At 70.6% G+C, this 55,924-nt stretch carries 56 protein-coding genes (2 of these 56 only partly in view); 16 read left to right on the top strand and 40 right to left on the bottom strand.

The window, feature by feature from the left end; genetic code table 11:
* The 3 genes in view from treZ to glgX are tightly spaced (at most 16 nt apart) and all read right to left on the bottom strand, a layout consistent with a single transcriptional unit that may run on beyond the window.
* Positions 1-1,379, bottom strand: partial view of a malto-oligosyltrehalose trehalohydrolase gene (gene treZ / locus ACIGCK_RS12725; RefSeq protein ID WP_396666536.1) — the 5' portion only. Its footprint begins 352 nt before the window's first position; 1,379 of the gene's 1,731 nt are visible here — the first part of the coding sequence; the start codon lies at positions 1,377-1,379; its stop codon lies off the left edge, out of view.
* Positions 1,376-3,778, bottom strand: coding sequence for a malto-oligosyltrehalose synthase (gene treY, locus ACIGCK_RS12730; RefSeq protein ID WP_396666537.1), 2,403 nt, complete (start codon positions 3,776-3,778; stop codon positions 1,376-1,378). Before treY ends, treZ begins: the two co-directional genes overlap by 4 nt.
* A 16-nt stretch (positions 3,779-3,794) precedes the next feature.
* Positions 3,795-6,008: a glycogen debranching protein GlgX gene (gene glgX / locus ACIGCK_RS12735; protein ID WP_396666538.1), complete on the bottom strand. Its 2,214-nt coding sequence runs from the start codon at positions 6,006-6,008 to the stop codon at positions 3,795-3,797.
* A gap of 139 nt (positions 6,009-6,147) precedes the next feature.
* On the opposite strand from glgX, the gene ACIGCK_RS12740 reads away from it, so the two are divergent.
* Positions 6,148-6,501 (top strand): hypothetical protein, encoded by a 354-nt coding sequence (locus ACIGCK_RS12740; protein WP_396666539.1) that lies wholly within the window; start codon positions 6,148-6,150, stop codon positions 6,499-6,501.
* Between the two features lie 9 nt (positions 6,502-6,510).
* Here the strand turns inward: ACIGCK_RS12740 and ACIGCK_RS12745 are convergent, their stop codons facing one another.
* The 11 genes from ACIGCK_RS12745 to ACIGCK_RS12795 all read right to left on the bottom strand — a co-directional run bounded on the left by ACIGCK_RS12745 (position 6,511) and on the right by ACIGCK_RS12795 (position 15,134).
* The gene (locus tag ACIGCK_RS12745; protein WP_396666540.1) at positions 6,511-6,840 is read right to left on the bottom strand and encodes an ATP-dependent DNA ligase; all 330 of its coding nucleotides are present in this window, start codon (positions 6,838-6,840) and stop codon (positions 6,511-6,513) included.
* A 21-nt stretch (positions 6,841-6,861) separates the two neighbouring features.
* Positions 6,862-7,347 (bottom strand): glutaminase, encoded by a 486-nt coding sequence (locus tag ACIGCK_RS12750; protein WP_396666541.1) that lies wholly within the window; start codon positions 7,345-7,347, stop codon positions 6,862-6,864.
* 10 nt (positions 7,348-7,357) lie between these two features.
* Positions 7,358-8,251, bottom strand: coding sequence for a TerC family protein (locus ACIGCK_RS12755; protein WP_396666542.1), 894 nt, complete (start codon positions 8,249-8,251; stop codon positions 7,358-7,360).
* A 33-nt stretch (positions 8,252-8,284) separates the two neighbouring features.
* Positions 8,285-9,490, bottom strand: coding sequence for a cation:proton antiporter (locus ACIGCK_RS12760; protein ID WP_396666543.1), 1,206 nt, complete (start codon positions 9,488-9,490; stop codon positions 8,285-8,287).
* Between the two features lie 25 nt (positions 9,491-9,515).
* A complete protein-coding gene (locus ACIGCK_RS12765; RefSeq protein WP_396666544.1) occupies positions 9,516-10,631 on the bottom strand; it encodes a 5-methyltetrahydropteroyltriglutamate--homocysteine S-methyltransferase in 1,116 nt (371 codons plus the stop codon).
* 72 nt (positions 10,632-10,703) lie between these two features.
* Positions 10,704-11,057: a DUF6804 family protein gene (locus tag ACIGCK_RS12770; protein ID WP_396666545.1), complete on the bottom strand. Its 354-nt coding sequence runs from the start codon at positions 11,055-11,057 to the stop codon at positions 10,704-10,706.
* A gap of 100 nt (positions 11,058-11,157) precedes the next feature.
* A complete protein-coding gene (locus tag ACIGCK_RS12775; protein ID WP_396666546.1) occupies positions 11,158-11,856 on the bottom strand; it encodes a GTP pyrophosphokinase family protein in 699 nt (232 codons plus the stop codon).
* 31 nt (positions 11,857-11,887) lie between these two features.
* Positions 11,888-12,751, bottom strand: a complete 864-nt coding sequence (locus tag ACIGCK_RS12780; protein WP_396666547.1) for a transposase — start codon at positions 12,749-12,751, stop codon at positions 11,888-11,890.
* A gap of 42 nt (positions 12,752-12,793) precedes the next feature.
* Positions 12,794-13,756, bottom strand: a complete 963-nt coding sequence (locus ACIGCK_RS12785) for a cation diffusion facilitator family transporter (RefSeq protein ID WP_396666549.1) — start codon at positions 13,754-13,756, stop codon at positions 12,794-12,796.
* A 5-nt stretch (positions 13,757-13,761) separates the two neighbouring features.
* Positions 13,762-14,202: a hypothetical protein gene (locus tag ACIGCK_RS12790; RefSeq protein WP_396666551.1), complete on the bottom strand. Its 441-nt coding sequence runs from the start codon at positions 14,200-14,202 to the stop codon at positions 13,762-13,764.
* A 47-nt stretch (positions 14,203-14,249) separates the two neighbouring features.
* A complete protein-coding gene (locus tag ACIGCK_RS12795; RefSeq protein WP_396666553.1) occupies positions 14,250-15,134 on the bottom strand; it encodes an SDR family oxidoreductase in 885 nt (294 codons plus the stop codon).
* Positions 15,135-15,344: 210 nt separating this feature from the next.
* Between ACIGCK_RS12795 and ACIGCK_RS12800 the strand changes: the two genes are divergently transcribed.
* The 4 genes from ACIGCK_RS12800 to ACIGCK_RS12815 are packed head-to-tail and all read left to right on the top strand — an operon-like array spanning position 15,345 to position 19,172.
* Positions 15,345-15,905: a Dps family protein gene (locus tag ACIGCK_RS12800; protein ID WP_396666555.1), complete on the top strand. Its 561-nt coding sequence runs from the start codon at positions 15,345-15,347 to the stop codon at positions 15,903-15,905.
* Between the two features lie 38 nt (positions 15,906-15,943).
* Entirely contained in the window at positions 15,944-17,011 is a 1,068-nt protein-coding gene (locus tag ACIGCK_RS12805) for an acyl-CoA dehydrogenase (protein WP_396666557.1), read from the top strand.
* Entirely contained in the window at positions 17,008-18,396 is a 1,389-nt protein-coding gene (locus tag ACIGCK_RS12810) for a PIG-L family deacetylase (protein ID WP_396666559.1), read from the top strand. The genes ACIGCK_RS12805 and ACIGCK_RS12810 overlap by 4 nt, the downstream gene beginning before the upstream one ends.
* Positions 18,393-19,172 carry a glycosyltransferase gene (locus tag ACIGCK_RS12815; protein ID WP_396666561.1) on the top strand — a complete coding sequence of 260 codons (780 nt, stop codon included), beginning with the start codon at positions 18,393-18,395 and terminating at the stop codon, positions 19,170-19,172. The genes ACIGCK_RS12810 and ACIGCK_RS12815 overlap by 4 nt, the downstream gene beginning before the upstream one ends.
* Positions 19,173-19,219: 47 nt before the next feature.
* On the opposite strand, the gene ACIGCK_RS12820 is transcribed toward ACIGCK_RS12815, so the two are convergent.
* From ACIGCK_RS12820 to ACIGCK_RS12835, 4 genes are all read right to left on the bottom strand, one after another.
* Positions 19,220-20,020 carry an SDR family NAD(P)-dependent oxidoreductase gene (locus ACIGCK_RS12820; protein WP_396666562.1) on the bottom strand — a complete coding sequence of 267 codons (801 nt, stop codon included), beginning with the start codon at positions 20,018-20,020 and terminating at the stop codon, positions 19,220-19,222.
* 25 nt (positions 20,021-20,045) lie between these two features.
* Complete coding sequence (locus tag ACIGCK_RS12825) at positions 20,046-20,924, bottom strand: SMP-30/gluconolactonase/LRE family protein (RefSeq protein WP_396666564.1); 879 nt, start codon at positions 20,922-20,924, stop codon at positions 20,046-20,048.
* The gene (locus tag ACIGCK_RS12830; protein WP_396666566.1) at positions 20,914-22,722 is read right to left on the bottom strand and encodes a glycoside hydrolase family 15 protein; all 1,809 of its coding nucleotides are present in this window, start codon (positions 22,720-22,722) and stop codon (positions 20,914-20,916) included. The genes ACIGCK_RS12825 and ACIGCK_RS12830 overlap by 11 nt, the downstream gene beginning before the upstream one ends.
* Positions 22,723-22,799: 77 nt before the next feature.
* Positions 22,800-23,462, bottom strand: coding sequence for a DUF1345 domain-containing protein (locus ACIGCK_RS12835; protein WP_396666568.1), 663 nt, complete (start codon positions 23,460-23,462; stop codon positions 22,800-22,802).
* Between the two features lie 79 nt (positions 23,463-23,541).
* Between ACIGCK_RS12835 and ACIGCK_RS12840 the strand changes: the two genes are divergently transcribed.
* The 3 genes from ACIGCK_RS12840 (at position 23,542) to ACIGCK_RS12850 (ending at position 26,862) form a co-directional block, all read left to right on the top strand.
* Positions 23,542-24,798: a D-arabinono-1,4-lactone oxidase gene (locus tag ACIGCK_RS12840; RefSeq protein ID WP_396666569.1), complete on the top strand. Its 1,257-nt coding sequence runs from the start codon at positions 23,542-23,544 to the stop codon at positions 24,796-24,798.
* 88 nt (positions 24,799-24,886) lie between these two features.
* Entirely contained in the window at positions 24,887-25,402 is a 516-nt protein-coding gene (locus tag ACIGCK_RS12845) for an SRPBCC family protein (protein WP_396666571.1), read from the top strand.
* The gene (locus ACIGCK_RS12850; RefSeq protein ID WP_396666573.1) at positions 25,399-26,862 is read left to right on the top strand and encodes a phytoene desaturase family protein; all 1,464 of its coding nucleotides are present in this window, start codon (positions 25,399-25,401) and stop codon (positions 26,860-26,862) included. Before ACIGCK_RS12845 ends, ACIGCK_RS12850 begins: the two co-directional genes overlap by 4 nt.
* 27 nt (positions 26,863-26,889) lie before the next feature.
* On the opposite strand, the gene ACIGCK_RS12855 is transcribed toward ACIGCK_RS12850, so the two are convergent.
* The 6 genes from ACIGCK_RS12855 to ACIGCK_RS12880 all read right to left on the bottom strand — a co-directional run bounded on the left by ACIGCK_RS12855 (position 26,890) and on the right by ACIGCK_RS12880 (position 30,199).
* Positions 26,890-27,423, bottom strand: a complete 534-nt coding sequence (locus ACIGCK_RS12855) for a flavin reductase family protein (RefSeq protein WP_396666575.1) — start codon at positions 27,421-27,423, stop codon at positions 26,890-26,892.
* Positions 27,420-27,956 carry an NADPH-dependent FMN reductase gene (locus tag ACIGCK_RS12860; RefSeq protein ID WP_396666577.1) on the bottom strand — a complete coding sequence of 179 codons (537 nt, stop codon included), beginning with the start codon at positions 27,954-27,956 and terminating at the stop codon, positions 27,420-27,422. The genes ACIGCK_RS12855 and ACIGCK_RS12860 overlap by 4 nt, the downstream gene beginning before the upstream one ends.
* A 231-nt stretch (positions 27,957-28,187) precedes the next feature.
* Positions 28,188-28,334 (bottom strand): hypothetical protein, encoded by a 147-nt coding sequence (locus ACIGCK_RS12865; RefSeq protein ID WP_396666579.1) that lies wholly within the window; start codon positions 28,332-28,334, stop codon positions 28,188-28,190.
* Positions 28,331-28,534 (bottom strand): multidrug transporter, encoded by a 204-nt coding sequence (locus tag ACIGCK_RS12870; protein ID WP_396666580.1) that lies wholly within the window; start codon positions 28,532-28,534, stop codon positions 28,331-28,333. The genes ACIGCK_RS12865 and ACIGCK_RS12870 overlap by 4 nt, the downstream gene beginning before the upstream one ends.
* A 62-nt stretch (positions 28,535-28,596) precedes the next feature.
* Positions 28,597-28,905 (bottom strand): hypothetical protein, encoded by a 309-nt coding sequence (locus tag ACIGCK_RS12875; protein WP_330170506.1) that lies wholly within the window; start codon positions 28,903-28,905, stop codon positions 28,597-28,599.
* Between the two features lie 100 nt (positions 28,906-29,005).
* On the bottom strand, positions 29,006-30,199 hold the full coding sequence (locus ACIGCK_RS12880; protein WP_396666582.1) for a zinc-dependent alcohol dehydrogenase: 1,194 nt from the start codon (positions 30,197-30,199) through the stop codon (positions 29,006-29,008).
* A gap of 240 nt (positions 30,200-30,439) precedes the next feature.
* Here ACIGCK_RS12880 and ACIGCK_RS12885 point away from each other — a divergent pair, with 240 nt between their 5' ends.
* Positions 30,440-31,405 carry an LLM class F420-dependent oxidoreductase gene (locus ACIGCK_RS12885; RefSeq protein WP_396666584.1) on the top strand — a complete coding sequence of 322 codons (966 nt, stop codon included), beginning with the start codon at positions 30,440-30,442 and terminating at the stop codon, positions 31,403-31,405.
* Here the strand turns inward: ACIGCK_RS12885 and ACIGCK_RS12890 are convergent, their stop codons facing one another.
* Positions 31,406-32,008, bottom strand: coding sequence for a flavodoxin family protein (locus ACIGCK_RS12890; RefSeq protein WP_396666586.1), 603 nt, complete (start codon positions 32,006-32,008; stop codon positions 31,406-31,408). It lies immediately after the preceding gene.
* 179 nt (positions 32,009-32,187) lie between these two features.
* Between ACIGCK_RS12890 and ACIGCK_RS12895 the strand changes: the two genes are divergently transcribed.
* Complete coding sequence (locus ACIGCK_RS12895; protein ID WP_396666587.1) at positions 32,188-33,888, top strand: long-chain-fatty-acid--CoA ligase; 1,701 nt, start codon at positions 32,188-32,190, stop codon at positions 33,886-33,888.
* A 132-nt stretch (positions 33,889-34,020) separates the two neighbouring features.
* On the opposite strand, the gene ACIGCK_RS12900 is transcribed toward ACIGCK_RS12895, so the two are convergent.
* Entirely contained in the window at positions 34,021-34,515 is a 495-nt protein-coding gene (locus ACIGCK_RS12900) for a metallophosphoesterase family protein (protein ID WP_396666589.1), read from the bottom strand.
* A complete protein-coding gene (locus ACIGCK_RS12905) occupies positions 34,512-35,054 on the bottom strand; it encodes a YaeQ family protein (RefSeq protein WP_396666591.1) in 543 nt (180 codons plus the stop codon). Before ACIGCK_RS12905 ends, ACIGCK_RS12900 begins: the two co-directional genes overlap by 4 nt.
* Before the next feature lie 129 nt (positions 35,055-35,183).
* On the opposite strand from ACIGCK_RS12905, the gene ACIGCK_RS12910 reads away from it, so the two are divergent.
* On the top strand, positions 35,184-36,344 hold the full coding sequence (locus tag ACIGCK_RS12910) for a zinc-binding dehydrogenase (protein WP_396666593.1): 1,161 nt from the start codon (positions 35,184-35,186) through the stop codon (positions 36,342-36,344).
* A complete protein-coding gene (locus tag ACIGCK_RS12915) occupies positions 36,341-37,834 on the top strand; it encodes a CoA-acylating methylmalonate-semialdehyde dehydrogenase (protein WP_396666595.1) in 1,494 nt (497 codons plus the stop codon). The genes ACIGCK_RS12910 and ACIGCK_RS12915 overlap by 4 nt, the downstream gene beginning before the upstream one ends.
* Positions 37,835-37,847: 13 nt before the next feature.
* On the opposite strand, the gene ACIGCK_RS12920 is transcribed toward ACIGCK_RS12915, so the two are convergent.
* Entirely contained in the window at positions 37,848-39,275 is a 1,428-nt protein-coding gene (locus ACIGCK_RS12920; RefSeq protein WP_396666597.1) for an MFS transporter, read from the bottom strand.
* A gap of 145 nt (positions 39,276-39,420) precedes the next feature.
* Here ACIGCK_RS12920 and ACIGCK_RS12925 point away from each other — a divergent pair, with 145 nt between their 5' ends.
* The 3 genes from ACIGCK_RS12925 to arfB are packed head-to-tail and all read left to right on the top strand — an operon-like array spanning position 39,421 to position 41,745.
* Positions 39,421-40,398, top strand: a complete 978-nt coding sequence (locus ACIGCK_RS12925; RefSeq protein WP_330170514.1) for an ATP-binding cassette domain-containing protein — start codon at positions 39,421-39,423, stop codon at positions 40,396-40,398.
* Positions 40,395-41,261, top strand: a complete 867-nt coding sequence (locus ACIGCK_RS12930) for an ABC transporter permease (protein WP_330170515.1) — start codon at positions 40,395-40,397, stop codon at positions 41,259-41,261. The genes ACIGCK_RS12925 and ACIGCK_RS12930 overlap by 4 nt, the downstream gene beginning before the upstream one ends.
* 46 nt (positions 41,262-41,307) lie before the next feature.
* Complete coding sequence (gene arfB / locus ACIGCK_RS12935; protein WP_330170516.1) at positions 41,308-41,745, top strand: alternative ribosome rescue aminoacyl-tRNA hydrolase ArfB; 438 nt, start codon at positions 41,308-41,310, stop codon at positions 41,743-41,745.
* Positions 41,746-41,818: 73 nt separating this feature from the next.
* On the opposite strand, the gene ACIGCK_RS12940 is transcribed toward arfB, so the two are convergent.
* From ACIGCK_RS12940 to ACIGCK_RS12980, 9 genes are all read right to left on the bottom strand, one after another.
* Positions 41,819-42,211, bottom strand: coding sequence for an ester cyclase (locus tag ACIGCK_RS12940; RefSeq protein ID WP_396666599.1), 393 nt, complete (start codon positions 42,209-42,211; stop codon positions 41,819-41,821).
* A gap of 47 nt (positions 42,212-42,258) precedes the next feature.
* Positions 42,259-42,933 (bottom strand): GntR family transcriptional regulator, encoded by a 675-nt coding sequence (locus ACIGCK_RS12945; protein WP_396666601.1) that lies wholly within the window; start codon positions 42,931-42,933, stop codon positions 42,259-42,261.
* Positions 42,934-43,071: 138 nt separating this feature from the next.
* Positions 43,072-44,085: a sugar phosphate isomerase/epimerase family protein gene (locus ACIGCK_RS12950; RefSeq protein ID WP_396666602.1), complete on the bottom strand. Its 1,014-nt coding sequence runs from the start codon at positions 44,083-44,085 to the stop codon at positions 43,072-43,074.
* Positions 44,082-45,194: a Gfo/Idh/MocA family protein gene (locus ACIGCK_RS12955; RefSeq protein ID WP_396666603.1), complete on the bottom strand. Its 1,113-nt coding sequence runs from the start codon at positions 45,192-45,194 to the stop codon at positions 44,082-44,084. The genes ACIGCK_RS12950 and ACIGCK_RS12955 overlap by 4 nt, the downstream gene beginning before the upstream one ends.
* Positions 45,194-46,165, bottom strand: coding sequence for an ABC transporter permease (locus ACIGCK_RS12960; protein ID WP_396666605.1), 972 nt, complete (start codon positions 46,163-46,165; stop codon positions 45,194-45,196). The genes ACIGCK_RS12955 and ACIGCK_RS12960 overlap by 1 nt, the downstream gene beginning before the upstream one ends.
* Positions 46,162-47,682, bottom strand: a complete 1,521-nt coding sequence (locus tag ACIGCK_RS12965) for a sugar ABC transporter ATP-binding protein (RefSeq protein ID WP_396666607.1) — start codon at positions 47,680-47,682, stop codon at positions 46,162-46,164. Before ACIGCK_RS12965 ends, ACIGCK_RS12960 begins: the two co-directional genes overlap by 4 nt.
* Positions 47,675-48,865: a Gfo/Idh/MocA family protein gene (locus ACIGCK_RS12970; protein WP_396666609.1), complete on the bottom strand. Its 1,191-nt coding sequence runs from the start codon at positions 48,863-48,865 to the stop codon at positions 47,675-47,677. The genes ACIGCK_RS12965 and ACIGCK_RS12970 overlap by 8 nt, the downstream gene beginning before the upstream one ends.
* 89 nt (positions 48,866-48,954) lie before the next feature.
* The gene (locus tag ACIGCK_RS12975) at positions 48,955-50,115 is read right to left on the bottom strand and encodes a substrate-binding domain-containing protein (RefSeq protein ID WP_396666610.1); all 1,161 of its coding nucleotides are present in this window, start codon (positions 50,113-50,115) and stop codon (positions 48,955-48,957) included.
* 67 nt (positions 50,116-50,182) lie between these two features.
* On the bottom strand, positions 50,183-51,004 hold the full coding sequence (locus tag ACIGCK_RS12980; protein WP_396666612.1) for a sugar phosphate isomerase/epimerase family protein: 822 nt from the start codon (positions 51,002-51,004) through the stop codon (positions 50,183-50,185).
* A 150-nt stretch (positions 51,005-51,154) separates the two neighbouring features.
* Between ACIGCK_RS12980 and ACIGCK_RS12985 the strand changes: the two genes are divergently transcribed.
* Positions 51,155-52,291, top strand: coding sequence for an ROK family protein (locus ACIGCK_RS12985; protein WP_330170526.1), 1,137 nt, complete (start codon positions 51,155-51,157; stop codon positions 52,289-52,291).
* Between the two features lie 51 nt (positions 52,292-52,342).
* Here the strand turns inward: ACIGCK_RS12985 and ACIGCK_RS12990 are convergent, their stop codons facing one another.
* From ACIGCK_RS12990 to ACIGCK_RS13000, 3 genes are all read right to left on the bottom strand, one after another.
* Positions 52,343-53,377, bottom strand: coding sequence for a LacI family DNA-binding transcriptional regulator (locus ACIGCK_RS12990; RefSeq protein ID WP_396666614.1), 1,035 nt, complete (start codon positions 53,375-53,377; stop codon positions 52,343-52,345).
* 21 nt (positions 53,378-53,398) lie between these two features.
* Positions 53,399-55,687, bottom strand: a complete 2,289-nt coding sequence (locus tag ACIGCK_RS12995) for a hypothetical protein (protein ID WP_396666615.1) — start codon at positions 55,685-55,687, stop codon at positions 53,399-53,401.
* Positions 55,688-55,754: 67 nt separating this feature from the next.
* Positions 55,755-55,924: the final stretch of a carbohydrate ABC transporter permease gene (locus ACIGCK_RS13000; protein WP_396666616.1), read on the bottom strand. It continues 727 nt past the right edge of the window; the window shows 170 of its 897 coding nt (coding positions 728-897); the start codon falls outside the window, past its right edge; its stop codon occupies positions 55,755-55,757.

The following is a 55,924-nucleotide window of genomic DNA, read 5'->3' on the forward strand; positions in this document are numbered from 1 at the left end:
TCCTGCGGGTCGGGCACGGCCGATTCGTCCCAGCCCATCTTGGCGAACTCGGCGATGCGCCCCTTCGCGGTCGCCTCGCCGAGCTCGGGCTCGGGGTGCGAGGTGAAGAACTGCCACGGCGTGCCGGCCCCCCACTCCTCCCCCATGAACAGCATGGGCGTGAAGGGGGAGAAGAGGTTCAGCACGGCTGCGCAGGCGAGCCGCCCGTAGGACAGGGTCTGCGACAGACGGTCGCCCGCCGCACGGTTGCCGATCTGGTCGTGGTCCTGCGCGAAGGTCACGAGGCGCCAGGTGGGCACGTCGGCGGGGATGGGATGTCCGTGGTCGCGCTCCCGGAAGGAGGAGTAGGTGCCGTCGTGGAAGAAGCCCCGGGTCGACGTCTTGACCAGCGCCTCCGGCGTGGCGAAGTCCTCGTAGTACCCCGCCTTCTCCCCCGACACGGCGACATGCACCGAGTGGTGATAGTCGTCGCTCCACTGCGCGGTCAGGCCGTACCCTCCGGCCTCCCGGGGGAGGATCAGGGTCGGGTCGTTCATGTCCGACTCGGCGATGAGCGTCAGGGGTCGGCCGAGGTGCGCCGACAGGGCGTCGGTGGCCTCGGCCAGCTCCTTCAGGATGTGGCGGTCGCCGTCGTCGAGGAGGGCGTGCACGGCATCCAGGCGCAGGCCGTCGACGTGGTAGTCGCGCATCCACATGAGGGCGTTCTCGACGATGAACGCGCGCACCGCGGGCTCATCGAGGTTGACCGAGTCGCCCCACGTGTTGCGGCTCCCCTCGCGGAGGTACGGGCCGAACTCGGGCAGGTAGTTGCCGCTCGGCCCGAGGTGGTTGTACACGACGTCCTGGATGACGGCGAGGCCCGCCTGGTGGGCCGCGTCCACGAAGCGCTGGTAGGCGGCCGGCCCGCCGTACTCCTCCTGCACGGCGTACCAGAGGACGCCGTCGTACCCCCAGTTGTGCACGCCGTTGAAGCCGTTCACGGGGAGCAGCTCGATGTGGGTCACGCCGATCTCGAGGAGATGGTCGAACCGGTCGATCGCGGCGTCGAGCGTCCCCTCCGGGGTGAAGGTGCCCACGTGCAGCTCGTAGATGAGGCCGCCCGCCAGCTGCCGTCCGGTCCAGGAGTGATCGAGCCACGTGTGGGCGGCGGGATCGAAGAACGCCGACGCGGCGTGCACGCCCGACGGCTGGCGGCGGGATCGCGGGTCGGGCCGCAGATCGTCGCCGTCGTCGAGGACGAACCCGTACTCCTCGGCGTCCCCGAGAGCCAGCTCGGCGCTCCACCAGCCGTCGGCGCGCGCGGTCATCTCCGTGTCGCCCGCCCCGGGTCGGCGCAGCCGCACTCGGGACGCCTTGGGCGCCCATACGTCCACCGTCATGTCGTCTCCTCGTGTCGCTGGTCGCCCGTCGGCACGAGAACCGCCACGGGGTAGACCGCCAACAGGTCGCCGAGCGCCACCGCACCGCCGTCGACGCGGCGGCCCGTGAGTGCATCCGTCCACGATCCGACGGGGCACAGCACGGCCGTCTCGCCCCACCCGCCGCGCGCCGCGAGTCCCACCGGCAGCCGCGTCGCGACGGTGATCGCGCCGCCCCGGTCGAACGCGATCGCGTGCGCCGCGGCATCCCCGACCACCGTCATGGGCGTATATCGCGTGAACAGCTCGGGGCGATCGCGCCGCAGCCGCAGGGCCCGCGAGGTCACGCGCAGCTTGGCGCGGGCGCTGTCGTCGATCGGCGGGTGCTCTCCGCGGTCGAACGCCTCGTCCACCTCGCTCAGGAGGCGGGCGCGTTCGCCGAAGTCCACCGCGCGCCGGTTGTCGGGATCGACCAGGCTGTCCTCCCACAGCTCGGAGCCCTGGTAGACGTCCGGCACCCCGGGCCCGGTCAGCTGCAGAACCTTCGCCGAGAGGGAGTTCACCCAGCCCGGGGCCGCGATCTCGTCCACGAACGACGACAGCGCGGCCGCCGCCCGCTCGTCGTCGAAGGCCGCATCGACGACGGCGTGCATCCGGTCCTCGAAGTCCGCGTCCGGATCCCACCACGAGGTCATCTCCCCCGCCTCGCGAGCCGCCTTCTCCGCGTAGGCGTGGAGACGCTCGCGCGATGCGGGCCAGGCCCCGACGATCGCCTGCCACAGCAGGCTGTCGAACGGGCCGTGGCCGCTGGATGCCGCAGACCGAAGATCCTCGAGCACTTCCGCCCACCGCTCGGGCATCTCGGCCAGCACCGCGAGGCGAGCGCGTACATCCTCGCCGCGCTTGGTGTCGTGCGTGGAGCGCGCCGTCATCGCCTGCGGCCAGGACGCCTGCCTGGCAGCCTGCGCGGCGTGGAAGCCGGCGGCATCCAGCGAGAACACCGACGGGTCTCCGCCGACCTCGGTGAGCGGGCCCAGCCGGGTGGCACGGTAGAAGGCGGTGTCCTCGACCCCCTTCGCCATGACGGGGCCCGTGGTCTGCTCGAACCGGCGGGAGACCTCCCTCTCCGGGTCGGCGAGCTGCGGCCCGATGACATCGATCGCACCGGCGAGATCGGGTCGGCGGCGCAGCGCCTCCGCGATCGCGGCGTCGAGGTGCTCCCGGCCGGCGGGGAGGTACGACCGGTACACGGCGAAGCACGCGAGCAGTTCGGCGAGCGCGTCGGCGGCCCCCGTCACGGGCTCGTCGAGCAGGCGCACGAGCCGGGCGACCTCGGCCGCCTGGATCGTCTCGGCGATGGTGCGCTTGGTGTCGTGGATCAGGTCGTGCCACGACGTGCCGGCGGGAAGGCCGGTTTCCGTGCGCAGCGCGGCGTCGAGGGCGTCCAGCCGCGACTCGCCGGCGGGATCGATCAGCACCCGATCGATCTCGGCCATCGCGTCGTACCCCGTCGTGCCGGCGCTCTTCCACCACGCGGGCAGTGCCTCGCCGTGCTCGAGGATCTTCTCGACGAGCACGTAGACGCCGCCCGTCGCCTCCGCGAGCCGGTCGAGGTACCCGCCCGGGTCGGCGAGGCCGTCGGGGTGGTCGATGCGCAGGCCGTCGACCAGCCCCTCGCGCACCCATCGCAGGATCTCCGCGTGGGACTCGTCGAACACCCAGGGCACCTCGACCCGCACGCCCGCGAGCGTCGTCACGGCGAAGAACCGCCGGTAGTTCAGCTCGGCGGCCTCGCGTCGCCAGAACATCAGCTCGTAGTGCTGACGGTCGTGCACGGCGCGCACGATCTCCGGCATCCCGAGCCGGTCGCGCTCATCGTCGGCGATCGAGCCCTCCGCGAGCGGGTAGGCGTTGTCGTAGTAGCGGAGCAGGCCGTCGGGTGCGTCGTCGGCGGGCTCCGGATCCACGACGACCTCGCCGTTCGCGATCGCCTCCTCGAGCTCCGCACCGAGGATCGGCACGCGCACCCTGGGGCCGCCGAACTCCCCGTCGATGTCGAACGCCTCGGCGTAGCGCGAAGAGCGTCCCTGCCGCAGCAGGTCCCACCACCACGGGTTCGCCCTCGGCTGCGACACGCCCATGTGGTTGGGGACGGTGTCCACGAGGATGCCGAGGCCCACCTCGCGCGCGGCGGCCGCGAACCGATCGAGCCCCTCCTCCCCGCCCCGCGCGGGGTCGACCCGCGTCGGGTCGACGACGTCGTAGCCGTGGTCCGACCCCGGCGTCGCCATCAGCAGCGGCGAGAGGTAGGCCCACGAGACGCCGAGGTCACGGAGGTAGGCGGTGACGGATGCCGCGGCATCCAGATCGAACGTCTCCCGGATCTGCAGTCGGTACGTGGAGGACGGGTGGCGTTTCATGAGGGCTCCCGCGGACTCAGCGGTGGACTTCGGACGAGGGCGCCTGCGACGGGGTCTCCTCGCCCTGGCTGCTCGCCAGCGCCGCGAGCGACGCCGCCACGGAGTGGTCCACCTCCGGCTCGGGCACCGAGTGCTCACGCAGCACGATGAGGGATCTCTTCTGCAGATCGACGTGCTCACCCGGCAGGATGGGGCGCGTGTCGGCCAGTTCTCCCGCGGTGTCGATGATCACGTCCCACTTCGGAGAGAAGTCCAGATCGGGCAGATGGAACTCGATCGTCTCGTCGCTCGCGTTGAAGAGGATGACGAAGTGCTTGTCGACGATCGGCTCGCCGCGGCGATCGCGCTCGCGGATCCCGTTGCCGTTGAGGAACACCCCCACCGCGCGCCCGAAGCCGGAATCCCAGTCCTCGGGCTGCATCTCGGTGCCGTCGGGCCGCAGCCACACGATGTCGGGGAGGCCCTGCCCCTTCTCGCGCCGCACGGGACGGCCGTCGAAGAACCGCCGACGGCGGAAGGTCGGGTGCTCCTTGCGCAGCCGCGCCACGGCGGCGGTGAACTCCACGAGCGGGTGGTCGGCCTCGTCCCAGTGCATCCAGGTCAGCTCGTTGTCCTGGGCGTAGCCGTTGTTGTTGCCCTGCTGGGTGCGGCCGAGCTCGTCGCCGTGCAGCAGCATGGGGACGCCCTGCGAGAGCAGCAGAGTCGCGATGAAGTTGCGCTGCTGACGGGCGCGCAGGGTGAGCACCTCGGGGTCATCCGTCGGCCCCTCCACCCCGAAGTTGGACGAGCGGTTGTGCGATTCGCCGTCGTTGTTGTCTTCGCCGTTGGCCTCGTTGTGCTTCTCGTTGTAGCTCACGAGATCGCGAAGGGTGAACCCGTCGTGCGCCGTGACGAAGTTGATGGAGGCCACGGGGCGGCGCCCGGAGTGCTCGTACAGGTCGGCCGACCCGGTCAGTCGCGAAGCGAACTCGCCGAGGGCCTGCGGCTCGCCGCGCCAGAAGTCGCGCACGGTGTCGCGGTACTTGCCGTTCCACTCCGTCCACTGCGGGGGGAAGTTGCCCACCTGGTAGCCCCCGGGCCCGATGTCCCACGGCTCGGCGATGAGCTTGACCTGCGAGACCACCGGATCCTGCTGGACGAGCTCGAAGAAGGTCGCGAGACGGTCGACGTCGTAGAACTCGCGCGCGAGCGTCGCCGCGAGGTCGAAGCGGAAACCGTCGACGTGCATCTCGAGCACCCAGTAGCGCAGCGAGTCCATGATGAGCTGCAGCGTGTGGGGGTGACCCACGTTGAGGCTGTTCCCCGTGCCCGTGTAGTCGGTGTAGTACCGCTTGTCGTCGTCCTCGAGCCGGTAGTACGCCGCGTTGTCGATGCCCCGCATCGACAACGTCGGGCCCATGTGGTTGCCCTCCGCGGTGTGGTTGTACACGACGTCGAGGATGACTTCGATGCCCGCCGCGTGGAGCGACTTGACCATCGCCTTGAACTCCTGCACCTGGTTGCCGAGGTCATCCGTCGACGCGTAGGTGTTCTGCGGAGCGAAGAAGGCGATCGTGTTGTAGCCCCAGTAGTTCGACAGGCCCTTCTCCTGAAGGGTGCTGTCGTTGACGAACTGGTGCACCGGCATGAGCTCGATCGCCGTGACACCGAGGCGTTGGAGGTGGTCGATCATCGCCGGGTGGCCGATGCCGCTGTAGGTGCCGCGGATCTCCTCGGGGATGTCGGGGTGCAGCTGCGTGAGCCCCTTGACGTGCCCCTCGTAGATGAACGACGACGCGTACGGGGTCTTCGGCTGCCGGTCGCCCGCCCAGTCGAAGAACGGGTTCACGACGACCCCCATCATCTGGTGGGGGGCGGAGTCCTCGTCGTTGCGCGTGTCGGGGTCGCCGAACTCGTAGCCGAAGACGGGCTGGCCCCACTCGACCTCCCCCGAGACCGCCTTCGCGTAGGGGTCGAGGAGCAGCTTGTTGGGGTTGAAGCGCAGCCCGTTGGCCGGGTCGTGCGGGCCGTGCACGCGATAGCCGTACCGCTGGCCGGGACCGATCTGCGGCAGGTACGCGTGCCACACGAAGGCGTCGACCTCCATGATCTCGACGCGGGTCTCCTCACCGTCCTCGCTGAACAGGCACAGCTCGACGCGTTCGGCGCCTTCGCTGAAAAGGGCGAAGTTCGTTCCGTTTCCATCGAACGTCGCACCGAGCGGATAGGTGGATCCAGGCCAGGTCTGCACGGGGCTCCTCGGGTAGGGGGTACTCACCATATCCAAGCGGTGCGGGCGACCCGGTGTCATGGCATTCTCTTTGGACAGTCGCTGTGCTATGACCGGAGCGGCCTCGGCACATACCCCCCTCGGGCATTAGGCTGGCGGCGTGGGCACGATCTATTACGGGGGCGGAGCCACCCCCATCGATATCGAGGACCGCGCCCTTGCGCACCTCAAGGTGGTCATCGCGACCAAGCTTCGCCGAGGGGAGAGCTTCACCGTCTCCTGGCGGCACCCCGATGACCAGCCGCGCGGGCGCAGCACGATCTGGCTGCACCCCTCCATCCCCCTGCGTTTCGTCTTCGACGACCCCGAACCCGCGGAACTCAGCCGCGAGTGGATGGAAGAGCTGGCGCAGTCGGCGAACTCCTCGGGCGGGATCATGCTCATCGCCGAGCATTTCGCCGGCGAGGAGTCGGCGGACGGAGAACGCGCAGACGCCACGGCGCACGCCAACTAGAGGGTCCGGCTATCCGGACTGCTCCGCGTCGGCTGCCGACATCTCCTGGGGCTCCGGCACGACGAACAATCCGTTGGGGCTCGACGCCGACGTCATGAGCTCCTCCACCCATGCCCGGTTCAGGCGCGGCTCGCGGCTGCCGTGGAACGCGAACTGCATGGGCACGGAGGGGTGCATCCAGAAGCTGCGGCGACTGATGCCCTCGCTGTCGAGATCGACGGTGAACATGAACGACTCGCTGCGGCGGAGCTTGTTCATGATGACCACCCGGAGATGGGCCAGGGTGCGGTCCTCGATGTCGACGGAGGTGTTTATCGTGTCGTAGATGAATCGACCCATGGCCCGAGCATAGCCCCGCGCTCACGCGCCCTGCGGCGGACGCAGCAGCAGGGCGATGCGCTCGTCGAGGTACTCCGCCAGCGGCATCCGTCCCGCCCCTCGGCTCCATCGCACGGAGGGCACTGCGCCGACCAGCGTCACCGGGCCGGATGCCTCCCCGCGCGCGACCGCGTCGAGGTCGACGACATGCCAGCCCACGTGCACGGTCTCGCCCTCCGCGAATCCGCCGCGCAGCGCCGCGAGGGCCAGTTCGGCGCGCTCCCGGGATGCCTGTGCGGTGAATCCGCGCCGCCCGGGGTCGTGAGCACGGACGATCTCGCCCGTCGCGAGCAGTGCGTCGTCGGCGATCAACAGCACGCCGAGATGCCAGGCCTCCCCGCGCGGCACGACGCGGGGCCCCCGCGCCGCGGCGAACAGGCGCGGGGTGACGAGTTCGCCGAGGCGCGCCCGCGGAGCGCCCGCAAGACGCTGCCGGGCGGAGGCGACGACACCCGCGGCATCCGTCATGCGTGCGCGCTCAGCCCAGCCCGTGGCGCGTCTCGTGCGAGGAGTCGGCTCCCTCGACGGGTTTGCGCGAGAGCCCGACCGAACCGGCATCCGCGCCCGTGGACAGCGCCGCCGTCACCGCCACCTGCTCGTCGACATCGCTGTAGCGGGGGCGCAGCTTGACGGCCTCGGTGCGGGCCTTGGCACGCTTGGCCTTGCGGCCCGCGTAGGAGAGGTTCAGCACCTCGACGAAGATGGCGAACGCCATCGGCCCGTAGATGAACGCCTTGTCGATGTGGATCTCGAACCCCTCGGCGATGAGGAACACGCCGATCAGCAGCAGGAACGACAGCGCGAGCATCTTCACCGTGGGGTGCCTGTTGACGAACTCGAAGATGAAGCGCGCCGCGAAGAGCATGATGCCGAAGGACAGCACGACGACGGTGATGATGACGAGCAGGTTGTCGGTCATGCCCACCGCGGTGATGACCGAGTCGAGCGAGAACACCAAGTCGAGCACGAGGATCTGCGCGATCACCGAGCCGAAGGTGACGGCCTTGCGCTTGTCGCCGTGACCCTCCTCCTCGCCCTCGAGCTTGTGATGGATCTCGGTGACGGCCTTGTAGACCAGGAAGAGACCGCCCGCGATGAGGATGAAGTCCTTCCACGAGAAGCCCATGCCGATCAGCTCGACGACGTCGTCCTTCAGCGTGATGATCCAGCCGGCGAAGAGCACGAGCAGCACGCGCATGAGCATCGCCAGGGTGAGGCCGAGATTGCGTGCCTTCGCCTGCTGCTCCCTGGGCAGCTTCGACGCGAGGATCGAGATGAAGATGACGTTGTCGACCCCGAGCACGACCTCCAGCACGAACAGCGTGAGGAAGACCGCGATGAGATCCGGCGTGAAGGCGAAGGAGAAGTCCACGGGCTCAGGGTAGCCGCGCGAGCGCGCCGCGTCTCACACCTGGTCGTCGGCGGCGGGATCGCGGACGACGTCGCTCCTGCGCGCGCCTTGCAGCGCCATGCCCACGAGCGGATACAGCAGCACCGACAGCATCCCGGCACCGACCAGTGCCGCGGCGAGGCCCGGCCGGAGGATCCCCTCCGCGACCCCGATCGACGTGACGGCGACGATGATCGGCAGCCCCGTGGCGCCGAGGAAGACCATCGCGACGCGTTCCCGGCCCGACGATCCGGGCGGTGCCGAGAGCATCGAGGGGAGCCCCCGCACGACGAGCAGCAGGATGAGGAAGACGGGGACGAGCAGGGCGTCGCGCGGATCGCCGAGGAGCGACGCGAGATCGAATGTCACCCCCGTGTAGACGAAGAAGACCGGGACGAACACCCCGAAGGCGAGGCCCTCGACCTTCGACTCCACCTGCTGACGATCCGGCTCGGGCGCGTTGCGCATGATCAGCTGCCAGACGACGCCCGCCACGAACGCGCCGAGCAGCATGTCGAGGTCGAGCACCAGACTGAGCGCGACGAGGCCGGCGAGGATCAGGATGATGACGCGGACGGCGAACTGGCCCGAGGTGTGCAGCGTCGACGTCACCACGGCGTGGAGTCGTCCGTGCGGTACCCGCGCCGCCGCGAAGACGGCGAGCCCCGCGATCCCCACGAAGACCGCGAGGACGATGCTCGCCAGGCCGATGTCGCGGCCGCCGAGGAACAGGGAGATCGCCACCAGCGGCCCGAACTCCCCCAGGGCCCCCACGGCCATGACGGCGCGGCCGAAGGGGGTGGGCAGCAGGTCCGCGTCGCGCAGGATCGGCAGCAGCGCACCGAGGGCCGTCGAGCAGAGCGCGACGCCGATGACGACCGCGGCCTCCCCCGGCGCGATGAGCAGACCGACGGCCACGCCGGCGGCGAGGCTGACGATCCACCCGGTCGCGGCGCGGCGCCCCGAGCGACCCCGCACGACGGCGAAGTCGATCTCGTTGCCCGCGACGAAGAAGAGCAGCGCGAGGCCGAAGTCCGCGAGGCGCTCGCTGACGACGCCGGGCTGCACCCAGCCGAGCAGGCTCGGGCCGATCAGGATGCCGAGGGCGAGCTCGAAGACGACGATCGGCACGCGCACCCACCGGGAGAGCCCGCGGGCGAGCAGCGGCGCCGAGACCGCGACGAGCGCGATCACGAGGACGTCGATCTCGCTCAGGGCCACGGGCCCAGGTTAGCGAGCGGCGCGCTCAGCGCCAGACGTCGTCGGCGATCGCGACGACCTCACGGATCTTCGCCCACTGCTCGTCCTCGGTGAGGACGTTGCCCTCCTCCGTCGAGGCGAAGCCGCACTGCGGGCTGATCGCGAGCTGCTCGAGGGGGGCGAACCGCGAGGCCTCGTCGATGCGGTTCTTCACGGCATCCACGTCTTCGAGCTCTCCGCTCTTGGACGTGATGAGCCCCAGCACCACTGTCTGGTCGCCCTCCGGAAGGAAGCGCAGCGGCTCGAAGCCGCCGGCCCGGTCGCTGTCGTACTCCAGGAAGAACCCGTCGTAGGCGACCCGGCCGAGCAGCTGTTCGGCGACCGGCTCGTACCCGCCCGAGGAGATCCATGTGGAGCGGAAGTTGCCCCGGCAGACGTGCGTCGTCACGACCAGGTCGTCCGGCTTGCCGTCGAGGATGCGGCCCAGCATGTCGGCGTACCGCTCTGCCAGGCCCTCGGTGCGGATGCCGCGGTCCCGAGCCTTGGCGAGCTCCTCGTCGCTGCAGAGGTAGGCCCAGGCGGTGTCGTCGAACTGCAGGTAGCGGCATCCGGCGTCGTAGAACGCGGCGACCGCGTCGCGGTAGGCCTGGATCAGGTCGTCGACGAACGCGTCGCGACCGTCGTAGACGCGGGGGTCGATGTGGTCGGGCTCGAGCCGGAAGTCGAGCACCGTCGGGGCGGGGATGCTGAACTTCGGCTGCGCCCCGGTGGTCTCCGCGAGCACCGACTGCAGGGAGCGGTAGTGCTCCAGCATGGGGTGGGTGTCGCTGAAGCCGACCTTGCCGCCCAGGTGGACCCCGCGGGGCTTCGTCTGCACGCCCTGGAACTGGATGCCGTGGTCGAGCTCGACCACCTCGACGCCGTCGAGCATGCCGAAGAAGTCGAAGTGCCACCACGACCGGCGGAACTCGCCGTCGGTCGCCAGCCGGAGGCCGTTGGCGGCCTGCTTCTGCACGAGGTCGCGGATCTGGGCGTCCTCGACCTCGCGCAGCGCGGCGTCGTCGATGACGCCCGCGGCGCGGTCGGCACGGGCGGCCTTGAGGGCCTCGGGGCGCAGGAACGAGCCGACGATGTCGGCGCGGTACGGGGGATTCACACTCACCCTGTCACTGTAGCCGCGGCATCCGCGGGGCACGATGGATGTGTCGGCGGATGGCGAACACACCGGCACCGCTCACCGCCGGGGCGCGGGCGGCGCCTCCCGCGGCACGCGGATGAGCGCGCCCGCGGTGAGGAAGAGGGCGGCGCCGACGACGTGCGCGACGATCCACGCGATCCCCTCGGCAGGAACGGGGAAGATCGGATTCCACGCCACCGCGACGGCGAAGAAGACGATCGCCCACCACCACTGCTGCGCCTGCACCCCGAACCACGCGACGATGAGGGCGAGGATCGCGACGACGAAGCGGATGAGCAGGTACCAGTCGGCCCCCAGCAGGGGCACACCCGCCAGCAGGGCCGCGGCGGCGATGATGCCCGGCACGAATGCGGGGCGGCTGGTCTCTGGCTTCGCGGGCGTCTGCGGCATGCCCCCATCCTGCCCCGCCGCGCGAGACACCACATCCGCGCCCAGACACCGGACGGGCGATGGTGCCTCGGCACGAATGCGGGGTTTCGGGTCGTGCTCGTCAGACCGCGAGCGGGCGGGGCGGCGGGGCCGGGGGCGTCTCGGCGGCGCCGTGCACCTGGTGGTGAAGGCGCTCCATGCGCGCGTCGAGCTCGGCGGCGGTATCGGCGGCGTCCTTGAGCGAGGCCAGCAGGCCCGCGGGCACCTGACGGTCGTACTTGTAGTAGATCTTGTGCTCGAGGCTGGCCCAGAAGTCCATCGCGATGGTGCGGAACTGCACCTCGACCGGCACGTCCACGCGGCCCGTCGAGAGGAACACGGGAACCTCCACGATCGCGTGCAGGCTCTTGTACCCGTTCGCCTTCGGCCGGGCGATGTAGTCCTTCACCGCGCGGACGGAGATGTCGTCCTGGGCCGTGAGCAGGTCGAACAGGCGGTAGGCGTCGGCGACGAAGCTGACGGTGACGCGGATGCCCGCGACATCCGTGATGTGCCGTCGGATGGCGGCGAAGTCGGGTTCGATCCCCTTGCGCGACACCTTCTCGGTGAGGCTGTCGGGCGACTTGACCCGGCTCGTCACATGCTCGATCGGGTTGTAGTCGTGCATGTGCTGGAACTCGTCGCGCAGGATCGCGATCTTCGTCTCCACCTCCTGCAGACCGAACCGGTACTCCAGCAGGAACCGCTGGAACTCGTCGCGCAGGGCCCTCATCTCTCGGAGGGTGGCGGAGAACGAGGCGTCATCGAGCGAGACCGACATGGGCAGAACGCTAGGCGCCCCGGTTACGAGGTCACTGGGAATCGGATGCCGCAGCCAGCGCGGCACGAGCGCGCTCCGCCCGCGTCGCCGCCTCCCGCGCGCGCGCAGCGGCGGCATCCCTCTCCTGCGCATGCCGGCCGGCTTCGGCAGCCGCCTCGTCCGCCTGCGCAGCGACGCGCGCGAGCTCCTGCTCGAGGGCGGACACCCGCTCGCTCAGCAGCGCGGACCGCTCGCGGGCCTTCTCCTCGCGCGCCCGCGCCGCGGCCAGATCGCGGTCCGCGTCGGTGGCTCCGCGCTCCGCCTCCCGGACGGCCTTCTCGGCGGCGCGGCGCGCCCGGAGCTCCGCAAGATCGTCGCGCGGCGCGGCGACGACGGGCGCTCCGCCCCCGGGAGTCCCGCCCCCGACGGCGCCGGAGAGGTCGACGGGGTCGAGCCCCGAGGCATCCAGCGCCCGCACGAGGCGTCCCGTTTGCACCGCGACCGCCGCCCCGGCGTCTCGCAGTGCGGCGTTCAGCGTGCGCGCGATGTCGTCGCGGGCCGCCGCGCTGACCGATACCCCGGCCTCCCCGGCGAGGGAGACGGCGTCGCGGGTGAGGGCCGCGACGAGGTCGCGCCGCTGCCGGTTGAGCGCGGTCAGGGCCATCGCATCGAGGTCGTCCTGCGCCTCGCGCAGCTCCGCGGCGAGCGCCAGCACCTCCTCCAGCCCGCCGGGGTCGGCGCGGACGAGGACGTTGACGGCCCATGCCGCCACGGAGGGACGGCGCAGGGCCTTGATCGCGCGAGACGCGGAACGCTCGCCCGCCTCGGACGCCGCGGCATCCCGCGCCGCGGTGAACTCGTCGGGGCGCAGTCCGTACAGACGCGCGGCCGCCTCATCGACTTCCGAGTCCGCCACGACGCCATTCTCCCGCGGTTCGCGCCTCCGCGTCGGAGCCGCTCACTCCCGGCCGGTCCGAGCGGCCTCTTCGGGGAGCGAGGGAACCACGACGATCACGACGTCCTGCACTTTCCAGTCAAGCGCGGCGACCGCCTCCCGCGCCTGCTCGATCCGATGCGCCCGCAGTGTGCCGCGGCGCGGGACGACGAACGCCTCGACGTGGAAGACCTGCCCCATGTCTCGTACGCGGACGGCCGCCTCCCGCACCCACGGCAGCCGCTCGAGCTCCTGGACGATGAGCGCATTGAGCGGGTCGGGCTGACCACCGTCGTACGTGCGGGCTCGCTGGTCCATCAGATCGACCAGCGCGGCCCGGGAGTTCTTCACGCCGTCCCAGACGATTCCCGCCGAGATGAAGAGGGCAGACGCACCGTCGAGCCACCACAGGCCCAGCCCGATCCCGAGCACGCCGACGATGGATGCCGCGTTCGTGGTCCAGTCCGCCTTGGCCATGTCGGCATCCGCGTACAGCACCTTGTTGTGCAGCTTGGGCGCGACCTTCATCTTCGCGGGGCCGTAGAAGAAGGGCCCTATGACGATGAGCGCCATGACCCCGATCATGAGCCACCCGAGCCACACGGTCACGCCGAATAGCCGCACCGTGCCGATCGTCGGATGCTCCGCGGTCACCAGCCCGATGACCGATTCGACGGCGAGGCTCCCGCCAATGGACAGGAGGGCGACTCCGGCCACGAGATGCCCCACGCCCATCGCCCTGTGCAGGCCGTAGGGGAAGCGCCGGGTGGGCGGCTTCCGGATCAGCAGCAGAGCCATGAGGAACGAGATCTGGGGGACCAGAGAGAGCATGTCTTCGATCCAGGCGGTCTTCATCGCCTGCGAGTTGCCCACCACGAGGGCGACGAGCACGATCGTGACGCTCGTGTATGCGATCGTGAACCATTCCAGCCTGATCGCCCGATGGAGGACCTCCTGCTGCGCGGTGGGAAGGTCGGTGCGGCCCATCGACCTCATCCGCCGACCTCCGCGTCGAGGAACCGCTCGATCGCCGTAAGGAAGGCGTTCTCCCCCTGCGGCACGAGGAAGCAGATCGCCCGTCCGTCGGAGCCGGGGATCTGGGGATAGCCCCGACTCACACCCACCCGGTCCGCCCACGGCGTCCGATCGGTGATCCCGCCGACGACGAGGTCGAGTGCGCCCTTCTCGAGCCCACTGACGAGCTCCTCCTCGCTCCCGCTCGACCACCGCACCTCGGCTCCGCGGTCGGACGCGAAGCGCTCCACCAGGCGTGCGAGCGGGCCCGTCACCCGCTCTGCCGTCTCGATCAGCCCCGGGCTCGACACGGCGCCCGCGCGAAGCGTCCCTCCCGTCACCCGTTCGAGCGTGCCACCGGGGTCGGCCGGCACCGGCCCGCACGCCGCCAACGCGAACGCGAGGAGTGCGGCGACCACGCCGGTCGCCGCTCTCCTCGCGCGTGAGCCCGCTCCTCGCATGATCTCTAGAGCGGCTTGCCGCCCGTCACCGGCAGCACGGCACCCGACACGTAGGATGCCGCTTCGGACGCGAGGTAGACGTAGGCGCCGGCCAGCTCGGCAGGCTGCCCGGCCCGACCGAGCGGCGTGTCCTGCCCGAAGGTCGCCAGCCGCTCCTCGTCCCAGCCCGTGCCGGGGATGAGGGGGGTCCACACCGGTCCGGGGGCGACGGCGTTCACGCGGATGCCCTTTTCGCCGAGCTCGCCCGCGAGGGCCTTCACGAACGCCACCTGGGCGGCCTTGGTCATCGCGTAGTCGATCAGTCCGGGCGAAGGGTTGAACGCCTGCACCGACGAGGTGACGATGATCGAGGCCCCTGCCTCCAGGTGCGGGACGGCCGCCCGGGCGCTCCAGATGAGGCCGTAGAGGTTCGTTCGGAAGACGCGGTCGAACTCCTCGGTCGGGAGCGATGCGAGGCTTTCCCGGTCCTTCTGGTACGCGGCGTTCAGCACGACGACGTCGAGGCCGCCGAGCTGAGCGACGGTGTCCTCCACGATCGACGTGGCGAACGCCTCGTCGCGCACGTCGCCGGCGAAGGCGACGGCGCGCCGACCCGCCGCCTCGACGAGCGAGACCGTGGATGCCGCGTCCTGCTCCTCCTCGGGCATGTGCGCGATCGCGACATCCGCCCCCTCCCTGGCGAAGGCGATCGCGACGGCGCGTCCGATGCCGGAGTCGCCGCCGGTGATCAGCGCGCGGCGGCCCTCGAGCAGGCCGTGACCGACGTAGCTGTCCTCGCCATGGTCGGGCTGCGGCGTCATCCGGCCGGTCGTGGCCGGCTGATCCTGCTCCTGGCCCGGGAATCCCTCGTCGTGGTGTTTGGTCGTGGGGTCGGTCTGCTCGTTCGCCATCGCTGGCTCCTCTCGTTCGACGTCTCCGACGCTAGGGACGCGCTCCGACCCCACGCAGGCCCTTGACATCCGGGCCACCGGCCGCATAGGGGCGAAAGGGCATAGCAGCACGACGCGCGACGGGCAATCCCCCGTGCCGCGTCGGCGCCTCCTCCTACCGTGAGATCGACCGAGTGCGGTCGCCCGTGCGACCGCGGAAGGAGATCAGCAATGGCCGAGACGAAGAAGAGTGACACCACCTCGACGACGAAGGGCCGCCGTCGCCCCAGCCGGGGTGCGGGGCTGACGAAGGAGCAGAACGCCGAGACGGGTTTCCGCGCCTCTGCGGAGCTCAGCGAGAACATGCAGCGCGTGCTCGTCGACCTCATCGAGCTCTCGCTGCAGGGCAAGCAGGCGCACTGGAACGTCGTGGGCGCCAACTTCCGCGACATGCACCTGCAGCTCGACGAGATCATCGAGGCCGCCCGCGGATACAGCGACCAGGTCGCGGAGCGCATGCGAGCCCTGCATGCCCTGCCCGACGGGCGTTCCGACACCGTCGCGGAGATGACGACGCTGCCCGAGTTCCCGCACGGCGAGGTGTCCACCGCCGAGACGATCGATCTGGTGACCGAACGACTCGACGCCGTCATCGCCACGGTGCGCGAGGTGCACGACCCCGTCGACGACGAAGACCCCACGACCGCGGACATCCTGCACGGCGTGCTCGAGGGGCTCGAGCAGTTCTCGTGGATGGTCAGCGCCGAGAAGCGCACCCCCACGGGACGGTGACGCTCCCCGCCGCGCCAGGGGACGTTGCGGGAGCGCTTGTGGAACCGGCGACGCTCGGAGACCGCCCCACCCCCGGTGCGGTGGCGGCGGCATCGTCGATGGGCGACGTCGTCGGCTTCGGCGTCCACGTGGATGCGACGATCGACTGGGCCGTCGAGGTCGGCAGGTCCGCGCCCGCGCCCGGCACGGGCCGTACCCGCGAGCTCTGGGAGATCCTGGCCACCAGCGCCCGGCGCGATGTCGCCGCCGCCCGCATCCTCGAGCCCCACCTCGACGCCCTCGCGATCCTCCATCAGGCGGCCGGGGCGGGGCGCCCGGTGGATGCCGTGCGTCGCGCCGTGAACGCGACGGGCGATTCGTCGTGGGGGGTGTTCGCCGCGGAGGCGCGGGGGACGCGGCTCACGGCGACCCGCACGGGCGACGGATGGGTGCTGGAGGGCACCAAGCCGTGGTGCTCCCTCGCGAGCCGGCTCTCGCACGCCCTCGTCACGGCGTGGGTGAGCGACGACGAGCGGGCCCTGTTCGCCGTCGATCTGCGCAGCGACGCCGTGGCGGCCCACCGCGGCCCGTGGGTCTCGCGGGGACTATCCCAGATCTCCAGCACGCCCGTCGATTTCACCGCGACGCCCGCTACGCCCGTCGGAGCGCCGGGGTGGTATCTGAGCCGACCGGGATTCCGCTGGGGAGGCGCCGGTGTCGCCGCGTGCTGGTGGGGCGGCGCCCTCCCGTTGCTCGACGCCCTCCGCGCGGCGTCGGCGCGGTCCGGCGCGGACCAGCTCTCGCGTGCGTGGCTCGGCGAGGCCGACAGCCGCCTGTGGGCCGCGGGCCTCGCGCTCGCGGAGGCGGCGCGCCAGGCGGACGCCGGGGCGAACGCCGACGAGGCCCGGGTGATCGCCGAGCGCGTGCGAGCGGTCGTCTCCGACGCCGTGGAGCGGGTGCTCGCGATCGCGGACACCGCGCTCGGGCCCGCACCGCTGACCGCCGACGAGGATCATGCCCGCCGCGTGGCCGACCTCCGGGTGTACCTGAGGCAGCATCACGGCGGGCGCGATCTGGCGCGGCTCGGCACCGCGCTGACCGCCGAGCCCGGCGCGGGTGCACGGTGACGACCTTCTTCGACCACCGGGAGGCGGGCACCGGGGAGTCCGAATGGCGCGAGCATGCGCCGTGGCGGTCTTCTCCCGAGCTGCGGATCGACGCCGCGACGCTCGACGCGCTCGTCGTCTGCGCGGCGCACCCCGACGACGAAACGCTCGGCGCGGGCGGACTGCTCGCGACGGCGGCCGCCCACGGCATCCCGTGCACCGTCATCATCGCCACCGACGGCGAGGCGTCGCACCCCGGCTCCCCGACGTGGACGGCGCCCGCGCTGGCCCGCGCGCGGCGCACCGAGGCGACCCGGGCGCTCGACGTGCTGGCTCCGGGTTCCGCGGTGCATTTCCTGGGCCTCGGCGACGGCATGCTCCGCGAGCGCCGATCCCGCCTGGCGCGCGGTGTCGATGCGATCGTCGGCGCCACCGAGGGACCGAGGGTGCTGGTCGTCGCCCCGTGGGACGGCGACGGGCATCGCGATCACCGGGTGATGGGCGAGGTCGCCGCCAGTGCGGCGCGCCGCGCGGGCGCACGCTACGCCGGCTACCCGGTGTGGCTCTGGCACTGGGGCGACCCCGCGGCGGTGCGCACCGACGGATGGATGCGCCTCGAGCTTTCACCCGACGTGCGCGCGGCGAAGGCCCGGGCCCTCCGCCTGCACGCGAGCCAGACGCAGCCCCTCTCGCCCGCCGAGGGCGATGAGGCGATCCTCTCCCCGGAGATGCTGGCCCACTTCGAACGCGACACGGAGGTGTTCGTGACACCCGCCCCGCCCACGCCCGCCCCGCCGACCGGGTCGCTCGACGCAGCGTTCTTCGACGGGTTCTATGCCCGTCACACCGATCCGTGGGGGTTCGAATCGCGCTGGTACGAGCGGCGCAAGCGCGATCTCCTCCTCGCCGCCCTCCCCCGCCCGCGCTACGGCAGCGCGCTCGAGCTCGGGTGCGCGACCGGCCTGCTCACCGAGCGCCTCGCCGAGCGCTGCGACAGCGTCGTCGCGCTCGACATCGCCCAGAGCGCCCTCGATCGGGCGTCCGCCCGGATCGGAGCGGACGCCCGCGTGACGCTCGTACGCGCGCGGCTGCCCGAGGAGTGGCCGTCCGGTCGATTCGAGCTGATCGTGCTGTCGGAGATCGCGTACTACTGGGATGCCGACGACCGGGCGCGCGCCCTCGCCCGCCTGCGGGAGTCGCTCGCCCCCGACGGCGCGCTCGTGGCGTGCCACTGGCGCCATCCCGTCGCCGACCACCCCGCGTCCGGTGACGAGGTCCACGCCGCGCTGCGGCGGATACCGGGGCTGCACGGGGCGGTGCGCCACGAGGAGGAGGACTTCCTGCTCGATGTGCTCGTCCCCGACTCGACGCCGTCCGTCGCCCGAGCGGAGGGGCTGGCACCGTGACCGCCGACCACGTCACCAACCTCGCCGTCGTCGTCCCGGCGCACAACGAGGAGGCGCTGCTTCCCGACTGCCTCGCCGCGCTCCGGGCGGCGGTCGAGCGCGTGCGTCGCCGCGTCGCGCTCGTGACGGTGCATCTCGTGCTGGATGCCTGCACCGACGCGTCGGCGGCGATCGCCGCGGCATCCACGCTCGGCGTCTCCGTCGTCAACGCGCGGGCCGTCGGCGTGGCCCGCACGGTGGGGGTCGCGGCCGCGCTTCGCGCACACCCGAGAGTCGCATCCTCGCGGCTGTGGACGGCGCACACCGACGCGGACTCCGTCGTGCCCGCGCACTGGCTGGAGCACCAGATCGAGCTGGCCGCGGCGGGCGCGGACGTCATCGTCGGCACGGTCAGACCCGACTTCCGCGACCTCACCCGCGCGCAGACTGACGCCTGGTGGGCGACGCACACGCCGGGGGTGGCGAACGGGCACGTGCACGGCGCGAACCTCGGCATCCGGGCCTCGACGCTGCTGGCCGCGGGGGGCTTCGACCCCGTGCCCGAGCACGAGGACGTGCGCCTCGTCGACCGCGCGGCGGGCATCGGCGCCCGGATCACGGCATCCGACGACGCCTGGGTGCAGACGTCGGGTCGCCCCGTGGGCCGCACCGCGGGCGGCTACGCGGCCTACCTGCGGGAGAAACTGGTGCCGCTGGCGGCGCGCGACGTCGGCGACACCACGGAAGGGCCCACGGCGCAGCCGGACGACGCGAGCGTCCAGGCGGTGGCAGGATGACGCGCCTGGAGCGGCTGGCTCGGCGCGCACGGAGAGGGATCAGCCGGTCAGATCGTCGCGACGGAGCCGGAGTCCACACGGTAGTTCGAACCGTTCACGAACGAGGCGAGATCAGAGCAGAGGAAGGCGATGACGTTGGCCACCTCGTCCGGCTCCCCCCGCCGGCCGAGCTCCATGTAGGGGCGCTCCTCGACGAGGAACGACTCGATCGCCTCTTCGGTGCTGACACCGAGCTCGTCGGCGCGCTTGTCCATCATGGCGTCGGTCATCGGCGTGCGGATGAACGCGGGCGAGACGGCGTTGACGAGCAGCCCCTCGGAGGCGTACGAGCGGGACAGGCCCTTCGCCAGCGCGAGGATGCCTGCCTTCGCCGCGCAGTAGGGCAGCTCGTCGTCGTACGGCTGCATGGCATCCTCCGAGGCCAGCAGCACGAGGCGGCCCCAGCCGCCCCTCCGCAGCGAGGGGAGGAACTGGCGGATCAGGCGCACGGGACCGATGAGGTCGGTCTCGATGGTCTTGGTCCATCCCTCGTCGCTGATCTCGTGGAAGAGGCCCTGCGCTCCGGTGACTCCGGCGGACTGCACGAGGATGTCGATGTCGCCGACGGCGTCGGCGACCTTCGTGTGCAGGTCGGCGAGCGAGTCGAGGCTCGTGATGTCGGCGGCGAAGGCGTGGAGACGGCCCTCCGGCGCCTCGAGGTCGGATGCCGCGGTGTCGAGCCTCTCCTGGTCGAGGTCGCTCATCACGACCGTCGCCCCCTCTGCCAGCAGCAGGCGGGCGGTGTGCCAGCCGATGCCGGAGTCGGCGCCCGTGACGAGCGCGATGCGCCCTTCGATTCCGAGATCCATGGGTTCTCCTTCTGCGTGGGGTGTTTCAGGGACGGGCGGCGAACACGTGCGGCGCGCTGCCCCGACCGACGCCGTCGATGCGGAAGATGGCGCCGCTGCGGGGGTGGCGGGCGAGCTGGTCCTCGTCGAGGTTCTCCCTCGCCGACCCGACCAGGAGGATGTCGTACGCGGGCCCGCCGAACGCGACCGACGTGATGTTCGGCGCGGGCAGGGTCCATTCGTCGGCGATGCCGCCTGCGCCGTCCCACCGCACGACACGGCCCTCGCCGTAGAGCCCGTTGAGGAAGCTCCCATCGATCGCGCGGGCGAGTCCGTCGGAGGAGCGCCCCGTCAGGAACGGCTCGAGTTCGCGGAGCTCCCCGTCCGGGCCGTATGCGCCGCGGTAGACCGTCAGCGTCGACGTGTCCGTCACGTACATGACGTCGCCGGCGTCCGACCACTCGATGCCGTTGGTCACGGCGAATCCGCCCCTCAGGGTCCGGACGGAACCGTCCGGGGCGACCGAGTAGAGGGCGCCGTCCGGAGAGCCGTCGGTGACGTCCATCGACCCGACGAGGAGACGACCGAACGGGTCGACCTTCGCCTCGTTGAAACGCATGCCGCGGTGCGCATGCTCCACGGCGGCGATCGTCCGGGTGATCGCCCCCGCGGCATCCAGCATCACGACGGAGTCCTCGAGGGTCGCGACATAGCCGCCGCCCGCGGCGGGCTGCACCGCGGACACGGGCGGGGGGAGGCGCACGACGCGGTCGTCGCCGCCGTCTGGCGCACCGTCGAGGGGGCCCCGGTGAAGGGTGCCCGCCGTGATGTCCACCCAGACGAGCTCGTCGGTCCGCGCATCCCACCAGATGCTCTCGACGAGGATGCCCCGGGTGTCGCGCAAGAGCGTCGGGTCAGTGTCCACGGGTCTCCGTCTCGTCGGTCAGGTCTCGGATCGTGAGCGCGGCATTGATGAGCGCGAGGTGGCTGAGCGCCTGGGGCAGGTTGCCCCAGAATGCGCCGTCACCCTCCGCGATCATCTCCGCCAGGAGGCCCACGTCGTTCGGCAGCTTCACGAGCTCGTCCATGAGCGCGATCGCCTCGTCGTGGCGTCCGACGCACGCGAGCGCCGTCGCACGCCAGTAGGCGCAGGCGACGAACGTATGTTCCTCCTCCTGTGCGCCCGAATAGCGGTACACGAGCGAGCCCGCGCCGAGCGCCCGGGTGATCGCGTCGATCGTCGACGACATCCGCGCCCCCCGGTCGAACCCGCTCGGCGCATGGAGCAGGACCGACGCGTCCAGGCGCCCGGAACCGGGGTGCATCACGTACGCGCCGAGCTCCTCCGACCAGCAGTTGCGCTCGATCCACTCCCGGATGCGGTCGCGCTCCACACGCCAGCGGTCGGCGCTGCCCGCGACCTGGCCCGCCTCCGCGAGGTGGACGGCGTCGTCGAGCGCCTGCCAGCACCCCATCTTGGACGAGGTGTAGTGCTCCTGGTCGGGCAGCTCCCACATGCCGGCGTCGCGGCTGCGCCACAGATCGCACGTGCGGTCGGCGACGCCGGCGAGCATGCGCCCCGTCTCGACATCCAGCACGTTGCCGGCGTCCACGTAGGTGCGGCAGATCGCGAAGAGATCCCCGTACACGCCCAGCTGCAGCTGGCCCTGCGCCGGGTTGCCGCTCACGACGGGACCGATCCCCCACCACCCCGGCACATCGTGCTCGAAGACTCCGTGCGGCGCATCGCCGTCGAGGTCGTAGAAGATGTGGAGATCGGGACCGTTCGCCCGGATCGTGCGCAGGAGCCACGAGATCGCCGCGTGCGTCTCCTCGCGCAGCCCGAACAGCACGAGGGCATGGGCGGTGTAGGCGAGATCGCGCACCCATGCGAAGCGGTAGTCCCAGTTCTTCCCGCCACGGGGGCTCTCGGGCAGCGATGTCGTCGCGGCCGCCGCGATCGCGCCGGTCGGGCTGTAGATCAGCAGCTTCAACGCGAGCGCGCTGCGCTGCACGTGCGCCGCCCACGGGCCCGCGTAGGAGAACTCCCGCGACCAGTGGCGCCAGTTCTCGATCGTGCGGTCGATACCGCGGTCGACGTTCGCCGGGTCGGGAAGGTGGAGGGGCTCGTCGTGGGTCGCCACGACGATGAGCAGGTGGCGACGGGAGGCGCTCGTCGTGAACCCTCCCGACAGCTGGGGGCCGGAGGGCCCGTCCGGTGCGGGCTCGCGCGGGCCGTGATCGCTGCCCACGACCGCGATCGTCGCCTCGCCGGAACGGATGATCGCCCCCTCGGTGCTCTGCTCGATCCAGGGCGAGGCGGTGCCCAGCACCGTCCCCGGCAGCACCCGCCAGGCGAACTCGACCTCTCCGTCGATGCCGTCGATCCGGCGCGCGAGCTCGGCCCACGGCAGGCGGCCAGCGACGCCCGTCACGAGGGCGTCCGTGACGGACGCCCTCCCGGTGGCGGTCGTGAACGTCGTGGTGAGAACGTTCGTGGCCTCGACATAGCTGCGCGTCATCGTGAAGTCCGCCGTCGGGCAGAGCTCTATGCATCCGCCCGCGTCGTCGTCGAGGAGCCTCGCGAAGACGGGAGCCGCGGCGAGGTCGGGAATCGGCATCCAGTCGATCTGACCGCGGCCCCCGATCAGCGCGACGGTGCGACCGTCGCCGATGGCCGCGTAGGAGCGCAGCTCTTCGCCGCGCCGCTTGTCGTCATGCATCGGTTCCACGTTAGGACCGCCTCCTCGTGCGCACGCCGGGCTTGCATCCCGGCGCCGTATGGTGCAGGTGCCGGCTGTCACGTGACGGCGGATACCGCGCGCGCGATCACCAGAACCGAGATGATGAAGGCAGAGAGCGCCTCGACCGCCATGAAGGCCTTCGCGCGGCGGGTGAGGGGCACCGCGTCAGCCGACGAGAAGGCCAGGCCGGCCGTGATCGAGACGTAGAGATAGTCGAAGAAGCGCGGCCGCCACGAACCACCGCCGGGCAGCGTGTACTGGGGGAACTCGAAATCCATCGCCGCCGCCTGCCGCGTCGTCGACGCGCGCGTGACCGGGCCCCCGGCGTCGAGCTCCCAGAACACGAGACCGAACGCGATGGCGTTGGTCGCCCACAGCTGCAGTGCGGCGACGAGGATGATCACTCCGGTGGCGGGCGGCGCGGTGAGCAACTCCAAGACGAGCTGCACCAGCAGCACCTGGGTGAACAGCAGCACGACGAACGCGAGAGCGAGCGACAGCGCCCGCGACCATGCCGTCTGACGGGTCATGTGGCGCGGGTTGAGGATGACGAGCGGAACGATCAGCAGCGCGCACACGATGGCCGCGCCCCACTGCAGCGGCGGGAAGAAGTAGGGCGGGAGCAGAACCCAGAGCACGACGGCACCGAGCACGGCGACGATCGGCGGCCACCGATGCTCGGGCGCCTCCATCGGCGCGGCGGAGCGTCGGCGTGACATGTGCCCAGTGTGCCAGGGGCCCGCGTGGCTAGGCTGGTACGGGCGCGCCGCGCCGACGCTCCGTCACGGAAGGACCCGGATGACGCACGCCTCGTCCCCCTCTCCCGGCCGCAACTGGGCCGGGAACCTCGTCTACGGCGCGAGCCGGCTCGAGCGCCCGCGCACGATCGACGAGGTCGCGCACATTGCACGCACCGCGGGTCGCGTGAAGGTGCTCGGGAGCCGGCACTCGTTCAACGACATCGCCGACACGAACGGTGTCGCCATCAGCCTCGACGCCCTCGAGGGCGGGATCGACATCGACGCGTCGGAGCGGGCGGTGGAGGTTCCAGGCGGCATCCGGTACGGAGAGCTCGCCTCCGCGCTCCACGAGCGCGGCTGGGCTCTCCCGAATCTGGCTTCCCTGCCACACATCTCGGTGGCCGGCGCGATCGCGACCGGCACCCACGGTTCCGGCGACGGCCAGGGCAGCCTCGCCACCGCCGTGCGATCCCTCGAGATCGTCGACTCGGCCGGCGAGGTGCGCCGGATCAGCCGCGGGGAGCCGGACTTCGCGGGGGCGGTGGTCTCCCTCGGCGCGCTGGGGGTCACCACGCGTATCGCTCTGGACATCGAGCCGGCCTACGACATCGCCCAGACCGTCTACGACGCCCCGCGCTGGGACGCGGTGCTCGCCGACCTGGACGCGGTCACGGGCGCGGGCGATTCGGTCAGCGTCTTCACGACGTGGCAGCGCGAGCAGACCCTCGACCAGATCTGGGTCAAGACGCGCGGGGAGGTGCCCAGGGAGCTCGCCGGCGCGCGTCGCGCCGACGGCCCGCGGCATCCGATCCCCGGCGTCGACCCCGCCCCGGCGACGGTCCAGGCCGGCGCGCGCGGGCCGTGGCACGAACGGCTGCCCCACTTCCGCCTCGAGTTCACGCCGAGCGCCGGCGATGAGCTGCAGAGCGAGTATCTGATCGATCGATCGCACGCCGTGGACGCCCTTCAGGCGCTCCGCGAGCTGCGGGAGGAGATCGCGCCGCTCGTCCTCGTGACCGAGCTGCGCACGATCGCCGCGGACGACCTGTGGCTGAGCGGCGCCTTCGGACGCTCCACGCTCTGCATCCACTTCACGTGGCAGCGGCGCGAAGACGACGTCCGCGCGCTCCTGCCCCGCATCGAGGCGGCCCTGGCGCCCTTCGGCTCGCGTGCGCACTGGGGCAAGCTCTTCACCGCCGACCCGTCGACGTTGCCCACCCTCTATCCCCGGTGGCAGGAGTTCCGGTCGCTCCGCGCCGCGTGGGACCCGCGCGGCGCGTTCCGAAACGCCTACCTCGAGCGCATCGGTCTCTGACCCCGACGTGCCCGCTCCGTCAACCCCCGTACCTCCGGGGGCGCTGCTGCCCTAGCCTCGGACACACGTCCGATGCCGAGGAGCCGCCATGTCGACCACCGTTCGCGCCATCCGGTGCACGCCCCAGACCGTGTTCGACGTCCTGGCGAACGGGTGGCTCTATCCCTCCTGGGTGGTCGGCGCCTCGCGCATGCGCGACGTCGACGAGGCCTGGCCGCAACCGGGATCCCAGCTGCACCACTCCGTGGGCACCTGGCCGTTCCTCCTCGACGACCGGACACGCTGCGAGGAGTGGAACCCGCCCCACCGCGCGGTGCTGCGGGCGAAGGGGTGGCCGATCGGGGAGGCGCGGGTCGTCGTCGACGTCCGGCCGCGCGGCGACGGCTGCGTCGTGCGGATGCAGGAGAACGCCGTCGCCGGGCCGGCGACCCTCGTCCCCCGTCCGGTCGCCGACATCATGCTGCATCTGCGCAACCGTGAGACCCTGCTGCGGCTCGCCTACATCGCCGAGGGCCACGAGTCCCGCCCGGAGCCGTCGACCGCGGAGCGGGAGCGCGCCGAGGACGGCGAGCCGGCGGAGCCCGGGGAGGAAGACGCATCGTGACGGCGGGTTCGGATGCCGACGCCGTGGTCGTCGGCGCGGGCCCGAACGGGCTGGCCGCCGCCGTCACCCTCGCGCGGGCGGGGCTGCGCGTGCGCGTATTCGAAGCCTCCGACCGCATCGGCGGCGGCTCGTCGACGCGGGAGCTGACCGCACCCGGCTTCCATCACGACGTGTGCTCGGCCGTGCATCCCCTCGCTTTCGAGTCCCGGTTCTTCCGGGAGTTCGCGCTGCCGCAGCGGGTGGCCTTCGCGGTTCCGGCCGTCTCCTTCGCCCACCCGCTCGACGGCGGCCGCGCCGGCATCGCCTACCGCGACCTGGACCGTACGCGCGACGCGCTCGGCCGCGACGGACGCGCGTACGACGCCCTCGTGCGGCCGCTCGCGGAGCGCTCCGCGCAGGTCGCGGAGCTGACCGGCTCGACGCTTCTGCGGATGCCGCGGCATCCGCTCACCGCGGCGCGCTTCGGGCTCGCCACCCTCGAGCAGGGGAGCGCGCTCTGGGGAGCGCGCTTCACGGGGGAGGCCGCCCCGGCGATGCTGACGGGGGTCGCGGCCCACACGATCCTCCCCCTGCCGAGCCTCGCGTCGGCGGGCGCGGGACTCGCCCTGACGACCTACGCGCACGCGCGGGGGTGGCCGATCCCGATCGGCGGATCGCAGGCGATCGCCGAGGCGATGGCCGCTGACATCCGGGCGCACGGGGGGGACATCCTCACCGGCACCCGCATCGACAGCCTCACCGAGCTGCCGCCCGCGCGGATCACCGTGCTGGACGTCACGCCGCGGGCTCTCCTGCGCATGAGCGCGCATCGTCTCCCGCCCGTCTATCGGCGCGCGCTGGAGGGGTTCCGCTACGGCAACGCCGTCGCGAAGGTCGACTTCGCGCTGTCCGAGCCCGTCCCGTGGACCAACCCGGAGGTGCGGCGTGCGGGAACGGTGCACGTCGGCGGCTCCCGCGCGGAGATCGCCGCGGCCGAGAACGCCGTCGCGCACGGCCGCCTCGTCGACGACCCGTACGTGCTCGCGTCGCAGCCGAGCCTGTTCGACGATACCCGCGCCCCGACGGGGCGGCACACGCTGTGGACGTACACGCACGTCCCCGCGGGCTCGACCGCCGACCGCACCGAGGCCGTCATCCGGCAGATCGAGCGCTTCGCCCCCGGGTTCCGCGACACCATCCTGCACACGTCGTCCTCGACCGCGCAGGACGTGGCGGCGCACAACGCGAACTATCCCGGCGGCGACATCGCGGCAGGGGTCCCCGACGTCGTGCAGCTGCTGCGCCGGCCCGTGCTGCGCCCCGACCCGTGGCGGACACCGCTGGCGGGGGTGTACCTCGCCTCGGCGTCGACGAGTCCCGGGCCCGGTGTGCACGGGCTCGCCGGGTGGCACGCCGCGCTCAGTGCGCTCCGCCGCGAGATGGGGGTTCGGGAGGAGCCGAACCTCTCACCCGGCGCCTGACGGGCGAGCCGCCGGCCGCCTCCGGCGTCAGCCCCCGAACTCGTCGATCTCACGCAGGTGGCGGTACGCGCCCCGGAAGAACACCAGCGGTCCGCGCCCGTCGGCCGCGAGGGGACTGAGCTCGCGGACGCGACCGATCACGATGACATGGTCCCCGGCCTCGTGCTCGGCCCAGAGATCGCAGTCGACCCACAGGAGCGTGTCATCGATCAGCGGATTGCCGCCGGACGAGGGGCGCCACGAGACCCCGGTCCACTTGTCCGTGCCCGAGCGCGCGAACCGGCTCGACAGCGCGTGCTGGTCGTGTGCGAGGACGTTCACCGCGAAGCGGCCGGTCGCCGCGATCCGGGGATAGGACGTCGACGTGCGCATGACGCTGAACATCACCAGCGGCGGATCGATCGACACGGACGAGAAGGACTGGCAGGTGAACCCCACCGGCTCCCCTTCATCCGTCCCGGTGACGACGGTCAGTCCGGAGGCGTAGTGGCCCAGCGCATCCCGGAAGCGCCTCGCCTCGATCGGGGTCGGGGCCAGGGCGGGCGTGGCGTCTTCCCTCACGCGCCCACGGGGCTCGCCGACGCGGCAGCGACGCGGGCGAGCCGGGCGAGGTTGGCCGCGTACTCGGATGCCGCGGCATCCACGACCTCGGAGAGCTGGTCCATCTGGCTGAGCGCGAGGTAGAAGCCTCGGCCCGGCACCGTCGCGCCCAGCTCGACCAGCAGCGGGGAGAGGGTGAAGGTCGGGCCCATCGAGTGGGTGAAATCGGCTCCCGTGTGCACCGGAATGGCCGTCACGCCGGTGAGTCCGTTGGCCGGATACCGGTCGAGGAACGCCTTCAGCAGTCCGGTGTAGGTCGCCTTGTAGGTGGGGGACGCGAAGACGGCCAGGTCGCTCTCGGCGACGCGGGCGTTGAGCGCGGACATCTTCTCCGACGGCCAGGCGAAGATCTCGTCGGTGTGGTCGGCGAGGTCGATGACCTCGAGGTCGTAGGTGCCGGGCACGAGCAGCTTCTCCACGAGCAGCTCGGCCACCTTCCGCGTACGGGACGCCGGCTTGGGGTTGCCGACGACGGTCGTCACGTGCAGGGTCATGTCACTTCTCACATTCGTACCGGTGAACAGGAACGAAGGACGACGCCGCCCACCCGCCGCACCGGCGCACGTAGGGCATCGCACCTCATACACCGCCGGGATCTTTTGGCCCCGCGGGCCCGCAACGGCTCACGCTGCGCAGCCATTATGCGCGGTCGCGGGTTTCCGGGGTGTTTCGCCCCCTCCGCGCCGCGACCTACCGCAGCGTTATCCCGCCGTCCCGCCGCCGGATCAGTCCTGCGCGTCGTCCACCTGGACCGGGCCACCCTCGGGACGATCGATGTTGGGGTCGCCCGTGCCGCTCGGCGAGGGTGCCTGAGGGACGCCCTCGGCGCCCGGCTCGTCGGTCGACGGGTCGATGGGGTTCTTCTCGCTCATGCGTTCTCCTCGGGGTCGTCGTCGGGGTCCATACCGGGCCGGACCGCCGCATCCGGAACGATGTCGATCCGCTTCACTCCATCGCCCTGCGTGACGGAGATGCGCGGCGCCGCGTCGGCCTCGGTCGCGTGCGGCGCGCTCGTGAGCTGGTCGTGCCGCTTCTCCTCAGAGCTGGCGGGATCGGTCTCGTGTGCTTCCATGCGACGACGCTAGCCCCCGCCATCGCGGCTGCGCCACGGCTGGCGCTCGACGCGGCCGGATGCTACGCCGGGGCGTCGCGCCGGCGGGGCGGGGGGAAGTGACGGATCGGGACGGGTCGGTTCGACCGGTCGGCGCCGGCCTCCGCGGAGACCGACCGCTCGATCGCGGCCATCGCCTCCTCGAAAGACCGGTGGATGCTCTCCGCCGCGCGCGAGCGCAGCCACAGCACGGCAGCGCGCTCCCCTCGGCACTCCACGAATGCGATCACCCGACGGGGATCGTGGTCGTCCAGCGCGCCGTCGCACACGCGCCAGCATCCTTCGTCTACCTTCGTCAGCTCCAGTCCGCTGTGCATTGCCGCAGCCATCATCGTGACCTCCTCGTCACTGGGTGGGTGTTCGTACTCGGGGGGACATCGCCGCCGGCCGGGCGGCGGGCGCGACGCCCGGCCGTCGCGACTCGCCGAGGTCTCACGCAGCCGCCCCTTCGCCGGGCCGGAGCACGACCTTGATGCATCCGTCGTGCTTCTTCTGGAACGTCTCGTACAGCCCGGGGGCCTCGTCGAGCCCTCCGCGGTGCGTCACAAGGTCGGCCACGCCCAGGGGGTCGGAGGGATCCTCGACGAGCGGGATCAACTGGTCGACCCAGCTCTTCACGTTGCACTGCCCCATCCGCAGCGTCACCTGCTTGTCGAAGAGCGTCTTCATGGGCATCGGGTCGGCATCGCCGGCGTAGACGCCGCTGATCGAGACCGTGCCGCCGCGGCGCACGAGCTCGATCGCGGAGTGCAGGCCCGCCAGCCGGTCGACGCCGGCCTTCTCCATGAGCGGCTTCGCGAGTGCCCGCGGCATCCGGGACATGACGGTGTGCGCCGCCTTCACGAGTCCGCTCCCGTGCGCCTCCATGCCGACGGCGTCGATGACGGCGTCGGGGCCGCGGCCCTCCGTGGCATCCCGGAGCGCGGCGACGGTGTCGTCCCCGTCCTCCCAGACCTCGACTCCGTGGCGGGCCGCCATCGTCCGTCGCTCCTCGACCGGGTCGACGCCGAACACGCGATGGCCCCGTCGCGCGGCGATCCGCGCGGCGAACTGACCGACGGGTCCGAGGCCCAGCACCGCGACCGAGCCGCCGTCGGGCACCTGTGCGTATTCGACGCCCTGCAGCGCCGTGGGCAGGATGTCACTCAGGAAGAGGTAGCGCTCGTCGGGTCCTTCGTCGGGGACGGGGATCGTGTTGTAGTCCGCGAGCGGCACCCGGAGCAGTTCCGCCTGGCCGCCGGGAACCTGGCCGTAGAGCTTGGTGTAGCCGAAGAGGGCGGCACCGCTGCCCTGCTCCCTCACCTGGGTCGTCTCGCACTGCGACTGCAGGCCTGCCCGGCACATGAAGCACTCGCCGCAGGAGATGTTGAAGGGGACCACGACGCGCTGACCCACCCGAAGGCCGGTCACCTCGGCACCCACCGCCTCGACGACTCCCATCGGCTCGTGACCGAGGATGTCGCCCGGATCCATGAAGGGGCCGAGCAGCTCGTACAGGTGCAGGTCGGACCCGCAGATGGCGGTGGCCGTGATCCGGACGATGGCGTCGGTGGGCTTCTCGATGCGGGGATCGGGGACGTCCTCCACGCGGATGTCGCGGGTGCCATGCCAGGTGACGGCTCTCATCGCTTCGCCTTTCGTCGTGCGCGGGCCGACGACGGGCCCGGCGCTCTGGGGGTTGCGGTTTTGCCAGTCTCCCCCGGTTCACCGGCCCGCCGAGGGGGGTTGACGGGAGCGTGCCCGCTGGCTACCGAGGCCGGCCCCCAGAGCGCCGCCTGGCGCATTCGCGAGCGGCGCGCAACCCCCACCGCCAGGGCCGCGCTCATCCGTAGTCTCGCCTCACACCGACAGAAGGATGCCCCCTCCATGACGCAGTTCGGATACACCCTCATGACCGAGCAGAGCGGGCCCCGCGAACTCGTGCGGTACGCCGCGGCGGCCGAGCGGGTCGGGTTCGACTTCGAAGTCTCGAGCGACCACTACTCCCCGTGGCTGACCAGCCAGGGGCACGCGCCCTACGCGTGGACCGTGCTCGGCGCCGTCGCGCAGGCCACCGAGCGCGTCGAACTGATGACGTACGTGACGTGCCCCACCATGCGTTACCACCCCGCGGTGGTGGCCCAGAAAGCTGCGACCCTCCAAGTGCTGAGCGAGGGCCGCTTCACGCTCGGGCTCGGATCGGGCGAGAACCTCAACGAGCACGTCGTCGGGGAGGGCTGGCCGGCCGTCGCCGCCCGCCAGGACATGCTGGTGGAGGCGATCGAGATCATCCGGGCCCTCCACACCGGGGATCTGGTCACCTACGACGGGCAGTACTTCCGTGTGGACTCCGCCCGGATCTGGGACGCACCGGAGGGCGGAGTGCCGATCGGGGTCGCCGTCTCAGGGCCGAAGTCGGTCGCGCGCTTCGCACCCCTCGGCGACCACCTGGTCGCGGTGGAGCCCGATGGCGACCTCGTGACGGGGTGGGATGCCGCGCATTCGGGCGACTCGCGGAAGATCGGCCAGATCCCGATCTCCTGGGATGCCGACAAGGACACGGCCATCGCCCGGGCCCACGACCAGTTCCGGTGGTTCGCCGGCGGATGGTCGGTGAACTCCGACCTGCCCACGCCCGCCGGGTTCGCGGCCGCGACGCAGTTCGTTCGCCCGGAGGACGTCGCGGACTCGATCGCGTGCGGACCCGACCTCGACGAGATCGCGGAGAGCGTGCGACCCTACCTCGACGCGGGCTTCACGGATGTCGCGATCGTGCAGATCGGCGACGAAGCGCAGGATCGTTTCCTCGCCGAGGCCGCCGGGCCCCTGCTGGAGCGACTGCGCGCGCTCTGATCAGCTCCCGGGGTACGGCGCTCGAGCCAGCAGAGCGGCGAGGTGCGCCGCGTTCCGCGCGAGTGTCGCGGTCGTCGACGCCACCTTCTCGGGGACCTCGTCGAGGTCGACGTAGTCGGTGGTGTGCATTGCCTCGCCGTTCCAATACACGGCGCCCTGCGCGGGGACCGTGAAGCCCACGTCGTTCAGGGCCTGGAAGAAGTCCGCCGTGATGCGATGCGCCCCGTCCTCGTTGCCCACGATGGCGGCCACGGCGACCTTCCCGAAGAGGATGGGTCGCCCCTCGTCATCCGTCTCGGAGAGCTCTGCGTCGAGGCGCTCGAGCACGCGCTGCGCGACGCTCGACGCCTGACCCATCCAGGTGGGCGTGCAGAGCACCAGGATGTCGGCTTCGAGGACGCGCCGGCGGATCTCCGGCCAGGCATCCCCCGCTCCCATGTCCTTCTCGACACCCGGCTTGACGTCGAAATCGACGACACGCAGCGTCGACCCGGTCACGCCGTGCGCGGAGAGCGCCGCCAGCACCTCCCCTCCCAGCTTCTCGGAACTGGAGACTGCCGGGGAAGGCTTGAGGGTGCAGTTCAGCGCGATGGCGGTGGTCATGGTGGTCCTCTTTCAGACGTCGGAGTGCCGACGCTACCGAGCCCCGTGCGCGCGGCGAAGGGGTTGACACCTGTACGGTCGGCGCGGCATCCATACCGACGAGGCGCGCGAGGCGCAACCGACGTGCCGGTCGCGCCGACGGGCCGTACGGTGGAGGCCCGCACGCGAAAGGACGCCGGATGCCTCTGGAGACCCCCTATTCGTCGAAGCCCTGGCTCTCGGTCTACGCCCCCGGCGTGCCCGAGACGATCGACGACGTCGACGAGACGCTCACGGACATGATCGACGCGAGCGTCGCCCGGTACGGTAAGGGCCCGGCGCTCGAGTTCTTCGGCGCCGTGACCTCCTACCGGGGCCTCGGCGACCAGATCGCACGGGCGGCCGAGGGGCTGCGGCGCCTCGGGGTCGCGAAGGGCGACCGCGTGGCGATCGTGCTGCCCAACTGCCCGCAGCACGTCGTCGCGTTCTACGCCGTGCTGCGGCTCGGCGCGATCGTCGTCGAGCACAACCCGCTGTACACCGAGCGCGAGCTGCGCCACCAGTTCGAAGACCACGGCGCCGCCTACGCGATCGTCTGGGACAAGGTCTACGACACCGTCGCGGACTTCCCCGCCGACATCGCGGTCCGCGCGCTCATCGCCGTCGACATCACGGAGGCGATGCCGCGGGCCACCCGGCTGGCCCTGCGGCTCCCCCTCGCCAGGGCACGGGCGGCGCGCGCACAGCTGACGAAGAAGCCCGGCTGCCGGCGTCCCCGTCGCTGGCGCGACCTGGTCGGCCACCGGCCGCTCTCGCGCCGCGCCGCCCGACCCGCGCTCGACGACATCGCCGTGCTGCAGTACACCAGCGGCACCACCGGCACGCCGAAGGGCGCGATCCTCACGCACCGCAACCTGCGGGCGAACGCCATGCAGGGCCGCGCATGGGTTCCGGGCCTGCGCGAGGGCGAAGAGGTCTTCTACGGGGTGCTGCCGCTGTTCCACGCCTACGGGATGACGCTGTGCCTCACCTTCGCGATGAGCATCGGCGCGCGTCTCGTCCTCTTCCCGAAATACGACCTGGACCTCGTCGCCAAGGCCGCACGCAAGACCCCGCCCACCTTCCTCCCGGCCGTCCCGCCGATCTACGAGCAGCTCGCCCGCGCCGCGATCGCGGGCCGGATCGACCTGTCGACCGTGCGGTTCGCGATCTCGGGCGCGATGGCGCTCCCCGTCTCGACCGTCGAGAAGTGGGAGTCGGCGACGGGTGGCCTCCTCGTCGAGGGGTATGGGATGACCGAGTCCTCGCCGGTCGCGATCGGCAACCCCATCGGCCCCTCGCGACGCCCCGGAACCGTCGGCGTGCCGTTCCCCAGCACGGAGATCCGGGTCGTCGACGTCGATGACCCGACGAAGGACGTGGAGCCGGGTGCCGAGGGCGAGCTGCTACTGCGCGGACCGCAGGTCTTCCAGGGATACTGGCGCCGGCGGGACGAGAGCGCCGCGACGCTCGTCGACGGCGGCTGGCTGCGCACGGGGGACATCGTCACCGTCTCCCCCGACGGCTTCGTGACGGTCGTCGACCGCCTGAAGGAGCTCATCATCACGGGCGGGTTCAACGTCTCGCCCACGGAGGTGGAGGAGACGCTCATGTCGCACCCCGACGTGGATGCCGCGGCCGTCGTCGCGCTGCCCTGGTCGGGCGGCGGGGAGGAGGTCGCGGCAGCCGTCGTGCTGCGACAGGGCGCCGAGCTCGATGTCGAGGGGCTGCGGCAGTTCTGCCGCAGCCACCTGGCGGCGTACAAGGTGCCGCGCCGGGTGTTCGAGATCGAGGAGCTGCCCCGCTCGCTCATCGGCAAGGTGCTGCGTCGAGAGGTACGCGAGCGCATCCTCTCCCTGTAGGCGGGACCGCCGGCCGGGCGCGCTCGGCCGGTCAGAGGGCCGTGAGTCCGGCGACGCCGCTGCCGAGCGCCGCGGTGCCGACCAGCAGCAGCACGGCGCCCATGACGACGCCGTTGTCGCATGACCCCCGGCTCAGAGGGGGATGAGGGCGACGTCTCGCAGGTCGCCGGCATCCGCGAGCGCCGTCATCATCGTGCAGCGCGGCTGCCGGCGACGGTCGGTCGGCGAGCCCGGATTGAGCAGCCGCAGCCCCGACGCGGTGCGCGTGTCCCAGGGGATGTGGCTGTGCCCGAAGACCAGGACATCGGTGTCGGGAAACGCCTGCGTCATCCGCGCCTCCCGGCGCCGCGCGTCGCCGGTCTCGTGCACGACGGCGAACCGGATGCCCTCGATCCCCCGCCGCGCGATCTCGGGGAGGCGCTCGCGCAGGTCGGGCCCGTCGTTGTTGCCCCACACGCCCATCACGGGAGCGTGCCCTTCGAGGTCGTCCAGCACCGACGCGGAGACCCAGTCGCCGGCGTGGATGACGAGGTCGGCGTCGTCCGCTGCCCGGCGCACCGCGTCGGGCAGCGCCCGCGCCCGGCCGGGGATGTGCGTGTCGGCGAGCAGCAGCAGCCGTGTGCTCACGGGCGCGCCGGGGTCTCGATGATCGGGGCGTCGAACGTCCGCCCGTTGAGCTCGAGGTAGAGGTGCCCCTCCGTGATCGACACGGTGATGGTGTTGCGACGCTCGATCGCGGATGTCGCGGCATCCACGAAACCGGGGCCGAAGCTGCGCACGACGAGGTCCTCGGCGCGATGCAGGGGCTTGCCCTGCCACGCGGCGACGACCTTCGCGGGATCGCGGTGCGTGTAGACGACGGCGCGATCGGCGAGCTTGGCGCCGTAGTGCAGGCGCGCGGCATCCGGCGCCCCGACCTCTATCCACGACGTCACCCGACCGGTCGGGTCGCGCACGAGGACGGCGGGCTCGTCGGTCGAGGCGATCCCGTCGCTGAACGCGATGCCCTCCGCGAACTCGAGGCAGTAGGCGAGCACGCGGGTGAGCATGAAGGCGTCGGTCTCGGAGGCGTGCCGCGCCACCCGCAGCGCCAGGTCGTCGTAGACGCCGCGGTCGACGTCGGCGAGCTGCCCGGTGAAAGTGTGGATCGTTGCGCCGATGGCCATGGTGAACGAGCCTACGCGCGACGGGGCGATCTTCCATCTGGTGGAAGAACGCCCCGCATCGCTTGTTCGCCCGAGCCGTGCCGCGGAGACTGATCCGGGCGACACACCGGTCGAGGGAGAGGGTGGGCGATGGCACGCACGGTCGAGGGCATGATGAGCGCGGCCGTACTGCGCGAGGGCACCCCCGGGCTCGATGTCGTCGACATCCCGATCCCCACGCCTCTCGCAGGAGAGGCCCTCGTGAAAGTGCGCGCATGCGGCGTGTGCCATACCGACCTGCATGTCATGAAGGGCGAAGTCGCCTTCCCCCGACCCGCCGTGCTCGGCCACGAGATCAGCGGCACGATCGTCGCGATCGGCGACGGCACCGGCGAGGCGGGCGGGCTGGCGGTCGGCGACGACGTCGTCGGCGCGTTCATCATGCCGTGCGATGCATGCGACGCGTGCGACCGCGGGCGGGACGACCTCTGCGCCGAGTTCTTCGGCCAGAACCGGCTGCGCGGGACGCTCTACGACGGGCAGAGCCGGCTCACGCTCGCCGACGGGTCGTTCCTGGCGATGTACTCGATGGGCGGGCTCGCGCAGTACGCGGTCGTTCCGCTCACGGCGCTCGCCGTCCTTCCCGAGGGCGTGGACCCCGTCTCCGCCGCCGTCCTCGGGTGCGCGGCCTTCACGTCGTACGGCGCCGTCCATCGCGCCGGGCGCGTGCAGGCGGGCGAATCCGTCGCGGTCATCGCCGTCGGCGGCGTGGGTAGCGGGGTCGTGCAGATGGCCAGGGCCGCCGGCGCCGACCCCATCGTCGCGATCGACGTCGCGGACGACAAGCTCGACGCCGCGCGCGCGCTCGGCGCGACGCACGCCGTCAACTCCCGCGAGGAGGACGTCGTCGCGCAGGTGCGCGCGGCGACCGGGGGGCGTGGCGTCGACGTCGCCTTCGAGGCGCTCGGGCATCCCGCGACCTTCCGCCAGGCGATCGACGTGCTCGCCGACGGGGGCCGGATGGTGGCGATCGGCATCGCCGCCGGCGCCTCCGTCGCCCAGATCGAGATCACGCCGCTCGTGCGCCGCGGATACTCGATCACGGGCTCGTTCGGCGCCCGCACCCGGGAGGACCTGCCCGCCGTCGTGCGCCTGGCCGCCGACGGCGACATCGACACCGTCGGCCTGGTGACCCGTACGTTCCCGCTGAGCGAGGCGGATGCCGCGTACCGCGCCCTCGCGGAGGGCCGGATCACCGGCCGCGCCGTCATCGTGATGGACGAGGCCCCGAGGAAGGACGAGACCGCGTGAGCAGACGCATCCCCCACTGGATCGACGGTGAACCGGCCGACGTACCCGACCGACGCGTGGCACCCGTGTACGACCCCGCAACCGGCGCGCCCACGGGCGAGGTCGTCCTCGCCGAGCCCGGCGACGTGGACCGGGCGGTGCGCTCGGCCGCTGCCGCGTTCCCCGCGTGGAGGGACCTGTCGATCGCGCGCAGGCAGGCGGTGCTGTTCCGGTTCCGCGAGCTCCTCGAGCAGCGCAAGGGAGAGCTGGCCGAGATCATCACGAGCGAGCACGGCAAGGTGCTCGCCGATGCGCTCGGGGAGATCGCGCGAGGACAGGAGGTGCTCGAGTTCGCCCTCGGGTTCGCCGAGGTCCTCAAAGGCGACTACTCCGTCAACGCCTCGAGCGGCGTGGACGTGTACTCGTTCCGCCAGCCCATCGGAGTCGCGGCGGTCATCAGTCCCTTCAACTTCCCCGCGATGGTGCCCCTGTGGTTCCTTCCGGTCGCGCTGGCCGCCGGGAACGCCGTCGTGCTCAAACCGAGTGAGAAGGATCCGTCGGCGTCGCTGTGGATGGCGCAGCTGCTCGCCGAGGCGGGCCTGCCGGCCGGTGTGTTCACGGTCCTCAACGGCGACAGGGTCGCGGTCGACGCGCTGCTGGAGCATCCGGGGATCGCCTCGGTGTCCTTCGTCGGATCCACTCCGATCGCCCGCCACATCTACGAGACCGCCGCGCGACACGGCAAGCGCGTTCAGGCGCTCGGCGGCGCGAAGAACCACATGCTCGTGCTGCCGGATGCCGATCTCGACCTCGTGGCGGATGCCGCCGTCAACGCCGGCTTCGGATCGGCGGGCGAGCGCTGCATGGCGATCTCGGTGATCGTGGCGGTGGAGCCGGTCGCCGACGATCTGCTCGGCAAGATCGCCGAGCGCATGGCGGGGCTGAGGATCGGGGACGGCCGCCGAGGGTGCGACATGGGCCCCCTCATCACCCGCGAGCACCGCGACAGGGTGTCGGGATACATCGACACGGCCGCCGCGGACGGAGCCGCCGTCGTCGTGGACGGCCGTGGCGTCGTCGTCGACGGCGAGCCGGGGGGCTTCTGGCTCGGCCCCACGCTGCTCGACCGAGTGCCGACGACCTCGGCGGCGTACACCGACGAGATCTTCGGACCGGTGCTGTCGATCGTGCGGGTCGACTCGTACGAGGAGGGTGTGAGTCTCATCAACACGGGGGCGTTCGGCAACGGCACGGCGATCTTCACGAACGACGGCGGCGCGGCGCGCCGATTCCAGTACGAGATCGAGGTCGGGATGATCGGCATCAACGTTCCCATCCCCGTGCCCGTCGCCTACCACTCCTTCGGCGGCTGGAAGGCGTCGGCGTTCGGCGACACGAAGGCGTACGGCCGGCAAGGCTTCCACTTCTTCACCCGCGAGAAGGCGGTCACGGCGCGCTGGCTCGACCCGAGCCACGGCGGAATCAACCTGGGATTCCCGCAGAACGCCTAACAGCGGTCCGGGATCAGCTCGTCGAGGGCAGGTGGGTGAGACCCATCTCGGGGGCGTCGACGGCATCGGGGGTGAGCGACGGCGGTGCGGCGGCGTACGCCGCCGACAGGCGCCGGTACGGCCGGGAGACGAAGGCGAGCATCACGGTGACGAGGAGAACCAGGCTCGCTCCCACGAAGGCGAGCGCGATGCCCCGCGCCTCGCCCGGGCCCAGCAACCACCCGAGGGAGTCCTGCCCGTCCTGCGAGTCCATGAAGGGGATGAGCCAGAACTGTGCCAGCGGACCGACCAGGAACGAGGAGACCGGTGCCGCGGCCGACTCCACGCTCGCGGCGAAGCCGAACACCCGGCCCTGCTTGTCGAACGGCACGACGCGCTGCACGATGGTCTGCTCGGCCGCCTCCGCGATCGGCATGAGGCACATGAAGACGAGGACGCCGAGCGCGTAGAGCCACCACCACTCGCGGATGGCGAAGGTGAGACCCAGCAGCGCGATCCCGACGTTGACGAGCAGCAGCGTGCGGACCGGGTTTTTTCCGAGGCCGAAGCGGGCAACGAGGGCGCCTCCCATCACGAACCCGAAGCTGGTCACCCCGAGCACGATCCCCCACATCTCCACCGAGAAGAGAGTGAGGCCGTACGGGTCCATGAGGGCCATGAACACGCCGCCCACGAGGTTGTTGAACGTCGAGAAGAGGATGAGCGCGAGCAGACCCGGCACGGCGACGACGGCCGGGATGACCCCGCGGAAGCCGACCTGAGCGGGAGCACCCTCGACGTGGACGACCCCGCGCTCCGGGATGGGGACGAAGAGGAGGTGCCCGAGCGCGAGCGCCGTCGCCGCGATCGCGATGACGACGGTCCACCCCATTCCGAGCAGGCCGATCGACAGCCCCGAGAACACGCTCGTGACCATGAATGCGATGCCCTGCACCGCGCCCACCAGCCCGTTCGCCCTGTCGCGCCGATCTGCCGGCACGAGCAGGGTCACGGTGGTCGACAGCGCGATGTTGCGCAGGTTCTCGACCACGCCGCCCACGAGGATCACGCCCGCGAACACCCAGAACCAGGGGCCGCCCCAGTCGACCAGCACGCTCTCCGGGAACGAGAGGTAGAGAGCGCCGGCGAGCAGATACGTCACGAGCGTGACCCCGCTCGAGAGCACCATGACCGCCTTCTTCTTCATGCGGTCGACGATGACCCCGAAGATGACACCGAAGGCGGCGACCAGAAGCATGTAGGAGCCGCCGATGATCGCCGTCGCGAGCACCGAGCGCGTCTCGAGATACGCCCAGAAGGTCAGCGCCCACCACAGATAGCTGGAGGTCACGTTCGCGGCCGCGGTGTTCGCGAGCACCTGATGGAACGCCCGCACGGTGCGGGGACCGGGCGGAGCCTGCGCGGCCTCATCCCGGCCCGGCTGGCGAAGCGACTCGGCCATGGATTCTCCTGGGGGTGCGGCGGGAGCGTCCGCCCCACGATGACCGCAAGGTACAGACCGCCGCGGACACCGCGTCGTCTGCATGCTCCCGCGCCCGCCCCACGCGCGCAACCCCGATGTCGGAGGAGGGGAGTACGATCCGCGCATGGCGTACATCGAGACGCAGCAGATCGTCAAGACCTACCGCCCCAAGGGAGCCGCCGTCGTGCGCGCGCTCGACGGGCTCGACCTGTCGGTCGAGCAGGGCAGCGTGACGGCGCTGCTCGGCCCGAACGGTGCGGGCAAGACCACCGCCGTCAAGGTCCTCACGACCCTCATCCGACCCGACTCGGGGCGCGCGATCATCGCGGGGGTCGACGTCTTCGACGACCCCGCCGAGATCCGCCGGATGATCGGCGCCAGCGGTCAGTACGCCGCCGTCGACGAGAACCTCACCGGCTACGAGAACCTCTACATGGTCGGCCGGCTCTATCACCTCGGCCACCGGCTCGCGGCGCAGCGAGCACGTGAGCTGATCGAGGTCTTCGACCTCGTCGAGGCGCAGAACCGTCCCGTCAAGGGGTTCTCGGGGGGCATGCGGCGGCGAATCGACCTGGCGGGCGCCCTCGTCATCAACCCGCCCGTGCTCTTCCTCGACGAACCCACGACAGGACTCGATCCCCGCAGTCGGCTCGCCCTCTGGGAGGTGATCGAGTCGCTCGTCGCCGGCGGGACAACGGTCCTCCTGACGACGCAGTATCTCGAGGAGGCCGATCGGCTCGCGGATTCGATCTCGATCGTCGACAGCGGCCGCGTGATCGCCGAGGGCACCGCCGACCAGCTGAAGGCCTCGGTGGGCGGGCAGCGCGTGGCCGTCACACTCGTCGACGACGCCGACGGCGAGCGCGTCCGCGACATCCTGAGTCGCTACGGCTCCGGTCCCGTCGCAGAGGGGGGCGATCGGACATGGGTCGTGCCCGTCGCCGACGGCGCCACCGGCCTCGGCGGCATCGTGGCCGACATCGCCGCCCAGGGCATCGAGCTGCACGACGCCGGCATGAGGCGCCCGACGCTCGACGACGTCTTCCTGCAACTGACCGGCCGCGCAACCGGCACGGACGACGAGGCGGAGGATGCGGCATGACCGAGACGAGCGCCGCGGCCCACACGGGCCGCACCCCGCCGGGCCGGATCCGGGCCCCCGAGGGAAGCGCGGTCAGCCGCCTCCTCTCCGACGGCGCGATCGCGACGTGGCGGAACCTCAAGAAGATCGTGCGCGTTCCCGACATCCTGCTGTTCACGCTGATCCAGCCGATCATGTTCGTGCTGCTGTTCACCTTCGTCTTCGGCTCCGCCATCCCCGTGCCGGGCGGCGACTACACCTCGTTCCTCATGGCGGGGATCTTCGCGCAGACGATCGTCTTCGGCTCCACCTACTCGGGCTCGGCCATGGCGCAGGACCTGAAGGACGGCATCATCGACCGGTTCCGCACGCTTCCGATGAACGGCGCGGCCGTGCTGATCGGACGCACCACGGGCGATCTCGTCATCAACCTGCTCTCGCTCGCGGTCATGATGCTGACGGGTCTCGTCGTCGGGTGGCGGGTCACGTCGTCGCCTCTCGAGTTCCTGGCCGGCGTGCTCCTGCTGCTGTCGTTCTCCTACGCGTTCTCGTGGCTCATGGCCTACCTCGGCATGATCGTGCGCAGCCCCGAGGTGATCAACAACGCGTCGTTCCTGATCCTCTTCCCCCTCACGTTCCTCTCCAACGCGTTCGTGCCGAGCGAGGGCCTCCCCACACCGCTGCGGGTGTTCGCGGAATGGAACCCCGTGACCGCGCTGGTCACATCCGCGCGGCAGCTCTTCGGCAACGTCCCCGCCGGCACACCGGTCGGCGACGCCTGGCCGGCCCAGTATCCGATCCCGACCGTCATCGGGGGGATCGTCGTGCTGCTGCTCGTCTTCGTGCCGCTGTCGATCCGCCGGTTCGCGACGCTCGATCGCTGAGCAGTCGGAACGGGGCGCAGGGCGCCAGCGGGGAGATGATGGGGGCATGACCGCTCATCACCGCCCAGGACTGCGCGTCACGGCGGGCGTGACGATCCCCGAGAGCGAGCTCTCCTGGCGATTCAGCCGCTCGTCCGGTCCGGGCGGACAGGGCGTGAACACCGCCGACTCCCGCGTGGAGCTCACGTGGGACATCGCGGCCTCGCGAGCGCTGTCGGAACATGAGCGTGAGCGGCTGCTCGATCGGCTGGGCGGTCGGCTCGTGCGGGGCACCCTGACGATCGCCGCGTCGGAGCACCGGACGCAGGTGCGCAACCGGGACGCGGCCCGCGAACGGCTCGCCTCGGCGGTGGCCGACGCACTGCGCCCGCCGTCGCCGTCGCGACGCGCGACCATGCCCAGCCGGGGAGCGAAGGAACGGCGCCTCGGCGCCAAGCGCCGGCGAACCGACGTCAAGCGGCTGAGGCGCCCGCCCACGGACTGACCCGGGACCCGTGACCTCCGCGCGATTCGGCCGGCCCACGGGCTGAGCGGCCCCTCGCGGCGCGCAATGACCCTCACCCCCGTAGCTGATCGAGCAACTCGACATGGTCGGCGGTCCCGGTGAACTCGGTGATCCGACCGTTCACGACCCGGCACATCGCGAACTCGGCGACGTTCACGTGCCGTCGCGTCGCGGCGATGCCGCGGAACGCCCCGGCGTGCGTGCCGCTCGCGCGCAGATGCACGGCTAGGCGATCCTCTTCGACGAGCAGTTGAATGCGGCGCCACCGCCAGTCCGGGAAAGCGCGGAAAAGCTCCGCCGCATCCTTCACCCAGGCATCCGCGCCGCGCGGCAGGTGCGCGCGGCGGACCGCGGGATCCAGAAAGGAGCGGATGGCGTCGAGATCGTGACGGTTGCACGCATCGAGGTAATCGCCGAACCACTCACGCATCTCCCACGGCTCCACCCCTCCATTCTCGTCGGGTCGGGGAGCCGCTCTCCCGAGACGCCCGCCTAAGATGCCTGAGTCAGCGCTTCCTCGGCGGCGCCGTCCTCCGTGAGGCTGTGCCAGATGTCGAGGGTCACGGATTCGGCGCCCCGCACGTCGCCGGCGGCCATGAAGCCGATCAGTTGCTCGTGCCTCTCCACGGACGGCCGGCCATCTCCCGTGAAGCGCGACAGCTCCGCTCGGCGCACCAGCGGTCCGAACTGCTCCAGCACCGCCTCGACGGCACTGTTGCCGAGCGCCGCGACGGGGATCATGTGGAGCTCGTCATCGGCGTCCAGCGCCGCGCTGATGTCGCCCGCCGCGAGCGACGCGGCGAAGCGGCGATTCGCGTCGCGCATCCGCTCGATGTCTGCAGCACTCAGCCGGCCCGTCGTCTCGCGCACCGCCAAGCCGTGCATGGCGGCGATGACATCCCGCGCGTCCCGCACCGCCCGCGGGTCGATGGTGCTCACCGCCGTCGACCGGCCCGGCACGGCCACCACCAGTCCGCTTGCCGCCAGGCGCAGCAGCGCTTCGCGCACAGGCGTGCGGCTCACCCCCAGCCACTCCGCGAGGTCGCCGTCCTTCAGCTGCTCCCCGGGCTCGAATGCGCCTTCGACGATCGCGTCGCGAAGCCGTCGGTAGACGTCGTCGCGGAGGAGGGAGCGACCCAATGCTGGGCTGCCCGAGGGAATCGGCATGCAATACATTGCGCACACCATCGGCGTCGGCGCAACTCCGGTTCACCCCTCGCACGCGTCGCCGCGATGAGCGACGCAGACGCCGCCGACCTACCTGCCCGGGCTGCAGCCCGGCGCCCGGGGGGCGTCCTCGCGTGTTCAGCGGGCGGAGAAGGCCGCGTCGAAGGAAGCCGTGGGCTGCTTCCACAGCTTCGATCGCACGAACTCCACCGCCTCGGCGGCGCCGTGCAGGCGGTCCATCCCGGCATCCTCCCACTCGATGGAGATGGGTCCGCGGTAGCCGATCGACTCGAGGGCGCGGAACGCGTCCTCCCAGGGCACGTCGCCGTGACCGGTGGAGACGAAATCCCAGCCGCGCCGCGGATCGCCCCAGGGCAGGTGCGATCCGAGCACCCCGGCCCGCCCGTTCGTCGGCCGCAGACGCGTGTCCTTGCAGTCGACGTGATAGATGCGGTCGCGGAAGTCCCAGATGAAGCCCACCGGGTCGATGTTCTGCCACATCATGTGCGACGGGTCCCAGTTGAAGCCGAACGCCTCCCTGTGATCGATCGCGTCGAGGGTGCGCACGCTCGTCCAGTAGTCGTAGGCCACCTCGCCGGGGTGCACCTCGTGCGCGAACCGCACACCCTCCCCGTCGAACACATCGAGGATCGGGTTCCATCGGGCCGCGAAGTCCTCGTAGCCGGCCTCGATGACGGAGGTGGGCACGGGCGGGAACATCGCGACGTACGGCCATACCGACGACCCGGTGAATCCCACGACCGTGTCGACGCCGAGTCGCCGCGCAACCCGCGCGGCGCGCTTCATGTCCTCCGCAGCGCGTCGCCGGACGCCCTCTGCGTCGCCGTCGCCCCAGAGCGAGGGGCGCAGGATGGCCTCATGCCGGAAGTCGATGGGCGCATCGCACACGGCCTGCCCGGCCAGGTGGTTCGAGATCGCGAACACCGAGAGTCCGTGGCGGTCGAGGATCTCCTTGCGCGACGCGAGGTAGCCCGGCTCCTCCTCGGCGCGTTCCAGGTCGAGGTGATCCCCCGAGGCCGCGAGCTCGAGGCCGTCATAGCCCCACGACGCCGCCAATCGGGCCACTTCTTCCAAGGGCAGGTCAGCCCACTGCCCGGTGAACAACGTGACGGGATGCGTGGACTCGCTCATGCGGCGCTCGATTCCGGCTCGCGCACCTGCGCGACATCCACCCACTGTCCGGAGTCGGACGAGGCGATCACCGCCTCCGTCAGTCGTGCGGCGCGCACGCCGTCGGAGAAGGTGGGCAGCCCGTCGACGGGGCGCCCCTCGATCGTCGCGTGCACATCACGCATGAACAGGGAGAAGCAGTCCTGATAGCCCTGAGGGTGTCCGGACGGCACCGTCACATACGCTCTGGCAGCGTCGTGATGAAGGGTCTCGAGACCCTTCGGCAGGATGGACGCGTCATGCGTCGCGCCGACCCAGAGATCGTTGGGGTTCTCCTGATCGAACGCATACGACCTCGTCTCCCCGTCCAGCGAGAGCCATAGCCGGTTCTTGCGCCCCGGCGTGGCCTGCGAGATCACGACGGAACCGGTCGCGCCGCGGTCGGTCTGGAACATCATCGTCACCCCATCCTCGGTCGATACGGGCACTTCGCCGTCGTCGGAGTGCCGCGTCTCGTGCAGTCGGGACTTCTGGGCGAGCAGGCGCTCGATGCGATGGCCCGTGGTGAACTCGAAGAGGTCGCACCAATGCACACCGATATCGGCGAACGCTCGGGAACCCTCGTCCGTCACCCGCCAATTGTAGGTCGACTGGTCGGACAGCCAATCCTGCAGGTAGTGTCCGTGGGCCAGCCAGATGCGCTCCCCGGTGGCGGTGATGCGTGCCCGCGCCTCGCGCACCGTCGGGTAGAAGCGGTAGATGAACGGCACCGCCGTCACCACGAAAGCGTCGCGCGCGGCGCTTTCCAGGAGCAGGGCGTCCTCCGCCGTCAGAGCGAGCGGCTTCTCGCAGACGACGTGCTTTCCGGCCGCGATGGCGGCGAGCGCGAGCGGCAGGTGCTGTGCGTTGGGGGTGCAGATGTGGACGATGTCGACGTCCGGGTGGGCGACCAGCTCGTCCGCCGTGAGCGCGAGCGGGACGTTCTCCTCCTGCGCGGCCTCCCGGGTGCGCTCGAGATCGCGACCGGCGTACGCGACGACGATGCCCCCGGTCGAGCGCACGGCGCGGGTGTGCACCCGGCCCATGAAGCCCGTGCCGATGATGCCGCTTCGCAGCGGCGGGCGGGCCATCACTTCTTCCTCGACAGCGCGACGGCGGCGATGATGATCGCGCCGCGTACGACCTGCTGCTGAGCGACGTCCAGCCCGGCGAGGATCAGCCCGTTGTTGATCAGGCCCATGAAGAGAGACCCGAACAGAGTGCCGATGATGGCGCCGCGGCCGCCGAAGAGGCTCGTACCGCCCAGGATGACGGCGGCGATGACCGTGAGCTCATCGCCCTGGCCCCACTGGAAACGTCCCGATTCGAGTCGACCGGCGTAGAGCATGCCGGCGACCGCCGCCGCGATGCCCGAGATGAGCAGCACGGTGAACTTGATGCGCGCCGTGTTGATGCCCGTGTAGGCAGCCGCTGTCGGATTTCCACCCGTGGCCAGGACCTTCCGCCCGAAGCCGGTGCGGTTCATCACGAGCCATCCCACCGCCACCGCCACGATCGTCCACACCAGCAGGCCCGGCACGGGGCCGAAGTCGCTGCCGCCGAAGATCATCACGTAAAGGCGATCGGTGATCGGTTGCGGCGCCGACGCGGTGATCCACTGCGCGAGACCCGCGGCCAGGCCCAGCATTCCAAGGGTGACCAGAAACGACGGGATTCTCAGCAGCGCGACGAGCCCGCCGTTGATGGCGCCGATTGCCGCGCCCGCGGCGAGGCCCGCAAGGATGCCCGGGACGAGGCCGAACTGCATCGTGGTCATCGCTGTCACGACGGACGCCAGGCCCGCGACCGATCCGACACTCAGGTCGATTTCGGCGGCCGCGATCACGAAGGTCATCGCGATGGCCATGATCGAGATCGTCGCGGTCTGCCGAACGATGTTCAGCATGTTGTTCGCGGAGAGGAAGCCGTCGTTGCCCAGGAAGATCGCGAAGAGGAGGAACACCACCACGAACGCGATGTAGATGATGTTGCTGCGCCAATCCAAGCGGGTGATGACCCGTGACAGTCTGGACGGCTGAGTGGACGGTGCGGCGCTGCTCATGCTGCTGCTCCTTGGATGATGAGTTGAAGCTGCTCTTCGCTATCGATGTCGGTGCGGGGGAGTTCGCGGATCGAACGTCCTCCCCGCATGATGACGATGCGATCGGCAACGGCCAGGAGTTCGGGGAGTTCGGACGAGATGAACAAGACCGCGTTGCCCTGCGAGGCGAAGGCACGCACGATATCGAGGATCTCCGTCTTCGTCCCGATGTCGACACCTGCGGTGGGCTCGTCCATGACGAGAACCCGCGGCTCGGTGTTGATCCACTTCGCGACGACGACCTTCTGCTGGTTGCCGCCCGATAGTTGGCTGATGGGTGCGTAGGGATCGGCGACCTTCACCGCGAAGCGCTCGACGAGGTGCTCGGTGAGGTCGCGGAGCTTGCGAGGCGAGAGCAGGCCGCTCGTCTTGACGTGCTCGAGGACGGGGAGTGTCAGGTTGTCCGACACGGAGTGCTCCAGCACCAGCCCCTGATCCCGGCGGTCCTCGGGGATGAGGGCGACGCCCGCGCGTTGTGCGGCGATCGGCCTGACGAAGCGGACGCGTTCCCCGTCGATGCTCAGCGAGCCGCGCGTCGGCCGGTCCATTCCCGCCACGACCCGCGCGAACTCCGTGCGCCCGCTGCCCATGAGGCCCGCGAGGCCGACGATCTCGCCGGCGCGGATGGTGAGGGAAACCGATTCGAGCACGGTGCTGCTCGCGATGTCCTCCGCCTCGAGGAGCACGGGTGCGTCCTTGGGGACCTCCCGCTCCTGGTAGACGAGATCGGAAGCGAGTCGCCGCCCGATGATGGCCTCGATGATCTGTTCCGCGCTCATCTCCGCCACGGGCGCCGCGAGAACCACCCGGCCATCGCGCAGAACCGTGATCCGGTCGGCGATGCGGCGGATCTCGTCCATCCGGTGCGAGATGTAGACGATCGCGATCCCGCGGTTCTTCAGCGTCTCGATCAGCGAGAAGAGATTCTGCACCTCGTGCTTGGCGAGGCTGGCGGTGGGCTCGTCCATCACGAGGACGCTGGCCTGCTTGGCCACCGCCTTCGCGATCTCGACGAGCTGCCAGTAGGCCGTCCCGAGGTCCTCCACGCGCGCGCGGGGGTCGATGGTGACACCCAGCCCGTCGAAGAGCTCCTTCGCCGCGCGCTCCGCCGCGCGGTCGTCGATCAGGCCGGCCTTTCCGGTGATCTCCCGGTTGAGGAAGATGTTCTGGGCCACCGTCATCGAGGGGATGAGACTGAACTCCTGGAAGACCATGCCGATCCCGGCACGTTCCGCGTCGGCGGTGCTCCGGATCTCGACCGGTTCGCCCCGCACTTCGATCGTGCCCGACGTGATCGGGTGCACGCCCTGCAAGACCTTCATGAGAGTGGACTTGCCGGCTCCGTTCTCACCGGCGAGGGCGTGCACCTCCCCCGCGATGATGTCCATGTCCACGGACTTCAGGACCTCGACGGGGCCGAAGCTCTTCACGATCGACCGCATCCGCACGGCGGGCGGCTCGAGGGGCATCTCAGCCATTTTCGGTGTCCGCGCCGGTGGCATCCGCGACCTTGACCCACTGGCCGGTCCGGCCCGATTCGAGGATGGCGTCGTCGACGAGCGCGGCCTGGTAGCCGTCCGCGAAGTTCGGAGACACCGTTCCGCCCTCGACCACGGCCTTCAGGAAGTCGTGCGCCTCGATGATCTTGGTCTCGCCGTAGCCGATGCCGAGCGCGGGGATGGGCCACAGCGACTCGCCATAGGGCGTGTTCGGCCCCGTGTAGACCGTGCGGAAGCCCCGGCGGTCGGCCGGGTCGCCCTTGAAGGCGACCTGCAGCTCGTCACGGTTCTCGTAGTTGAAGAAGATCGAGCCCTCGGTGCCGTGGATCTCGAAGGTGATGAAGTTGTTCCGGCCCCACGCGTTGCGCGTCGCCTCGATCGAGCCGACGGCGCCGCTGCGGAAGCGGACGAGCGACATCGCCTCGTCGTCGACGTCGACGGCGCCGCGGGGCCCGTCGTTCTTGACCGAGCCGCCCAGGGCGTCGAATCCGCTCGACTGCAGCGGCCGGTCGGGAATGAAGGTCGACACGACGGAGGTGACCTCGGAGATCTCGCCGACGAGGTAGCGGGCCAGGTCGACGACGTGCGATCCGATGTCTCCGACGGCCCCGGAGCCCGCGATGCTCTTCTGGAAGCGCCAGCTGAGCGGCGAGTTCGGGTCCGCGCTCCAGTCCTGCAGGTAGGTGCCGCGGAAGTTGAGGATCTCGCCGATCGCGCCCTCTTCGATGTACTTCTTGGCCAGCGCCACGGCGGGCGTGCGACGGTAGTTGAACGCGACGGCGGTGACGATACCGGCCTTCTTCGCGGCCTCGTACATGCGGCCCGCCTCTTCCGCGGTGGGCGCGAGGGGCTTCTCGCAGATGATGTGCTTGCCCGCCTCGGCGGCGGCGATGGCGATCTCCGCGTGCAGGTTGTTGGGCGTCGCGATGTCGATCACGTCGATCGACGGGTCGTTGACCACGTCGCGCCACGAGGACGAGAAGCCCTCCCACGAGTAGCGCTCGGCCGCGGTGCGCGCGAGGTCATCCGTGGCGTCGACCACGATCTTCTTGATCGGGCGCGCCGGCGCCGGCCAGAAGAGCATGGGCATCGCGGCGTAGGCGAGCGAGTGGGCCTTGCCCATGAATCCGCCACCGATCATGGCGATGTTGAGGTCCTGCATGTTCTGCCTTTCTTTGTGCAATCGGATGCCCCGTGGGGACGACCGGAGTCGGACGTCCCCACGGAGCGGACGAGCTCAGCGACGAAACGTCAGTCGACGTACGCGTCCCGCACGGACGCCGGCGCTTCGGAGTCGTAGACCATCTCCCAGGCCTCGAGCACGTTCTCGTGGTCGACGGGAAGCGAGCTGAGAGCGACGTACGGGGGCACGTCGACCCCGAGGATGCTGAGTGCGGCGAGGTCGGCCTCGGCGACGCCCTGGTCGTAGGGCAGCTGGGCACCCAGCCCGACGATCATCTCGTTCTCGGCGAGGGCGATGGCCACGTTCGTGCCCAGGTCCTGCGTCGCGATCTTGATGTCGGTGCGACCGGTCTCGCGAGCGGCGGCCATGACGCCCTCCGCGGGCACATCCCACACCGCCCAGATGCCGTCGAGGTCGGCGTTCCTCGTGAGCATCGCGTTGGCCACGCCCTGGGCGTCACCCGCGAAGTCGGGGCCGGCGATGCCCTGCTCCTGCACGATCTCGATGTCGGGGAACTCCTCCGTGATCGTCTCGACGAAGCCGTCGTAGCGCTGCTGCGTCACGAAGAAGTCGGCCTCGTGGTAGATGACGCCGATCTGGCCCTCGCCACCGAGCGCGCGCGCGAGAAGGTACGCAGAGGTGACGCCGTTGCCGTAGTTGTCGGCGGAGACCATCGACACGTAGTCCTGCCCGGCCACGAAGCCGTCGGGCACGTTGTCCATGAACACGAGCTTCACGCCCTGCTCAGCGGCCCTGCGGTAAGCGCTGGCGGTGGCCACCGTGTCGGTCGGGATGGACACGATGATGTCCGGGTCCTGGGTCAGCACGGTCTCGATCTGCGAGACCTGCGTCGCGGGGTCGAAGTCGGCGTCGGTCGTGGCGATCACTTCGATCCCGAGCCGATCGAACTCCGCGTTGAGGCCGGCGATCTGGGCGTTGGCCCAGTCATTGCCGCCGTAGTGCATGACGATCGCGGCCGTCAGGCCCATCGCCGCGATCTCTTCCGCCTGCGCATCCGTCACGACGGTGGTGTCGACCGAGGCCGGCTCCTCGCCGTTGGGGCCGGTGCTGAGCACCTGTCCCGTGATCTCGGCGAGCGCGGCGTCGATCTCCGCAGCGATCTCGGGGTCGACTTCTTCGCTCGCGCCGCCGCCGGCGGGCGTGCAGCCCGCGAGGGCGGCGATGCTCATGGCCGCGACGAGCGCGACCACCGTTGTCCTGATTTTCATCCTTCTTGCTCCTTTGCTGTGGGACTGCGACTGCATTGTTCGGCAGGTGAGTAGGGGACGACTACGGTCAGGCCAGCTTTCCGGCCTGGAGGAATCGAAGGCTTCGTGCGGCGGCGGCGCTCTGGTCACCCTCGTACCCGTCGAGCTCGACGGTGATCCAGTCGTCGTAGCCGGCGTCGACGACCGCGTCGATGATGCCGCCGAGGTCGAGGTCTCCCTCGCCGAGCGGCATGAACGCGTGAGTCGTCGCGTCGAGGTCCTTGAGGTGCACGTAGGCCAGGCGGTCCGCGTGCCGACGGATGACGACGGCGGGGTCGCCGCCGCCGGCCGCGATGTGTGCCACGTCGGCGCAGAGGCCGATCGATGTCGCCGCGAACAGGGCGTCGATCTGCTCGGGGGCCTGCGCGAGGCTGCCGAGGTGCGGGTGGTAGCTGGCGACGAGACCGGCCGCCCTGGCGCGCTCCGCGACCGTGTCGAGGAACTCACCCGCGATCCGGTAATCCTCGTCGCGGCGCCCGGTCGAGCGAATGGCACCGCCGCCGATCACGTAGTGCCGGGCACCCGCGGAAGCGGCGAGACGGATCGAGCGATCGAACCGGGCCAGCTCGTCCTCGTGCGCGTCGCGGTAGATCAAGTGTCCCCCGCTGTACACGCCCGCGACCTCGAGCCCCTGGCCATTGACAGCCGCGACGAAGTCCGAGATGGAGTCTTCGAAGGGAAGGAGATTGCCGTCGAACAGCTCGAGGCCCTGGTAGCCGACCGCTGCGATCGCCTCCAACGTGCCGTGCACGTCTCCGGGCGTCTCATAGAAACCGGATCCCAGATTCGTCACAGAACCGGGCGTGCCGACGACGCCGCCCCACGCATTTGCTTCGTAAGCGAATTTCACGCTTCTACCCCCTCGTAGATATTGGCTACACTGAGAAGCTAACACTTATGACTCCCGGAAGTCAAATATAAAATCTGCGCCTCCGCCGTTCGACACATTGCATGCCGTTTTCGCCATTAGCCTGGTCTGACGATTCGAAGGTGAGGGGACATGATCTCTGCGGGCGCCGGTGAGCTCTTCCAGCTGATGCGCGACGGACGTCCGCGGACGCGCGCCGAACTGGTGGAAGAGACGGGTCTCGCCCGCACCAGCGTGGTGAATCGGCTCGCGGCCCTCGCGGCTGTCGGACTCGTCACCCCGACCGGTACCGCGGCCGCTTCCGGCGGACGCCCCGCCGCCCGCCTCGTCTTCGAGCAGACGTCACGGGTGTGCATCGGGATCGACCTCGGCGCGACTCACGGCTCGGTCGGAATCCTCGACCTGGCCGGGGAGGTGCTGCATGAGGAGAGCAGGACCCTCGACATCGCGGAGGGGCCGATCCAGATCCTGACGTGGGCACTCGATACGGCCGAGCGCCTGCTCGCCGCGGCGGGCAGGCAGCGGCACCTGCTGGGAGTGGGCGTGGGGGTTCCGGGTCCGGTCGAGCACTCGACGGGCAGGCCGATCCGCCCGCCGATCATGCCCGGCTGGGACGGCTTCGACATCCCCGCTTTCATTCGTCAGCGGCTCGACGCGCCCGTCCTCGTCGACAACGACGTGAACCTCCTGGCGCTCGGCGAGCGTGCCACGCGGTGGCCCGGCGTCAGCGACCTCTTGTTCATCAAGGTCGCCACGGGCATCGGTGCGGGCATCATCCTCGGCGGACAGCTTCAGCGCGGAGCCCGCGGATCCGCCGGAGACATAGGACACGTGCAGGTGCCGGGCGTAGCGGACGATCGCGACCTGGAAGCGCTCGCCAGCACGCCGGCGATCGCAGCGAGCCTCAGCCGCGACGGCGCGAGCGTGGACACGACCGACGTGATCGAACGAATCCGTACCGGCGACCCGATGGCGGTCACCGCGGCCCGCGACGCCGGCCGCATCATCGGCAAGGTCACCGCGGCCTGCGTCAGCATCCTCAACCCCTCCGTCGTCGTGATCGGCGGCCAGCTGGGGGTGAACGTGCAGGAGATCATCGCCGGCGTACGCGAAGTCGTCTACCAGACGTCGATCCCGCTCGCGACGCAGCACCTGAACATCGTGCCCGCCGAGGGAGGCACAACCGCGGGTATCCGCGGGGCGGGGCTGATGGTCCTCAACGAACGCCTGAGCGCAACGGCGGTCGACGAACTGATCGCCGACATCTGATCCCGGCGGCCGTCGGGGGCCCGCTCGCCGCCGGGATCGGCAGCGGTTCGGCTACACGAGCGCGGTCGACCCCCGCGTCACGAGCTTCGTCGCGACGGAGTGGACCCCTCCTCGCCCCTCGCCGTTGATCGCTTCGAAGAGGAGTTCCGCGGCGCGCCTGCCGACCAGCTCGAGCCGCATGTCGATCGTCGACAGCGGCGGCCGCGCCTGCGTGGCGATCGGCACCCAATTGTCGTGTGCCATGACGGCAACCTCGGAGGGAACCGACCGCCCGCTCTCGCGCAGGGCGTCCAGCGCACCGCGCGCGATCTGATCGCTGCCGCAGAGGACGGCATCGAGATCGGGGAATCTCGCCAGCAGGGTGCGTATCGCTCCGCGCCCCCACTCTTCCGTCCAGGCCCCGTACAGCGCCTCACCCCCCAGCAGCTCGAGGCCCGCGGCACCGAGCGTCTGGACGGCGCCCTCGACGCGATCCCGTGCGGCGGCGTACGTGACGTCGCCCGAGACGTACGCGATCCGTCGTCGCCCGCAGCTGAGTACGTGCTCCGCGGCCAGACTCCCCGCACCGACGTTGTCGCTGATCACCGAGATGTCCCTCGGGTCATCGGACGGTGCGTACGCGTAGACGATCGGAACGGGGAAGGCATGCCCGAGCGAGGGGCGGGGATCGGTCTTGTCACCCACGACGATGAGCCCATCGACCCGACGGCCGAGCAGTGCGCGGATGTGATGCTGCTCGCGTATCGCGTCCCCGCGGGCGTCGCACAGGAACACCGACGTGCTGCCGGTTCCGAACGCATCCTCCGCCCCCATCATGACGGGCAGGGAGAAGCGCCCCTCCATGTCGCTCGTGAGCAGGCCGACGGTGCCTGTTCGACCGGTCAGGAGCCCCTGCGCGAGCGAGTTCGGCGCGAAGTTCAGCTTCTCCGCAGCTCTCAGCACGCGCTCCCGCGTCTCCGGCCGGACGTGGTCGCGTCCGTTCAGCGACTTCGACACCGTCGCGATCGACACCCCTGCGAGCTGTGCCACGTCGCGCAACGTGGCCGGCCGGGAGCGCTTGTCGATCGGGTCGGCTCGCTCTGGCATCATCTTCCCTTCGAGGGCTCCCTACCGGGGCCTACGCCACCACTCTCCCAGATCGCTCGTGCCGTAACGCTGCACGAGGACATCGTGCGCATCGATTCCGACCGCCGAGATCCAGGGCAGGCAGGTCTTGTTGCCCTCACCCTTCCCGCGACCGCCGAAGTGGGTGCCCTCGAACATCGGATCGTCGATCATCCACCAGCTCACAAGTACACCTTCCTCCTGCAGGCCCGGGCGCGCATAGCCCCACGACTTCTCGGGCGTCTCGACGTTCGCGCTCGATCCGGCGAGAACGAGCTCTGCGATGCGCGCCAGGTCCTCGTCGCCGGTCGCCACGGCGACCTCGAAGAGGTCGGGGACGGCGTGCAACTCGTACGGATGGATGTATCCGGCGCCCGACGTGTCGCAGGCGCTCCATCCCGTCGTGCGGAATCCGTATCCGGCCAGCGTGCTCGACGGCGGCAGGGGCACGTCCCACAGGTATACCCACGTGGCCAGCAGTCTCGCCGCGTCGAGCGCGCTGCGCAGGGCCCGCTCGTCGCCGGTGCTCCGCCATACCGCGAGCGACGCGCGCAGGCAGAACAGGATGCTCTCGCTGTCGACCAGCTGAGCCCTCGCGTAGATGCTGTCGTGGATGCCGCCGTTGTGCTTGACGTCGCGCACGAAGCGCTCTGCGGTGAAGCGCTCGGCTTTCCGTGCGGATTCGAGATAGCGATCCTCGCCCGTGATCTCCGAGAGCGCGACGAGGAAGGGAACCGCCGTCGCCGTGGACGACTTCTGGTTCAGTTCGGCGAGACCGAACCACACGCGCGGCTCCACGAGCGGCGAGCCGTCGAACCCGTACGCGCGACGCCACGTCCCGTCCTCTTCCTGCGCGGAGAGCAGGAAGTCGCCGAACGAGACCGCCGCGGCGAGCCAATCCGCGTGTTCGTTTCCGCGGTCCGTCTCGGAGCGGTAGGCGCGCAGCAGCGCGGTGTGCTCCTCGGCCATGCACCGCAAGTACGTTCCCTCGAGGCCCTTCAGCGGGTCGATCGCGTACTTCATGTGGTTGTACACGGGCCCCATGAGCTGCTCGAGGTCATCACCCTCGCTCGCGTACGCAAGCGGCAGGATCAGACCGCTCCACCAGTTCGAGGTGCGGCCGTGTTCGAGGTCGTACAAGGTCGGCGTCAGGCCGCGCGGCGAGGCGAGAGCCTGGGAGGCGAAGAAGTCGATCACCCGCAGGCCCTTGTCGCGGGCCGCGGGATCCGCGCTGGTGTCGGCGTGGTTGAGGGCGTGCAGGGCGTTCAGCACGTTCTGTCCGGTGAAGCCGTACTGGATGATGTTCCCGAGCTGGATGCCGTCCTGGGGATGGCAGTTCGTGACGAATCCCGCAGCCTGCTCGCCGTTGACGACTCCCTCCGCGTAGTACGGGAGGAGTGCCTCGACCCGTAGGCGGGTGATCTCCTCGAGCGTTGTCGGGAGCTCGACGCGCTGCGGGTCCAGCTCCGCGAGCCGAGCCGACCACAGCTGCCAGAGCGCATCGATGTCGGATTCGGCGCGTAGCGCGCGGAACTCGTACGTCACGTCGAAGAGCTCGGCGCCGGCGCTGAGGGGATAGAAGGCACCCCACGCCTCACGACCGCGCGCGGTCAACGCGTGGGATTGGGAACGCTCCACGAAGGGATACGCCGCCACGAGGCTCGCTCGGTCTTCCGTCGTCGGCGCGACGCCGAGGCTTCCCACATCGGTCGACTGCAGGAACTCGACCTCTCCCCGCTCCCGCTCCGGGCTGTCGTCCCGCTCGGGCAGGTCCGTGCGCACCAGTGCGATGCCACCGCCCAGGCGCGGGAAGTAGGCCAGCACGCTCAGCGCCGTCAGGCGGTCGTCGCGGTAGACCAGCTCCCGGCTGTCGACGTAGTCCTCGAGACCGTCCTCGTCGATGTCATTGAGGTTGTACAGAGCCGGCGGAGCGTAGTAGCGCCCCGCATCGAAGAGCTCCCCTCCTGCGTGCAGGTCGGCGGTGATGGTCGTGCGCACGCCGCATGGGGATGACCCCGACCGAAGGGCGCGGACGCTCCTGTGCACCCGCAGGACCGATGCCTGCACGGTCCACTCGTCGTCGACCGCGATCTCCCAGTCGTCATACGTCACGTGCGCCGTTGCCCGCAGCCCCGAGTTCGATTCGACGGCTTCGTCGTAGCCGACCGAGACGGAATCGGTCGGCTTGCCGGGTACGTGGAACTCGAGAGAGACGGGGCGGGGAACTCGAACCGTGATGTCGGGGAGCTCGCGCAGAGCGAACTCGAGCGGAGCGGCGTGGGCAGCGTGCATGGAAATGCGTCTCCTTTGAAGGCAACGGTAACGGGACGTGTCGAAATGGGTGGGCGGGCTGCCCTGCTCAGCCCTTGCTCGCCCCGCTCATCAGGCCCGCGATGATGCCCCGCTGCGCGATGAGGGTGATGATGAGGACGGGAAGCAGATACAGCACGGATGCTGCGGTCATCTGGCCCCAGACGGTCTGGAACTGGGTGATGTAGGAAGCGATCCCGACGGGCATGGTCTGCGCAT

Source organism: Microbacterium sp. NPDC078428 (genome assembly GCF_044542535.1).
Classification (GTDB): domain Bacteria; phylum Actinomycetota; class Actinomycetes; order Actinomycetales; family Microbacteriaceae; genus Microbacterium; species Microbacterium limosum.

Bases quoted from the DNA above. Each gene is read 5' to 3' on its own strand.
- treY (WP_396666537.1), bottom strand. From the start codon at position 3,778: ATGAAACGCCACCCGTCCTCCACGTACCGACTGCAGATCCGGGAGACG.
- ACIGCK_RS12745 (WP_396666540.1), bottom strand. From the start codon at position 6,840: ATGGGTCGATTCATCTACGACACGATAAACACCTCCGTCGACATCGAG.
- ACIGCK_RS12750 (WP_396666541.1), bottom strand. From the start codon at position 7,347: ATGACGGATGCCGCGGGTGTCGTCGCCTCCGCCCGGCAGCGTCTTGCG.
- ACIGCK_RS12770 (WP_396666545.1), bottom strand. From the start codon at position 11,057: ATGCCGCAGACGCCCGCGAAGCCAGAGACCAGCCGCCCCGCATTCGTG.
- ACIGCK_RS12775 (WP_396666546.1), bottom strand. From the start codon at position 11,856: ATGTCGGTCTCGCTCGATGACGCCTCGTTCTCCGCCACCCTCCGAGAG.
- ACIGCK_RS12785 (WP_396666549.1), bottom strand. From the start codon at position 13,756: ATGGGCCGCACCGACCTTCCCACCGCGCAGCAGGAGGTCCTCCATCGG.
- ACIGCK_RS12795 (WP_396666553.1), bottom strand. From the start codon at position 15,134: ATGGCGAACGAGCAGACCGACCCCACGACCAAACACCACGACGAGGGA.
- ACIGCK_RS12800 (WP_396666555.1), top strand. From the start codon at position 15,345: ATGGCCGAGACGAAGAAGAGTGACACCACCTCGACGACGAAGGGCCGC.
- ACIGCK_RS12820 (WP_396666562.1), bottom strand. From the start codon at position 20,020: ATGGATCTCGGAATCGAAGGGCGCATCGCGCTCGTCACGGGCGCCGAC.
- ACIGCK_RS12830 (WP_396666566.1), bottom strand. From the start codon at position 22,722: ATGCATGACGACAAGCGGCGCGGCGAAGAGCTGCGCTCCTACGCGGCC.
- ACIGCK_RS12835 (WP_396666568.1), bottom strand. From the start codon at position 23,462: ATGTCACGCCGACGCTCCGCCGCGCCGATGGAGGCGCCCGAGCATCGG.
- ACIGCK_RS12840 (WP_396666569.1), top strand. From the start codon at position 23,542: ATGACGCACGCCTCGTCCCCCTCTCCCGGCCGCAACTGGGCCGGGAAC.
- ACIGCK_RS12845 (WP_396666571.1), top strand. From the start codon at position 24,887: ATGTCGACCACCGTTCGCGCCATCCGGTGCACGCCCCAGACCGTGTTC.
- ACIGCK_RS12860 (WP_396666577.1), bottom strand. From the start codon at position 27,956: ATGACCCTGCACGTGACGACCGTCGTCGGCAACCCCAAGCCGGCGTCC.
- ACIGCK_RS12865 (WP_396666579.1), bottom strand. From the start codon at position 28,334: ATGAGCGAGAAGAACCCCATCGACCCGTCGACCGACGAGCCGGGCGCC.
- ACIGCK_RS12870 (WP_396666580.1), bottom strand. From the start codon at position 28,534: ATGGAAGCACACGAGACCGATCCCGCCAGCTCTGAGGAGAAGCGGCAC.
- ACIGCK_RS12875 (WP_330170506.1), bottom strand. From the start codon at position 28,905: ATGATGGCTGCGGCAATGCACAGCGGACTGGAGCTGACGAAGGTAGAC.
- ACIGCK_RS12880 (WP_396666582.1), bottom strand. From the start codon at position 30,199: ATGAGAGCCGTCACCTGGCATGGCACCCGCGACATCCGCGTGGAGGAC.
- ACIGCK_RS12885 (WP_396666584.1), top strand. From the start codon at position 30,440: ATGACGCAGTTCGGATACACCCTCATGACCGAGCAGAGCGGGCCCCGC.
- ACIGCK_RS12890 (WP_396666586.1), bottom strand. From the start codon at position 32,008: ATGACCACCGCCATCGCGCTGAACTGCACCCTCAAGCCTTCCCCGGCA.
- ACIGCK_RS12895 (WP_396666587.1), top strand. From the start codon at position 32,188: ATGCCTCTGGAGACCCCCTATTCGTCGAAGCCCTGGCTCTCGGTCTAC.
- ACIGCK_RS12905 (WP_396666591.1), bottom strand. From the start codon at position 35,054: ATGGCCATCGGCGCAACGATCCACACTTTCACCGGGCAGCTCGCCGAC.
- ACIGCK_RS12910 (WP_396666593.1), top strand. From the start codon at position 35,184: ATGGCACGCACGGTCGAGGGCATGATGAGCGCGGCCGTACTGCGCGAG.
- ACIGCK_RS12920 (WP_396666597.1), bottom strand. From the start codon at position 39,275: ATGGCCGAGTCGCTTCGCCAGCCGGGCCGGGATGAGGCCGCGCAGGCT.
- ACIGCK_RS12925 (WP_330170514.1), top strand. From the start codon at position 39,421: ATGGCGTACATCGAGACGCAGCAGATCGTCAAGACCTACCGCCCCAAG.
- ACIGCK_RS12930 (WP_330170515.1), top strand. From the start codon at position 40,395: ATGACCGAGACGAGCGCCGCGGCCCACACGGGCCGCACCCCGCCGGGC.
- arfB (WP_330170516.1), top strand. From the start codon at position 41,308: ATGACCGCTCATCACCGCCCAGGACTGCGCGTCACGGCGGGCGTGACG.
- ACIGCK_RS12945 (WP_396666601.1), bottom strand. From the start codon at position 42,933: ATGCCGATTCCCTCGGGCAGCCCAGCATTGGGTCGCTCCCTCCTCCGC.
- ACIGCK_RS12950 (WP_396666602.1), bottom strand. From the start codon at position 44,085: ATGAGCGAGTCCACGCATCCCGTCACGTTGTTCACCGGGCAGTGGGCT.
- ACIGCK_RS12955 (WP_396666603.1), bottom strand. From the start codon at position 45,194: ATGGCCCGCCCGCCGCTGCGAAGCGGCATCATCGGCACGGGCTTCATG.
- ACIGCK_RS12960 (WP_396666605.1), bottom strand. From the start codon at position 46,165: ATGAGCAGCGCCGCACCGTCCACTCAGCCGTCCAGACTGTCACGGGTC.
- ACIGCK_RS12965 (WP_396666607.1), bottom strand. From the start codon at position 47,682: ATGGCTGAGATGCCCCTCGAGCCGCCCGCCGTGCGGATGCGGTCGATC.
- ACIGCK_RS12970 (WP_396666609.1), bottom strand. From the start codon at position 48,865: ATGCAGGACCTCAACATCGCCATGATCGGTGGCGGATTCATGGGCAAG.
- ACIGCK_RS12975 (WP_396666610.1), bottom strand. From the start codon at position 50,115: ATGAAAATCAGGACAACGGTGGTCGCGCTCGTCGCGGCCATGAGCATC.
- ACIGCK_RS12985 (WP_330170526.1), top strand. From the start codon at position 51,155: ATGATCTCTGCGGGCGCCGGTGAGCTCTTCCAGCTGATGCGCGACGGA.
- ACIGCK_RS12990 (WP_396666614.1), bottom strand. From the start codon at position 53,377: ATGCCAGAGCGAGCCGACCCGATCGACAAGCGCTCCCGGCCGGCCACG.
- ACIGCK_RS12995 (WP_396666615.1), bottom strand. From the start codon at position 55,687: ATGCACGCTGCCCACGCCGCTCCGCTCGAGTTCGCTCTGCGCGAGCTC.